Origin of the sequence: Streptomyces sp. KL2, from assembly GCF_046529545.1 — a bacterium.
GTDB classification, from domain to species: domain Bacteria; phylum Actinomycetota; class Actinomycetes; order Streptomycetales; family Streptomycetaceae; genus Streptomyces; species Streptomyces radiopugnans.
The window spans coordinates 3063355-3119822 of the sequence record NZ_CP127170.1; the positions used below are offsets into that span (position 1 = coordinate 3063355).

The window sequence follows — 56468 nt, forward strand, 5'->3', positions numbered from 1 at the left end:
AGTTGGCTGTGGTGGGTACGGACGGCGGGATCGGCGGGGGTGCTGCCGGGGGTCGTCGCGTTCGCCTCCCGTCGGAGGAGTCCGGTAATCTCTCGGTGCAAGAGCCCCTGTCGCTGTTGCGGTCAGGGGTTTCGTCGATTCGGGGCACCGGTCCGACGGTTCTTGTCAGCGCGGTCGGTTCACCGCCGACACGCACGTTGGACATGCCCCGGCCGGAAGGGGTGTACGCCTGTGCCCGCACTCGTGCTGCTCGGCGCTCAGTGGGGTGATGAAGGCAAGGGGAAGGCCACCGATCTGCTCGGTGGCTCGGTGGACTACGTGGTGCGCTACCAGGGCGGCAACAACGCCGGCCACACGGTCGTCGTCGGCGACCAGAAGTACGCGCTCCACCTCCTCCCCTCCGGCATCCTCTCCCCGGGCTGCGTCCCGGTGATCGGAAACGGCGTCGTGGTGGACCCGGCGGTCCTGCTCTCCGAGCTGAGCGGGCTCGCCGAGCGCGGCGTGGACACGTCCAAGCTGCTGATCAGCGGCAACGCGCACCTGATCACGCCGTACCACACCACGATGGACAAGGTGACCGAGCGCTTCCTGGGCAAGCGCAAGATCGGCACCACCGGCCGCGGCATCGGCCCGACGTACGCCGACAAGATCAACCGGGTGGGCATCCGCGTCCAGGACCTCTTCGACGAGTCGATCCTGACGCAGAAGGTCGAGGCGGCCCTCGACCAGAAGAACCAGATCCTCGCCAAGCTCTACAACCGCCGCGCCATCGCCGTGGAGCAGGTGGTCGAGGAGCTGCTCGGCTACACGGACGCGCTGCGCGGCTACGTCTGCGACACCACGCTGCTGCTCAACGACGCGCTCGACGAGGGCAAGGTCGTCCTCTTCGAGGGCGGCCAGGGCACGCTGCTGGACGTGGACCATGGCACGTACCCCTTCGTGACCTCCTCCAACCCGACCGCCGGCGGCGCCTGCACCGGCGCGGGGGTGGGCCCGACGCGGATCAACCGGGTCATCGGCATCCTCAAGGCGTACACCACGCGCGTGGGCGCCGGGCCGTTCCCGACCGAGCTGTTCGACGAGGACGGCGACAAGCTCCGCACCATCGGCGGCGAGCGCGGCGTCACCACCGGCCGCGACCGGCGCTGCGGCTGGTTCGACGCGGTGATCGCCCGGTACGCCACCCGCGTCAACGGGCTCACCGACTTCTTCCTCACCAAGCTGGACGTGCTCACCGGCTGGGAGCGCATCCCGGTCTGCGTCGCCTACGAGATCGACGGCCGGCGGGTCGAGGAACTGCCCTACAGCCAGACCGACTTCCACCACGCCAAGCCGGTCTACGAGATGCTGCCGGGCTGGTCCGAGGACATCTCGGGGGCCAAGGAGTTCTCCGACCTGCCGAAGAACGCGCAGGCCTACGTGAAGGCGCTGGAGGAGATGTCGGGCGCGCCGATCTCCGCCATCGGCGTCGGCCCGGGCCGGGACGAGACGATCCAGATCAACTCGTTCCTCTGAGCGGGAGCTCCGGCCGGGGTCCCTCCCGCCGGCCGCACCCACCGGGGGCCGCGCCGTCGCGTACGGCGCGGCCCCCGGTGCGTGGGCCGCTGCGTGGGCCGGTGCGCGGGCCGGTGCGCGGCCCCGCGTGCTCACACCCCTGCCGGGCCCGCGGCGTCCGCACCGCCCGGCGCCTCCAGGCCGTCCAGCGCCTTCGACAGCCGCTCCAGCGCGTCGCGCACCTCGGCGAGGGCCTCCTCGCCACCCAGCGCCTCGCCCAGCCGCGCGGCGAACTCCGCGTGGCCCGGGGTGATCCGGTCCACCGCCGCACGGCCCTCCTCGGTGGGGGCGAGCAGCTTGGCGCGGCGGTGCGCGGGATTGGGCTCGTACACCGCCAGACCCCGCTCGACCAGCAGGTCCGCCACGCGCTGCACGCTCTGCCGGGTGACGCCCATGACCCGGGCTATGCCGGCCACCGGCAGCGGCTCGCGCAGCACCGCGCCTAGCACCTGCCACCAGGCGGCGGTCAGCCCGGCGGGCCGGGCCAGCCGCTCGGCGGCGGACAGGAACTGCCCGTTCAGCCGGAAGACGGCCAGCGCCGTGCCCGACAGCAGCTCGGGGGCGCTCACGCCGCCCCGCTCGCGCCCTCGTGGGCCGCCAGCACCTCGTAGGCGCTCGCGTCGGAGTGCCGGAACAGCCGGAACCAGGCGTCCAGCACCTCGGGCGGGTACGCCTCCAGCCGGGCCAGGATCTCGCGGGCGAACGCCACCGGTTCGGTGGGGCCGGCGGTGATCAGGTCCCCGCCGGTGCAGGCGTCGGCCTCGCGGTAGTGGCCGCCGCCCCGGTAGCCGGTGGCGGCCAGCACCTCGGCGGCGGCGCCGGTGTGGGGGCGGTCGTCGAGCAGCCCCTCCTTCGCCAGCCCGGTCACGGCTCCGCAGATGGCCGCGACGGGCACCCCGGCGTCCAGGAAGGCGCGGGCCGCCGCGGCGAAGGGCGGGAGCACCTTCTCCCAGGCGTCCGCCCCCGGCAGGATCAGCAGCGCGCTGTCGCCGGGCCGCAGGTCGGCGACGGACAGGCCGGGCGACACCTGCATGCCGCCCATGCTGATCACGGGCTCGCCGCTCTCGCCGACGTACACCACACGGTGTCCGGCGCCGGTCAGGGCGGTGGTGGCGTAGGGGATCTCCCAGTCGGCGAAGGTGTCGTAGACGGCGACGTGCACGGTCTTGCGTTCCATGGCTCCTCCTCGGAGCTGATCGCCCGGTCTCTTATGACAACATACTGTCACTTCGACAGAATGCTGTCAAAGAATGGGCGCTAGGCTGACCCCTGGAGAAGAGGGGTGCCGATGAGAGACGGCGCCGGCACCCGGACGTTCGAAGCCGTGAGGAGGCGCCCGTGATCCAGCGCAGCACGCTGCGCGCGCAGATCGCGGACGCGCTGCGCGACGAGGTGCTCGCCGGGCGTCTTCCGGCCGGCCGGGGCTTCACGGTCAAGGAGATAGCCGAGCAGTACGGCGTCTCCGCCACCCCGGTGCGCGAGGCGCTCGTCGACCTGTCCGCGCAGGGCCTGCTGGACGTGGAGCAGCACCGGGGATTCCGCGTCCACGTCTTCACGCCCGCCGACTACCGGGCCATGGTCCAGGCGCGCGCCCTGGTCGCCGAGGGGGTCTTCCGCAGATCCGCGGGACCGGCCCCGCCCACCCCCGGTGACGAGCGGCTGGCCTCGGTGCGCCGCCGCGCCGAGGCCGCCGAGCGGGCCGCGCTCACCGGGGACCTGGACGTGCTCATCGGCTACGACCTGCGCTTCTGGCGGGAACTGGGCGACCTGATGGGCAACCCCTACATAACCGAGTTCCTGGACCGGCTGCGCGTGCAGTGCTGGGTCTTCGCCGTGCCGCACCTGCGCGAGCGGCCCGGTCTGCGGAAACTGCTGTGGACCGGTTACCGCGAGCTGGCCGACGCGGTCGGGCGCGGGGACGACGCGGCGGCCGGGCGCCTGGTCGCGGCCTGCGACGAGTGCGCCCTCGCTCTCGCCGAGAGGCTGGACTGAACGACTACGCTGTTGCGCCCGGACTCCGTACCGCCCGCCCCCGTCTCCCGCCGCCTCCGTCTCCCCACCCCGTCAACCACCGCCTGCCGCATTGGAGCACCCGTTGGCCTGTGACCTCTGGCTGGTGCCGCTCGTCGACGTGCTGTGCCACAGCCCCGACAACCCCTTCGCCGAGGAACTCGCGTCGTACGACAGGGCGCTGAGCGCCGCCGGACTGCCGCCGGTCCCCGTACACGGCTACATGCCGGGGCTGTCGGGCGACGTGGCGCCGGTCGCCGGCTTCGACTACGACGCGCTGCACTTCCTGCGCCGCGCCCATCTCCTCCAGCTCTGCGGCCTGGAGGTCACCCCGGTCGACGCGCTCGGCGGCGAGTACGAGCAGCTGCTGGAGATGTTCGCCCCGACGGCCCAGCAGTCGCACCTGGTGTGGCACTACGACCACGCCGGCGCGTACGTGCCCCTCGACTTCGCCCACCCGCTCTCCGACGACGAACTCCTCGCCGGGGGCGGCCCGCTGGGCTCCAGTCACGGGCTGCTGCGCGAACTGGAGGCGGTCGCCCCGTACCTGGGCATCGACCCCGCCAACCCGCCGCCCGCGCCGGAACCTCCGGCCCGCCCCACGGAGCTGGAGGAACCGGCGGCCGTGCCGGTGTACGACGGCGGGCCGTTCGCGCGGGAGCGCCACGTCTGGCTGGGACTGCACGCCGCGGCCACCCGGAGCCTGGCGCAGGGGTCCATGATCCTCTTCGGTTAGCGGCTCGGCGGCGGCCGGCGGCGGTTCAGCGGCGGTCGGCGGCCGCCGTCAGCGCGGCCCCTCCGGGGGCCGCTGCCGGGGCATGCTGGGCCGGACGCCCGGCGGCAGCGAGAAGCGGGACGGCTGCGCGGCGGCGGCCTGCGCGGTGCGCGTGCTCCAGGCTGAGGAGGTCAGCGACTGGGTGTGCAGCGGCGCCGGACCGGAGCGGAACTCCACCATCCAGGCGGCGGTCTCAGCCCGCACCAGCTCGGTCACGTCCTCCGAGAAGCGCCGCAGCACCCCCAGGCACCGCTCGGCGGCCTCGCTCGCCGTGCCCTCGGTGGGCCCGAGCACCTCCCGCACGCTCTCCGAGGCCCAGTCGTACTGCAGTATCTCCAGCCGCCGCTGGACCGCCTGCGCCGTGGCGACGCTGCGCATCCAGCCCGAGGTCAGACCGAACCAGCGGTCGCATCCCGCGCACACGGCCGCCAGCAGCAGCGCCGGGAAGGCCCACAGGGCCGCGCCCCGCATCCCGCCGGCCAGTTCCAGCAGCGGCAGGACGCCCCCGGCCGCCAGCCCCGCGGCGGTCCCCGCCCGCAGCGCCCTGGCCCACCGGCGCCTGCGCACCCGGTCCGCCAGGTACCACTCCATGACGTGCAGCGCCCCGCTCTCCACCCACCGGTACAGCTCGTCCAGACGCTCGGCGGGCTCGCCCCAGTCCCCCAGCGGGAACGGCCGCCCGAGCAGGTCCCCGTGCTCGCCCCGCCCCGTGCCGCCGCCCGTGCCGCCGCCCGTTCCGGGGCGCATCTCCGGCTGACTCACCCGCCACTCCCAACAAAGCCCTCGCTCGGATCCACTCGCGGACGGACCTCCCTCGGACCGCTCGGTGCCCCTTCCTACCCCCAAAAGTGGGAGGCCTCTCGGCCTTCGCGGTATTTCCGCCCATACGTGCATCCCGATTGGGTATACAAGCCCCGCTTTCCTCACCCGATGGAGTGAGAAGCGTGTTTCGGCTGCCGTCTCGCGCCCCTGATCACGCACGACGTCCCACCGGCCACGGCGGGCCCCGGCAGCCTCCCGGAAGGCCCCGGCGGGGTCCCGGCGGGCCTGCGCCGTCCGCCCCTCGGGCGGACCCGCCGGGGCCGCGAAGGGGGCGGATAGGGTGCAGGGCGTGAAGGTCCTCGTCATCGGCGGCGGCGCCCGCGAACACGCCCTGTGCCGCTCCCTGTCCCTCGATCCCGACGTCACCTCGCTGCACTGCGCGCCCGGCAACGCCGGAATCGCCCAGGTGGCGACCCTGCACTCCGTCGACGCGCTCGACGGCCCGGCCGTGGCCGCACTGGCCGCCGGCCTGGAGGCCGACCTCGTCGTGGTGGGGCCGGAGGCCCCGCTGGTGGCCGGGGTGGCCGACGCCGTGCGCGGACGCGGCATCGCGGTCTTCGGCCCGTCGGCCGAGGCCGCCCGGCTGGAGGGCTCCAAGGCGTTCGCCAAGGAGGTCATGGCCGCCGCCGGGGTCCCCACGGCCCGCTCCTACGTGTGCACCACCGACGAGGAGATCGACCGCGCGCTGGACGCCTTCGGGCCCCCGTACGTCGTCAAGGACGACGGGCTGGCGGCGGGCAAGGGCGTCGTCGTCACCCCCGACCTGGAGGCCGCCCGCGCCCACGCCCGCGGCTGCGAGCAGGTGGTGATCGAGGAGTACCTGGACGGCCCCGAGGTCTCCCTGTTCGCCGTGACCGACGGCGAGTGCGTCGTACCGCTGCGGCCCGCCCAGGACTTCAAGCGCGCCCACGACGGCGACGAGGGCCCCAACACCGGCGGCATGGGCGCCTACTCGCCGCTGCCCTGGGCCGACCCCAAGCTGGCCGACGAGGTGCTGGCCACCGTCCTGCAGCCCACCGTGGACGAGATGCGCCGCCGCGGCACCCCCTTCTCCGGACTGCTCTACGCGGGCCTGGCCATCACCTCGCGCGGGGTGCGCGTGGTGGAGTTCAACGCGCGCTTCGGCGACCCGGAGACCCAGGTCGTCCTGGCCCGTCTGAAGACCCCGCTGTCCGGTCTGCTGTACGCGGCGGCCACCGGGACCCTGGCGGAGTTCCCCCCGCTGCGCTGGAGCGACGACGCGGCCGTCACCGTCGTCGTCGCCTCCGAGGGCTACCCCGCCTCCCCCCGCACGGGGGATGTGATCGAGGGCCTGGAGGAGGTCGCGGAGAAGGACGCCCCCGCCGCGTACGTCCTCCACGCCGGCACCCGGCTGGACGAGGAGGGGCGCGTGGTCAGCGCGGGCGGACGGGTCCTGTCCGTCACGGCCACCGGGGCCGGTCTCGCCGAGGCGCGCGAGCACGCCTACCGCGCGGTGTCCCGCATCCGGCTGGCCGGTTCGCACCACCGCGGCGACATCGCGGCCGCGGCGGCCGCCGAAGAGGCCGCGGCGGAAAGGGAGGCCGCGGCGGAAAGGGGGGCCGCGACCGCCGGGGAGGCCTGAACCGGCACCCCGGCCGGACACCCCGGCGAGCGGATTTCCGCACCCAGCTTTACCCAAAGCCATTCCATCGAGTGACCGCTTCCTCATCCGGCTGACGGCCCCGCGGGCGCCGACTAGGGTTCCCGCGGACGGCTCCGGCAAGTGGCCCACCGCACATTGCGATGTCGGTTGCCGGTGCCACAGTGGGGGAGTGACAGCAGGCGCGGGGGATCGGCAAGGGGGTGAGCGACTCGTGGCAGTACCGGAGACGGGCGCGCGTTCGGCGCGCGACCACGCGCTGGCGGTCCTGAGGGTGCGCGGCGCCGCGCTGGGCGCCGCGCTGCTGCCCGCCGCCGCGGCGGTCGTCCTGCTGGCCGGAGGGGCCACCGGCCACCTCCGCGGCGACGGCTGGGACGCACTGCGCTGGACGGCCGCGGCCGTCGCCGTGCCGGTGCTCGCCGCGGCCGCGGGCGTGTCCGCCGTGATCGCCCGGGCGCGCCCGGCGGTCAGCCCCACCGTGCAGATCGACGAGTCGGCCGCCCCGGACCTGTACCGGCTGATACGCGACCTCGCCGACCGGCTGGACGTCCCCGCGCCCTCGGCGATAGCCCTGACACCGGACTGCGACAGCTGGCTGGAGGACCGGGCGCACACCACCCGCGGCCGGCGCCTGCCGCGCCCCGGCACGGCGCGCGGCGCGGGCGCCCCCGTACTCGTCGTCGGCTCCCCCTTCCTGTGGTGGATGCGGGTCTCCGAGCTGCGGGCGCTGCTCGCCCCGATCGTGGCCGGGACGGGCCCGTCCGCACACCCGGACATCGCCGCCGCGCGGCGCTTCGTCCGCGGGCTGGACGCCGCCGTGGCGGTCGCCGTCGCGGTCCGCGGCCCGGCGCCGAAGCGCCTCGCGTACGACTTCGCAGGCTGGGTCTCCCGGCTGCTGCTGCGCGCCGGGGCCTCCCACGCCGCGGAGATGGAGCGCATGGTCGCCGCCGCGGCCGCGGTGCGGGCCCAGGCGGTCGACTACGGCCTGCGGGTCGTCGCCCAGGAGCAGGTGGGCCTGGCGTACGCCGGCTGGGACCGGCTGCTGACCAGGGTCGCGCTGCCCGCCTGGCGCACGGGGCGCTGGCCCGCCCGGCTGGACGCCGGAGTGGTCTCCGCCCTCACCGAGCTGTCCCGGCGCGACCGGCTCGCCGAGGGCTTCGCCACCCGGCTGGGCGAGCGTCCCGCCTGCGACCTGCTGGAGGAGCCCGGCGAGGTGGACCGCCAGGTCTCCCTGCTGGCCGCGCGCCTGTTCCACGGCGGACCGGCCGAGCCCGGCCCCGACTGGGCCCCGGTGGACTGGCAGGAGTACCCGGAGGAGGTCGTGGACCGCATCTGGCGCTCCGAGGCCGCCCGTCTCTTCGCGGCGCTGCGGGCCGCCGAGCACCCGACGCTGGCCGAGCTGGTCGACCGGCTGGCCGGCGCGGCGGCCCCGGACGGCCCGGACGCCCCCTCCGGCGGCGGCGCCGACGCGCTCGCCGCCCGGATCGGCGCCGACCTCGCCCGCGAGGAGGCCGCCCGGGCCGGCGCCGCCCGCGAGGCCGGCGCGATCCCCCTGCCCGTCCCCGGCGGGGACGGCGCGCTCCTCCCGCCCGGCGGCGGCTTCCCCCTCCAACCGCCGCGCTCCGGGCGCGAGCTGCTGGCCGAGCACATCACGGCCGCCGTGTGCTGCGCGGCGGTGGACACCGCCGGAGCGGCCCCCGGCCTCGACTGGCTGGACGGCCCCGCCCTGTTCGTCGACGGCGAGCGCCGCGCGGACCTGGCCCGTCCCGTCCTCGCCCTCGCCGAGGACGGCGACCCCCAGCCGCTGCGCGACTGGCTGGCGGCCGTCGGCGTACGGCCCGACAAGCCAATCCGCCTGGTCTGAGCCGCGGGCGGCCCGGGGCCGGGCGCCGCGGAGCGTCCGGGCCGCCCGCGGAGGCCACCCCACCCCCGAACCCGCCCCACCCCCCGAACCCGCCCCGGCCCCCGGCCCCCGGCCCCCGGCCCCCGCCCCCGGCCGTCCCGCGTGTTCGAGACGAATTCGACCCGGCTCCGGTCATTCGCGACGAGGGGTGACCGATCGTTCGCTTTATGTGATGTGCTGGTGCCCGACATCGCGGGAGCGGACACAGGGAGGGGAGACGCAGGTGGGCACGGAGCAGATCCGGCGCTGGGAGTCGGGAGCTCTCGCGCACGCGGTCACCGATCCGTTCGGGCAGGGGCCGCTGCCCTGGCTGCGGTGCGGCGAGCACTACTTCGACGACACCGGCCACGTCGTCCCCTGGTACCTCGACCACAGCAGCCTGGACGGCGCCCGCGCCCCGTCCGGAGCGGGCGGCGGCCCGCGCGCCGCCGACGACGTGCACTGCCAGATCAAGGGCTTCACCTCCGAGAGCGCGGTCTCGCCCGGCGAGTCCATCGACTTCCGGATCACGGTCAACCCGCCCCAGCCCTTCGGTGTGGACGTCTACCGCATCGGCCACTACGGCGGCGAGGGCGCCACCAAGATCACCACCAGCCCCCGGCTCTCCGGCATCGTCCAGCCCCCGCCGCTGGCCGCCGACCGCACCGTCTCCTGCCACCACTGGTGGCTCTCCTGGCGGCTCCAGATCCCGGACTACTGGAGCACCGGCGCCCACGTGGCCGTGCTGACCACCGCCGACGGCCACCGATCCCACATCCCCTTCACCGTCCGCGACGAGCGCCCCGGCGACCTGCTGCTGGTCCTCCCCGACGTCACCTGGCAGGCGTACAACCTCTTCCCCGAGGACGGCCGCACCGGCGCCAGCCTCTACCACGCCTGGGACGGGGAGGGGCGGCTGCTGGGGGAGGAGGAGGCGGCCGTCACCGTCTCCTTCGACCGGCCGTACGCGGGCGCGGGCCTGCCCCTGCACGTGGGCCACGCCTACGACTTCATCCGCTGGGCCGAGCGCTACGGCTACGACCTGGCCTACGCCGACACCCGCGATCTGCACGCGGGCCGCGTCGACCCCTCCCGCTACCGCGGCCTGGTCTTCGCGGGCCACGACGAGTACTGGTCGGCGCCCATGCGCCGCGCCGTGGAGAAGGCCCGCGACAGCGGCACCTCGCTGGTCTTCCTCTCCGCCAACACCATGTACTGGCAGGTCGAGCTGGGCCCCTCGCCGTCCGGGGCCCCCGACCGGCTGATGACCTGCCGCAAGCGGCGCGGCCCGGGCCGCTCGCGGCGCTGGCGCGACCAGGGCGAGCCCGAACAGCAGGTACTGGGCGTCCAGTACGCGGGCCAGGTGCCCCGGCCGCACCCGATGGTCGTGCGGAACACCTCCCACTGGCTGTGGGAGGCCACCGGGGCGGCGGAGGGCGAGGAACTGCCCGGCCTGGTCGCGGGCGAGGCCGACCGCTACTTCCCGCGCACCGCCCTGCCCCCGCACACCGACCGCGTCCTGCTCGCCCACTCGCCCTACCGTGACGCCTCCGGCGCCCGCCGCCACCAGGAGACCTCCCTGTACGAGGCGCCCAGCGGCGCCCTGGTCTTCGCCTCGGGCACCTTCGCCTGGTCCCCGGCCCTGGACCGCCCCGGCCACACCGACTCCCGCATCCAGCGGGCCACGGCCAACCTCCTGGACCGCATCTGCAAGCGCCCCTGAGACGCCCGCGGGCACCCGGGGCCCGGGCCCCGCCCCGGCAGGGCCGTTCGCGCGGTACGCCCCCACCCGTCCGTCCGACCCCGGCCGGTGGGGAAGGTGGCGGTACGGGAGAATCGGAACTCCTGGACCAAGCCACAGGAGGAGCCGTGACCGGATTCGTAGAGAAGCCCGAACCCGTGCAGGTGCCGGGTCTGGTGCACGTGCACACCGGCAAGGTGCGGGACCTGTACCGGAACGAGGCGGGCGATCTGGTGATGGTCGCCAGCGACCGGGTGTCCGCCTACGACTGGGTGCTGCCGACGGAGATCCCCGACAAGGGCCGCGTCCTCACCCAGCTCTCCCTGTGGTGGTTCGACCAGCTCGCCGACCTGGTGCCGGGCCATGTGCTCTCCACCGAGCTGCCGCCCGGCGCCCCCGCCGACTGGGCGGGCCGCACGGTGGTCTGCCGCTCCCTGCGCATGGTCCCGGTCGAGTGCGTGGCCCGCGGCTATCTCACCGGCTCGGGTCTGACCGAGTACCGGGAGACCCGCACGGTCTGCGGACTCGCCCTGCCCGAGGGCCTGGAGGACGGCTCCGAGCTGCCCGCCCCCATCTTCACCCCGGCCACCAAGGCGGAGGTCGGCGAGCACGACGAGAACGTCCCCTACGAGGAGGTCGCCCGCCGGGTCGGCGCCGACACCGCCGCCGAGCTGCGCCAGCTCACCCTGGCCGTCTACTCCCGGGGCCGCGACATCGCCAGGGAGCGGGGCATCATCCTGGCCGACACCAAGTTCGAGTTCGGGTGGTGGACGGACGAGGACGGCCGGGAGCGGCTGATGCTCGCCGACGAGGTGCTGACGCCGGACTCCTCGCGCTTCTGGCCCGTCGACCAGTGGGAGCCGGGCCGCTCCCAGCCCTCGTTCGACAAGCAGATCGTCCGCGACTGGCTGACCTCCCCGGCCGCCGGCTGGGACCGCGGCGGCGAGGTCCCCCCGCCCGAGCTGCCCGCCGAGGTCGTCGAGCGCACCCGCGCCCGCTACATCGAGGCGTACGAGCTGCTGACGGGCACCCGCTGGAGCTGACCGGTGCCGACGGCACGGGGGCGGGCCGCGGCCCGCCCCCGCCCGGCCGCCCGCACAGGATGAGGGCCGCACACGCGGAAGGCCCCGGTCCTGTGAGGGACCGGGGCCTTCTCCGCGAGCGGACGACGAGGCTCGAACTCGCGACCTCAACCTTGGCAAGGTTGCGCTCTACCAACTGAGCTACGTCCGCGTGCTCCGTTCGGTGCGCTCCCACTATAGCCAACCCGTGCGCGTGCTCGCGCGGGGCGGTTCCCGGGCGGGGCCGCTCACAGCCAGCCCCGCTCGCGTGCGACGCGCACGGCCGCGTGGCGGTTCTCCGCCGACAGCTTCGCGGCGGCCGACGACAGGTAGTTGCGGACCGTCCCCGGCGCCAGCGCGGCCCGCGCGGCGATCTCCGCGATCGGCGCGCCGTCCGCGGCGAGTTCCAGCAGCTCGGCCTCGCGGGCGGTCAGCGGCGAGTCCCCGGCGCTGATCGCGTCGGCGGCCAGCTCCGGGTCCACGTAGCGGTTGCCGGCGTGCACCGTGCGGATGATCTCGGCCAGCCGCTGCGCCGAGACCGTCTTGGGCACGAAGCCCCGCACCCCCGCGGCCAGGGCCCGCTTCAGGTGCCCGGGACGGCCGTGCCCGGTCACGATCATGGTGGCGCAGGCGGGGAGTCCGGCGCGCAGCTCCGTGGCGACCGCCACGCCGTCCTTGCCCGGCATCTGGAGGTCCAGCACCGCCACGTCGGGCCGGTGGGCGCGGGCCATCGCCAGCGCCTCGGGCCCGGACGCGGCCTCGGCCACCACCAGCAGGTCGTCCTCCAGCGCCAGCAGCGCGGCCAGCGCGCCCCGGATCAGATGCTCGTCGTCGGCCAGCAGCACCCGTACGCGGCGCCCGCCGCCGTCCGTGCCGCCCCGCTCGTGGTCGCTCACCGCTCTCCCCTCCCGCTGCCGTCCTCGCCGCCGCCCTCGCCGCCGCCCTCACCGCCGCCCTCACCGCCGTCCCCGCCGCCGCCCCGGTCCGGCCGCGCCGGAATCCGGGCCGTCAGCCGGAAGGTGCCGTCGCCGCGGCGCTCACCGGTCAGTGTGCCGCCGAGCGCGGCCAGGCGTTCGCGGAGCCCGGCCAGTCCGGAGCCGCCCCCCGTGGAGGCTCCGGACCCCGGCACACCGTCGTTCTCCATGACCAGCTCGGCGACCGGACCGGCGGCCCGCAGCCGGACCGAGCACCGCCCGGCTTCGGCGTGCCGCAGCACGTTGGTCGTCCCCTCGCGGACCACCCAGCCCAGTGCCGACTGCAGCGGTTCGGCAAGCGCCCCGCTACCGCTGTCCTCGATCCGGCAGTCGATCCCGGCGGCCCGCAACACCCCCCGGGCACCGACGAGTTCGGTGTGCAGATCGGCCTCCCGGTAGCCGCGTACGACCTCCCGCATCTCCTGCTGCGACTCCCGCGCGATCCGCTGCACCTCGGTCATCTGGTCGACGGCGGAGGGCGAGCCGCGCTGTGCGAGCTGCACGGCCAGTTCGCTCTTGAGCGCGATGACCGACAGGTTGCGGCCCAGCACGTCGTGGAGGTCCCGGCCGAACCGCAGCCGCTCCTCGGCCACCGCCAGCCGCGCCTGGGTCTCCCGGGCGGCCTCCAGCTCCCTGACGACCCGCAGCATCCAGCCGGAGCAGCGGTAGCTGAAGCCGAAGAAGACGGCGCCGAAGGCGGCGGCGCCCACGTGGTACCCCAGCTGCTCCGCCGGCAGGTCCAGCACCGCGACGGACAGCGCCGAGCCCGCGATGGCCAGTGCCGTCAGCAGGGTGCTCCGCCGGATCGACAGGGTGAGGAGCAACGGCCCGGCCAGGAACATCAGCAGCCAGGTGCTGGCGGCCACCGCCCCCGGATCCAGCACCCCGGCTCCGATCGAGGCGTGGAGGGCGGCGATCCCGAGGACGGTGAGCCCGACGTACACCGCCGTCAGGCCGCCCGGCCGGCCGGCCGAGCCCAGGTAGTACCGCAGTCCGGCCCGGCACAGCAGCAGATGGCAGACGGAGTGCGCCGCGAACAGGGCGACCAGCGGGAGGACGGTCCAGAGGGGAAGACCGCCGCGCTGCGCCACGCACCAGAAGGTCAGCAGCACCGCCTCGGAGGCGGCGAAACTGTAGAGCGTGAAGCGGGTGTACTGGTCGAAGCGCACCGGCCCGCTGGACCGCCGCACCCGCTCCACCCAGCCCAGCGCGCCTCCCTCGACCGCCACCGTCACACCCGCTCCTCGCACCTCAGTGACGCGGTTCCCAGCGGAACCACCGCCGTACAGCAAACACCGACACCAGGGCCCAGGCCACAGCGGTCCCCAGCGCCCGCAGCACCTCGCCCGGCTCACCGCCGCCGAGCCAGCCGTACCGCACCAGGTCCACCACCGGGCTCATCGGCAGCAGCCGCAGGATGTCGGCCGCCCGATCCGGCATGGCCTCCAGGGGGACGAACATCCCCGAGCCGGCCAGCGAGACCATCAGCAGCGGCAGCGCGGTGATCTGGGCGCTCTCCGTCGTCCGGGTGATCACGGCCGTCGCGGCGGCCGTCAGGACCATCAGGACGACGCCCAGCAGCACGCCCAGGACCAGCAGGTCCGGCCGGTCCGGCGGTGTCATCTCCAGCAGGGCCGCACCCGCCGCGACCAGCACGGCGCACTGCGCCAGCGCCACGGCGACCACCGGCAGCGCCGCGCCCGCCAGGATCTCCCAGTCCCGCAGCTCCCCGGTCCGCAGCCGCTTGAGGACCAGCTCCTCGCGGCGGGAGACGTAGGCGGGGATGAGGTTCAGATAGACGACGAGGATCAGCACCATCGGGATGCCGCTGGTCATCACCAGGTCGGTGACGCTCAGCCCGGTGCCCTCCAGCGGGGCCTGCTCGACCGTGGAGCGCATGAACAGCACCATGGCGAGCGGCATCAGCAGTGCGGTGAACATGGCGGTGCGGTTGCGGACGAGCAGCGTCAGCTCCGCCCGGGCCAGCGACCGCAGCCTGCCCAGGGAGGCGGCGGCCCGGCGGGCGGCCCCCGCGTCCGCCCTGCCCCCCGCGTCCGCCCTGCCTCCCGCGTCCGCCCTGCTCCCGGTGTCCGTCCCGCTCCCGGTGTCCGTGGTGCTCATCGTGCTCCCGCCTTCGCCGCTCGTGCCGTGTCCTCGTCCTCCGCCGTGTCCGGGCCGCCTCCGTGGGCGATCTCCAGGAACGCCTCCTCCAGGGAGGCCGAGCGGGCGTCCAGACCAGCCAGCGCCACCTCCTCCTGCCGCGCCCACAGCAGCAGTTCGGTCAGCGACTCCTGCAGCCGGCCGGTGCGGATCTCCACCCTCCGCCCGTTCTCGGCCGCCCTCAGCGACAGCGGAAGCCGGGCTGCGGGCACCCCCTCGGGCAGCGTGAAGCGGATCCGGGACGGGCGCGAGGCGGTGACCTCGGCGGGGGTGCCGGAGACGACGATCCGCCCCGCCCGCATGATCGCGAGCCGGTCGGCCAGTTCCTCGGCCTCCTCCAGGTAGTGCGTGGTCAGCACCACGGTCGTACCGCCCTTCCGCAGCTCCCGCACCAGGCGCCAGGTCTCCCGCCGCCCCTCGGCGTCCAGCCCGGTCGTCGGCTCGTCCAGGAAGAGGACCTCGGGCCGGCCCAGCAGGGCCATGGCCAGGTCCAGCCGCCGCCGCTCACCGCCGGAGAGCTGCTTGACGCGTACGTCCGCGCGCGGGGCCAGGCCCACCGTCTCCAGTGCCTCCGAGGTCCGCCGGGCCCCGCTGGTGCAGCCGGCCCACATCCGCGCGGTCTCGGCGACGGTCAGATCGGAGGGGAAGCCGCCCTCCTGGAGCATCACCCCGATCCGCGGGCGCACCCGGGCGCGCTCGCGGTACGGGTCGTGCCCGAGCACGCGCACCCGGCCGCCGCTGGGTTCGGCCATCCCCTCCAGCAGTTCGACGGTGGATGTCTTGCCCGCGCCGTTCGTCCCCAGCAGCGCGAACAGCTCGCCGCGCGCCACGGAGAACGAGACCCCCCGCACGGCCTCGAAGCCGCCGTCCCCCTTCGCCGGGCCGTAGCGCCGCCGCAGCCCGCTCACCTCGATGACCTGCTCTCCGGTGTTCATGCCACCAGGGTCGCGCGGGACCGGGGGCGGAGGCAGTGCGGGCTGTCACGAGCGCACGTGACAAATGTCAACCCGCCCGGGGACGGGAGGACGTGAGAGGGCGTGAGGGGATGTGGCGGATCACACACGAAGAAGGCCCCGGTCCTGGAGGACCGGGGCCTTTTCCCTGAGCGGACGACGAGGCTCGAACTCGCGACCTCAACCTTGGCAAGGTTGCGCTCTACCAACTGAGCTACGTCCGCTTGCAACCTCCCGGCTCTCACCGAGCGGCGCGCCTTCACTCTACCCGATCCCGAAGGTCCGGTGGAGCGAGCGGAGCGGGTGACAGGAATCGCACACTGCGCCTCCCTCTTGGAAAGAGGGCGCTCTACTACTGAGCTACACCCGCAGGACCACCTTGGCTTCGGCCGTTTCCGGCCGCCCCCGGCGGTGTGCTCCAGACTCTAGCCGATCACCCGGGGTGCCTGGCAAGTCGGTCCGGAGCGGGGCTCAGCGCGACTCCTCGCCCCCGGCGCCGGAGGCGGTTCCGTGGGCCTCTTCGAACGCCTCGTAGACCTTCTTGGGGATGCGGCCGCGCGGCGGCACCTCGAAGCCGTGCGACCGGGCCCAGGCCCGCACCGCGGACGGGTCCGGCGCGACGGAGGTGTGCTGGAACGTCTTCCCTGACCGGGCGCGCTTGCGGCCGGCCCGCACATAGGGGGCCAGGCCCATGCGCAGTTTCCTCGCGTTCTCGCGGTTGAGATCGATCTCGTAGGACTTGCCGTCGAGACCGAAGGTGACCGTTTCCGATGCTTCCCCGCCGTCGATGTCGTCGGAGAGTGTGACCACCACGCGCTGTGCCACGGATATCGGTCCTTTCGGGAGGATCGCATGCGGAAACACTTCGAAACCACTTCCTGACGTGCGGTGATATCGACGTTCCCGGCGATCGGTGTCAATGCCCTTTCCTTTGTACAGCGGCGGGCATTGTCTGGTGAAGCGGTTGAATTCTCGTCCGCGTGTCATGCCGCGAACGCGACTTTACTTTTCCGGCGCCGATTCGTGCAGCACTTCCCGGTGTTTTCCGGGGCGCCGATACCCGACCGTGACCGAAGCGGCCCATATCTACGCGAGTAGAATTTTCCGCCGGGTACGCTGAAGCCGCAGCCTCCAGCACCAACACCCACCGGGAGTACCTGTGGCTCGCGTCGTAGTCGACGTCATGCTCAAGCCGGAGATCCTCGACCCCCAGGGCCAGGCGGTTCAGCGTGCGCTGCCCCGACTGGGCTACGAGGGCATCTCGGACGTCCGCCAGGGCAAGCGCTTCGAGCTCGAGGTGGAGGGGCCGGTCGACGACGACGCCCTCGCCCGCATCCACCAGCTCGCCGAGACGTTCCTCGCCAACACCGTGATCGAGGACTTCACGGTGCGCGTCGAGGAGCGCGAAGAGGTGACCCCCGCATGACGACCCGCATCGGAGTCGTCACCTTCCCCGGCTCCCTCGACGACGTGGACGCCCGGCGCGCCATCCGCCTCGCCGGCGCCGAGCCGGTCGCCCTGTGGCACCGCGACAAGAGCCTGAACCAGGTGGACGCCGTCGTCCTCCCCGGCGGCTTCTCCTACGGCGACTACCTGCGCTGCGGCGCCATCGCCCGCTTCTCGCCGGTGATGGAGACGGTCGTCGAGCAGGCCCGCGCCGGCCTGCCGGTGCTCGGCATCTGCAACGGCTTCCAGGTCCTGTGCGAGTCGCACCTGCTGCCCGGCGCGCTCACCCGCAACGACCACCTCCACTTCGTCTGCCGCGACCAGCGGCTGCGCGTGGAGAACGCGGACACCGCCTGGACGTCCGACTACGCCGAGGGCCAGGAGATCACCGTTCCGCTCAAGAACGGCGAGGGCGGCTACGTCGCCGACGAGCGCACCCTGGACGAGCTGGAGGCGACCGGCCGGGTCGTCTTCCGCTACCTGGACGTCAACCCCAACGGCTCCCGCCGCGACATCGCCGGCATCTGCAACGAGGCCGGCAACGTCGTCGGCCTCATGCCCCACCCCGAGCACGCCGTCGAGGCCCTGACCGGGCCCACCACCGACGGGCTGGGATTCTTCACCTCGGTTCTGAAGAAGCTGGTCGCCTCATGACTCTCGACACCGTCAAGCACGCGAGCGACACCCCGGACGTCGAGCAGCCCTGGGCCGAGCTCGGTCTCAAGCGCGACGAGTACGACCGCATCCGGGAGATCCTCGGCCGCCGCCCGACCGGCGCCGAGCTGGCCATGTACTCCGTGATGTGGTCCGAGCACTGCTCCTACAAGTCCAGCAAGGTCCACCTCAAGCAGTTCGGCGAGAAGGCCCCCGCCTCCGACGCCATGCTGGTGGGCATCGGCGAGAACGCCGGCGTCGTGGACGTCGGCCAGGGCTACGCCGTCACCTTCAAGGTGGAGTCGCACAACCACCCCTCCTACATCGAGCCCTACCAGGGCGCGGCCACCGGCATCGGCGGCATCGTCCGCGACATCCTGGCCATGGGCGCCCGCCCGGTCGCCGTGATGGACCCGCTGCGCTTCGGCGCCGCCGACCACCCCGACACCCGCCGCGTCCTGCCCGGCGTCGTCGCCGGCATCGGCGGCTACGGCAACTGCCTGGGCCTGCCCAACATCGGCGGCGAGGTGGTCTTCGACCCCTGCTACCAGGGAAACCCGCTGGTCAACGCCCTGTGCGTGGGTGTGATGCGGCACGAGGACATCCATCTGGCCAAGGCGTCGGGCACCGGCAACAAGGTCATCCTCTACGGCGCCCGCACCGGCGGCGACGGCATCGGCGGCGTCTCCGTCCTGGCGTCGGAGACCTTCGACGAGACGGGCCCGGCCAAGCGCCCGGCCGTCCAGGTCGGCGACCCCTTCCAGGAGAAGCTCCTCATCGAGTGCACCCTGGAGGTCTTCAAGGAGGACCTGGTCGTCGGCATCCAGGACCTCGGCGGCGCCGGCCTGTCCTGCGCCACCTCCGAGCTGGCCAGCGCCGGCTCCGGCGGCATGCGCGTGGAGCTGGACACCGTCCCGCTGCGCGACTCCACGCTCTCGCCCGAGGAGATCCTCATGAGCGAGTCGCAGGAGCGCATGTGCGCCATCGTCGAGCCCGGCAAGGTCGACCGCTTCCTGGAGATCTGCGAGAAGTGGGACGTCATCGCCACCGTCATCGGCGAGGTCACCGACGGCGACCGGCTGGAGATCTACTGGCACGGCGAGCAGATCGTGGACGTGCCCCCGCGCACGGTCGCCCACGAGGGCCCTGTCTACAACCGTCCCTACGCCCGCCCCGAGTGGCAGGACGCCCTCCAGGCCGACGACGCGAACGCCCTGCCCCGCCCCAAGGACGGGGACGAGCTGCGCGAGCAGGTCCTGAGGCTGGTCGGCTCCCCGAACCAGGCGTCCAAGGCGTGGATCACCGACCAGTACGACCGCTACGTGCTCGGCAACACCGTCCTGGCCCAGCCCGAGGACAGCGGCATGATCCGCATCGACGAGGAGACCGGCCTGGGCGTCGCCGTCGCCACCGACGGCAACGGCCGCTACGCCAAGCTCGACCCGTACACCGGCGCCCAGCTCGCGCTGGCCGAGTCCTACCGCAACGTCGCCGCCACCGGTGCGAAGCCGCTGGCCGTCACCGACTGCCTGAACTTCGGCTCGCCGGAGGACCCGGGCGCGATGTGGCAGTTCGCCGAGGCCTGCCGCGGGCTGGCCGACGCCTGCCGAACGCTGGGCACCCCGGTGACCGGCGGCAACGTCTCGCTGTACAACCAGACCGGCGACACCGCCATCCACCCGACCCCGGTGGTCGGCGTGCTCGGCGTGATCGACGACGTCGCCCGCCGCACCCCGATGGCGTTCGCGGAGGAGGGCCAGCTCGTCTACCTCCTGGGCGACACCCGCGAGGAGCTGGGCGGCTCGGCCTGGTCCCAGGTGATCCACGACCACCTGGGCGGGATGCCGCCGAAGGTGGACCTGGAGCGCGAGCGGCTGCTCGCCGAGATCCTGATCTCCGCCTCCCGCGACGGCATGATCGACGCGGCGCACGACCTGAGCGACGGCGGTCTGGTCCAGGCGCTGACCGAGTCCTGCCTCAAGGGCGGCAAGGGGGCCCGGCTGGTCGTACCCGACGGGCTGGACCCGTTCGTGTTCCTGTTCTCCGAGTCGGCCGGCCGCGCGATCGTCTCGGTGCCGCGCAGCGAGGAGCTGCGCTTCACCGACATGTGCGGCGCCCGCGGCCTGCCCGCCACCCGCATCGGCGTGGTGGACGGCGACGCCATCGAGGTCCAGGGGCAGTTCTCCGTCTCCCTGGCCGAGCTGCGCGAGGCCCACGAGGCCACCATTCCGGCGCTGCTCGCCTGACGCCCGTACGACGGCCGCCGTGCCCCGCCGCCCGCTCCGGGCGGCGGGGCACGGTCGTCGCGGGGCGCCGGCAGGTCCGCCGCCGGACGGATGCCGGGGCCGTACGGGACGGGTGGGCGAGGGGCAGGGGGCCGGACGGGAGCCCGGCGAACGGCTCCGGCCGGCTGCCCGACCGGGTGCCGGAGGCCCGTACCGGCGACCGCGTGCGGCAGGAGCGCTGCCTGCTGAGCGTCACCGGCGAGACTTGGTGGATGAGCGCGGAGAGCTCCTTCGGGGGCGCCGCCGGCGGCGTCTCGGCCGACCCCGTCGGCGACGACCGGAAGGGGAGCTGATCCGCATCGGCGCCCGACCGGCGGGTAACCTCCTGCCGCGGTCACGCGGCGTTCTACTCTGACGCCATGCCTCCGGTGAAGCGCAAGCCCAGGACGTACGACCCGGCCCTGGTGCGGGCCGGGCTCATCGGGCAGGTGGAGGCCGTGCGCAACGCCGTACACGGTCTCACCCCCGACCAGCTGGCCCGGCCCTCCGGGCTGCCCGGCTGGGACGTACGCCACCTGGTGGTCCACATCGCCGGGCAGATCGAGGCGGTGCCCCGGCTGCTCGCCGAGCCCCCGCCCCGGGCCACCGCGCCGGAGACGGACCTGAACACCTGGGCGGTCTCCGTGGCCGGCGCCGCCCACGAGCTCGACGAGGCGACCCGCAGGCACGCGCGGGCGTACGACAGCGCGGCCCGCGCGGTGGACGACGCCGTCGAGGAGCTGGAGCCGGTGCTGGAGCAGGCCGTGCGCGCGGACGTGCTGCTGCCGCACTCCTTCGGCGCGATGCGGGCGCTGGACTTCACCGTGACCCGCCTGCTGGAGCTGGTGGTGCACAGCGACGACCTCACCCGGGCCACCGGCGTGCGCGTCCCGCTGGTCCGCCAGGCCCTGGCGACGACCGTGCGGCTGCTGGCGGACGCGCTGGCCGCCAAGGCGCCCGGCGCCTCGGTGGAGGTGCGGATCCCGCCCTTCGCGGTCGTCCAGTGCGTGGCGGGCCCGCGGCACACCCGCGGCACCCCGCCGAACGTGGTGGAGACCGATCCGCTGACCTGGATCCGGCTGGCGACCGGCCGTACCGACTGGCTGGGGGAGCTGGATGCGGCGCATCTCACAGCGAGCGGCGAGCGCGCCGATCTGCGCGACCACCTCCCTGTACTGGAGTGATGACCTGCGGTGGACGGCCGCCGGGGCCCGGGGGAAGCGGCGGTCCCGGGTACTGAGCACCGCGGGACCTGTCCTAGACTCGGTGGTGTGCCACGTGGTGACGGACGACTCAACCACGACCTGCTCCCCGGAGAGAAGGGCCCCCAGGACGCCTGCGGCGTCTTCGGAGTCTGGGCCCCGGGGGAAGAGGTCGCCAAGCTCACCTATTTCGGGCTGTACGCGCTACAGCACCGGGGACAGGAGTCCGCGGGCATCGCGGTGAGCAACGGCTCCCAGATCCTCGTCTTCAAGGACATGGGCCTGGTCTCCCAGGTCTTCGACGAAACCTCCCTCGGTTCCCTCAAGGGCCACATCGCGGTCGGCCACGCGCGCTACTCCACCACCGGCGCCTCGGTGTGGGAGAACGCCCAGCCCACCTTCCGGGCCACCGCCCAGGGCTCGATCGCGCTGGGCCACAACGGCAACCTGGTCAACACCGCCGAGCTGGCCGGGATGGTCGCCGCGCTGCCCAGCACGGGCGGCCGGGCCACCCAGGTCGCCGCCACCAACGACACCGACCTGGTCACCGCCCTGCTGGCGGGCCAGGTGGACGACGAGGGCAGGCCGCTCACCGTCGAGCAGGCCGCCCCCAGGGTCCTGCCGGAGGTCAAGGGCGCGTTCAGCCTGGTCTTCATGGACGAGCACACCCTCTACGCCGCCCGCGATCCGCAGGGCATACGCCCGCTGGTGCTCGGCCGGCTGGAGCGCGGCTGGGTGGTGGCCTCCGAGACCGCGGCCCTGGACATCGTCGGCGCGTCCTTCATCCGGGAGATCGAGCCCGGCGAGATGGTCGCCATCGACGAGGACGGGCTGCGCACCCAGCGCTTCGCGGATGCGAAGCCGAAGGGCTGTGTCTTCGAGTACGTCTACCTCGCGCGCCCCGACACCGACATCGCGGGCCGCAACGTCTACCTCTCCCGCGTGGAGATGGGCCGCCGGCTGGCCGCCGAGGCCCCGGCCGAGGCGGACCTGGTCATAGCGACCCCGGAGTCCGGCACCCCGGCCGCGGTCGGCTACGCCGAGGCCAGCGGCATCCCGTACGGCAGCGGCCTGGTCAAGAACTCCTACGTGGGCCGGACGTTCATCCAGCCCTCGCAGACCATCCGCCAGCTCGGCATCCGCCTCAAGCTCAACCCCCTCAAGGAGGTCATCCGCGGCAAGCGCCTGGTGGTCGTCGACGACTCGATCGTCCGCGGCAACACCCAGCGCGCCCTGGTGCGGATGCTGCGCGAGGCGGGCGCGGCCGAGGTCCACGTGCGGATCAGCTCGCCGCCCATCAAGTGGCCGTGCTTCTTCGGCATCGACTTCGCCACCCGCGCCGAGCTGATCGCCAACGGCCTGTCGGTCGAGGAGATCGGCACTTCGCTGGGGGCGGACTCCCTGGCGTACATCTCGCTGGAGGGCATGGTCGAGGCGACCACCATCGCCAAGCCGAACCTGTGCCGGGCCTGCTTCGACGGGGAGTACCCGATGGAGCTTCCGGACCCCGGGCTGCTGGGCAAGCACCTGCTGGAGTCCGAGACCGCCGAGGCGTCCAGCGCCGACCCCGACGGGGTGCGGAGCCTGCTCGCGGGCCCCGGCGCGGCCGACGCGCTGCGCAGGCCCTGACCCCGCCGGCCCGCCGGCGGCCGTTCCGGCGGGCCGACCGGCCGCCGACCGTCCCGGTGAGCCACCGCGCCACCGTCCGTCCCAGAGGAAGACCATGACCTCCACGAACCCGACCCCGGCCGGCCAGGGCGCCAGCTACGCCGCCGCCGGAGTGGACATCGAGGCGGGCGACCGCGCCGTCACGCTGATGAAGGAGTGGGTGGGCAAGGCCCGCCGGCCCGAGAGCATCGGGACCCTCGGCGGCTTCGCGGGCCTCTTCGACGCCTCCGCGCTGAAGGGTTACCGGCGTCCGCTGCTGGCCTCGGCCACCGACGGCGTGGGCACCAAGGTCGCCGTCGCGCAGAGGATGGGCGTCCACGACACCATCGGCCACGACCTGGTGGCGATGGTCGTGGACGATCTGGTGGTCTGCGGCGCCGAGCCGCTGTTCATGACCGACTACATCAGCGTGGGCAAGGTCGTCCCCGAGCGGGTCGCGTCGATCGTCAAGGGCATCGCCGAGGGCTGCGTCCTGGCGGGCTGCGCCCTGGTCGGCGGCGAGACGGCCGAGCACCCGGGTCTGATGGGCCCGGACGAGTACGACGTGGCGGGCGCGGGAACGGGCGTCGTGGAGGCCGACGAGATCCTGGGAGCGGACCGCATCCGCCCGGGCGACGCGGTTGTCGCGATGGGCGCCTCCGGCCTTCACTCCAACGGGTACTCGCTGGTGCGGCACGTGTTCTTCGACCGGGCGGGCTGGTCGCTGGACCGCCATGTCGAGGACTTCGGCCGCACGCTGGGCGAGGAGCTGCTGGAGCCCACCAAGATCTACTCGCTGGACTGCCTGGCGCTGACGAGGGCCACCGAGGTGCACGCCTTCTCGCACATCACCGGCGGCGGACTGGCCGGCAACCTCGCGCGTGTCGTGCCCGACGGACTGCACGCCACCGTGGACCGCTCCACCTGGAGCCCGGCCGCGGTCTTCCGGACGGTCGGCGAGCTGGGCGGGGTCGAGCGCGCGGAGCTGGAGAAGACCCTCAACATGGGCGTCGGCATGGTCGCCGTCGTCCCGCCGGAGTCGGTCGGCGCCACGCTGTCCCTGCTGGGCGAGCGAGGTGTGGACGCCTGGGTCGCCGGCGAGGTCTCCGAGCGCGGCGACCGCGGTGAGGCCGTCGCCCTCACCGGGGACTACGCGAGCTGAGCGCGGGAGCACGGACAGGATCAAAACCCGGTCCGGCGATGGCCGGACCGGGTGATGACCGCTATCGGTATGAGACCGCTGTCCTCAGTGGACGACGACGTCCTCAGGCGCGGCGTCGGTGGTTCGACGGTGAGGAGGACCCGCGGGAGTCGACCGACGGGTCGTCGCCCTCCGCGTCCTCGTCATCGTCGTTGTACAGATCCGCGTACCGTGCGTACGGGTCGTCCAGCTCATCGTCCTCGAACCGCTCGCCGTTCGGCGGCTGACTCGATGTCGATGCGCCCAGCTCCTCAGCCAGGCGTGCAAGATCAGTCCCACCGCTGTTGTACTTCAGCTGGCGGGCGACCTTTGTCTGCTTGGCCTTGGCCCGGCCGCGCCCCATGGCTCGACCCCCTCAACGACGGGGCTCAACGGCCCCAGAGTCTTGACACGCGTTCACGATGCGGAGCGGACCCTCGATATCGATCGAGAGACCGTCCGTGGAGCTTCAACGGTACCTGCTTCCGTGGCCGTACGGTACGCCGCCCGCACGACACGGCCGGTGCCCGCCCTGCCTGGTGACCATTTCTCCGCTGGTCAGTGACGATTTTACCTTCTGTCCGCCCGGTCACCCGCCCAGGGGTGGTGAGGGATGTCTCCCCCACCACCCGTCACCGACGGTGATGTCCTCGTGGACGCTGGGTCAGGACGGCCGGACCGGAGCCGCGGGTCAGTTCCCGCCGCCGGTCCTGCGGGCCTCGGCCATCCGCTGCTCGGCGATGCGGTCGGCCGCCACCGCCGGCGGCACGCCGTCGGCCGCGGCGCGCTCGAAGATCGCCAGCGTGGTGTCGTGGATCTTCTCGGCCTTCGCCTTCGCGCGTGCGAAGTCGAAGCCGTGGAGTTCGTCCGCGACCTGGATCACGCCGCCGGAGTTCACCACGTAGTCGGGCGCGTAGAGGACGCCCCGGTCGGCGAGGTCCTTCTCGACGCCCGGGTGGGCGAGCTGGTTGTTGGCCGCGCCGCAGACCACCTTCGCGGTGAGCACGGCGACCGTCTCGTCGTTCAGGGCGCCGCCGAGCGCGCAGGGCGCGTACACGTCCAGGCCCTCGGTGCGGATCAGCGCGTCGGTGTCGGCGACCGCCGTCACCTCCGGGTGCGCGGCCGTGATGTGCTCGACCGCCTCGGGGCGCACGTCCGTGACCAGGACCTCGGCGCCCTCGTCGAGCAGGTGGCCCACCAGGTGGCGGCCGACCTTGCCGATGCCCGCGACGCCGACCTTCCGCCCGCGCAGCGAGGCGTCCCCCCACAGGTGCTTCGCGCTGGCGCGCATGCCCTGGTAGACGCCGAAGGCGGTGAGCACGGAGGAGTCGCCGGCGCCGCCGTTCTCGGGGGAGCGGCCGGTCGTCCAGCGGCAGGTGCGCGAGACCACGTCCATGTCCTGGACGTAGGTGCCGACGTCGCAGGCGGTGACGTAGCGGCCGCCGAGGGAGGCGACGAAGCGGCCGTAGGCCTCCAGCAGGGCCTCGGTCTTGTGCTGCTCGGGGTCACCGATGATCACGGCCTTGCCGCCGCCGTGGTCCAGCCCGGCGAGCGCGTTCTTGTACGACATGCCGCGGGCGAGGTTGAGCGCGTCCCTGACGGCGGCCTCCTCCGGGTCCTCCTCGGAGGCGTACGCGTGGAAGCGGGTGCCGCCCAGGGCCGGGCCCAGGGCCGTGGAGTGGATGGCGATGACCGCCTTCAGGCCGGTCTCGCGGTCCTGGCAGAGGACGACCTGCTCATGCCCGCCCTGCTCGGAGTGGAACAGGGTGTGCAGGACCGAACCGGTGGTGTGCTGCGCGCTCACGGCGCTCTCTGAGCCGTCTCGGTGTCCGTCGACGCTGACGGCGGGACGTACGTCAGTCACGGTGGTGACTCCTGTATGTCGCGGAAGGGTGCCCTTCCAGCATTCTCCCGCTTGTGGCGGGGGGACGCGGGGCGGGCCGGTTGGCATGAGGGTACGGCCTGACGGCCCCCGGGAGTACGGGTGTGCAGTTGCGGTGCCACGATCAGGGTATTGAACTGCCGTTGTCCGCCCCCTCGGCCCGCTGCTCCGGGAGGAAGAATCCCTTGGCCCTCACTACTCCGGTGGCCGTCCCGTACGCGTCCTACCTGCGGGTCTACGAGCCGCTGGCCGCCTTTCCCGAGCCGGAGCGCTCCCACTGGGCCCGCTACGCCCGCCGCGGGAGCCTGCCGGGGGCGCAGGACGAGCTGCGCCGGTCGCTGGCGGATCTGGTGCCGGTGCCGCCCGTGGTGGTGCCGGTGCGCGAGAGCGCGGACGCCTTCGTGGCCGAGGTGGACGGGGTGCTGTGCGTCTGCCCCTGGCGGACCAGGCTGCGGGGCTGGCAGGCGCTGGCCGGACTCGGCGACGAGCTGCCGGCACCGGTGCTGGACGCGGCGGTGCCGCCGGTGGTGCGGCGCGAGGCGGCGGCGGACTACGACCGCTGGCGGGAGCGGAACCCGGACGCCCGGCCGTGGATCCGCTCGGCGACCTGGCACGTGCCGGTGCGCTGGTTCGTGCTCTTCGCTGACGAGGAGCGCGAGTACGGCAAGGGGGCGGACGGCGGCGGCGCGGGGGAGGGGCTCGTCCTGCGCTACCGCACTCCGATGGTGCAGGCGCGGCGGCGGGTGGCGCGCGCGCTGAAGGTGCTGCGCGAGGAGCTGGAGGACAGCCCGCTGGTCGACGGGCTGGTGGACGTCGGACGCTGGCTGGAGGAGTTCCACCCGCGGTCGATGGTGGAGCTGGACTACGGCGGACTGGTGTATACCATCCCGGAGGAGCAGCTGGCCTCGGACCACTCCGCGGCCGACACCGCGGAGGGGCTGGCGGCGCTGCGGGAGGGCGACGGCGAGCGCGCGAGCGCGGCCTACGAGCGGCTGACCGAGCGCTGGCGGGCGGTACGGCACCGCGGGCTGGCCAGTTGAGGCGTTCCGCGAGGGCGGTCCCGGGACGCTGAGACACCCGGTGTGCGCGAAACTGTCTGTTCCGGTCCGTTCCGGGCCTTCGCGCCGGGGATGCCCCAAGGTGACCGACCGCACTTAACGGGGTCTTGCCTTGAAGGACATCTCTCGTGCCAAAATAGGACAAGGAGTCCGGAGGGGGCTTCATCCGTCCAACTAAGGTCGGATCCATCGGTATTGCGCTCCTTTCCAGGGGGCTGGAGAGGTCCGCTCACGTTGTAACCGATCGTCACGATGGTGTGACCGTCCGTTATGACACGGTCCATCGGCTTCCGTCGAGGTTGGACACCTGAGAGGGCAATTCCATCGGTTTGGCCGACGTGGCTGGACAGATGGTGTAGTTGTAGTGCCGAGGACAAGCCGTTCGTCCTATAACCGACTCGGCCCGCGTCCGCCATTTCGGGCAACGCGGGTCAAGGTGCAGAATTTAGAGGAAAGAACCGTGATGGTTCGGTTCTCCCGAGGAGGCCGCTCATGACCGCTCGCACCCCTGATGCCGAGCCGCTGCTGACCCCGGCTGAGGTTGCCACCATGTTCCGTGTGGACCCGAAGACGGTCACGCGCTGGGCCAAGGCAGGCAAGCTCACGTCCATCCGCACGCTCGGAGGGCACCGCCGCTACCGCGAGGCGGAGGTGCGCGCTCTGCTCGCGGGCATCCCGCAGCAGCGCAGCGAGGGTTGAACAACCCCGTGAATCGGGCGTGACGGGGCCCCCAACCCGCTTCGCCGCCCGACTCTGTACCACCTTCAGGGCCGGTGTCCCCACGCGGCCTGAACGTCGATCACGCTGGACTCCGCCGGGTCCAGCGCGATCTCCGCGTACTCCCTCGCTTCTTCGCGTCGTCGTCGCGCCGACAGGGCCCCTTGCCCGGAATCCGTTCCGGGCAAGGGGCCCTGTCGTGTTCCAACCGGCCCCGCTCCGCGCTAGGTTCACCGCCGCCGGCCGGAGAGGCCGCGGGGGTGCGGGAGGCGCCCGGAGGGCCCTGTGAGGCCCGTCCGCGGGCCCCGGGCGGGGGGCGTGCGGAGGCATCGGGAGGGGCGCTCGGGTGCAGTGCAATTGCACATATTAAATTTACCCAATGTGGGAAGGGGTTGAATTCCTTCCTCTGATCAACCGATTCGGTGACTCCCGTCACACGGCGTAGGTCTTGCCTGTCCCAACTACCGTACGGTAGTGGGAAATAAGCGTACGACGCCCCGCAATCGGGCCTTCGGCCGGGTTCCGGCGCACGGCCGGCCGCCGCTCGTGCGCCGCCGGGCCGCAGCCCGGTCGCGCGGGCCGCGCCGCGACCGGAGGGTCCGTCAGGTCGCTCAGGCGGCGTCGGGGCCCGGCCGGGCCTGACGGGGCGGCTCGGGGTCCTGCCCGGGCCGTACGGCCGGTGCGGGCCGCACGAGCGGCACGGGCGGTTCCGGGCGCGGGACGGAGGAAGGGGCCGCGGACGGCCCGCCGGGGCGCTCGCCCGCCGGCTCCATCGCCAGCCGCTGCAGCCGGTGGCAGACCGGGCAGTGCCGGGTGGCGTGGCCGTAACGGGTCGCGGCGGACAGATGGGCCCGCAGCAGGGCCCGTGTCTCGTGCCGCGGATACTCCGGAGTCGTCGGCATCGCGCCCACCTCCCTGTAGCAGGGGTACCCGCGGCCTGAGGAGCCGTCAAGACGGCCTGCGCGCCCGGGACGCCGGGGAGCGCGCAAAACGGCCAGTGGCCCGGATCCGCTGGGATCCGGGCCACTCGATGCGGTCCTGACGGGATTTGAACCCGCGGCCTCCACCTTGACAGGGTGGCGAGCACTCCAAACTGCTCCACAGGACCTGGAAGCCGCAGCCGGGGCGCCCCCCGAGCTGCGAGAAGGACTCTACAGCAGCTCAGGGGCGCAAAGCGAACTCACCCAGAGTGCCGCTCCCGCTACCGGGCCGCCGGCGCCGCCGCGTCCACCGCCTTCACGATGCGCTTGTCCGAGACCGGATACGCCGTGCCCAGGGCGTGCGCGAAGTAGCTGACCCGCAGTTCCTCGATCATCCAGCGGATCTCCCGGGCCTCCCGCGGCACCGGCCGCCCCGGCGGGAACTGCTCCAGCAGCCACTCGTACTCGTCCCGCATCTCCTTCACCTTCGCCATCCGGGCGCGGTCCCGGTCGGCATTGGTCGGGAGCTGCTGGAGACGGCGGTCCACGGCCGTCAGATAGCGCAGCAGGTCCGGCAGGCGCCGGGCCCCGTGGGCGGTCACGAAGCCCGGGCCGACCAGTTCCGTCAGCTGCTGCCGCACATCCGCGAGGTTCGGCGCCAGCGTCGGACTGCCCGACAGCGGGGGCGACTTCATCCGCCGCTCGCACGACTGCCAGGCGGCGAGCACCTCGCGCACCTGCCGCACCGTCGCCACCGTCGCGTCGGTGATGTCGGCGCGCACGGCGTCGTAGAGCTTGCGGAAGCCCTCCTCGTCCCAGGCCGGACCGCCGTGTGCCGCGATCAGCCGGTCGGCGGCGGCCGTCACGCAGTCCTCGAACAGCGCCTGGACGCTGCCGTGCGGGGAGGCGGCGAGGGAGAGCCTGTCCTGGTTGGTCAGCTTGGACTGGGCGAACTTGGCCGGATTGGAGGGGAGGTTGAGCAGGATCAGGCGGCGCGTGCCGCGCCACATCGCCTCGCGCTGCTCGTCCTCGGTGTCGAAGAGCTTCACGGACACCGAGCCGCCGTCGTCCACCAGCGCCGGGTACGCCTTGACCGGCTGACCGGCCCGCCGGGTCTCGAAGGTGCGCGGCAGGGCGCCGACGGTCCAGGAGGTCAGCCCGGTGCGCTGCTCCAGGCCGGCGCCGGAGCCCTCACCGCCCTTCTCCCGGGCGGAGTCGAACGCCTCGGACAGCGCGGCCCGGGTGCGCGGCCGCAGGGCGTCCCTCAGCTCCTCCAGGTCCTTGCTCTCGGCGTCGCCGGACACCTTGCGCCGGCGCTCGTCCACGACCCGGAAGGTGATCCTCAGGTGGTCGGGGACCTTGGAGAGGTCGAAGTCGTCCGGGGTCACCCGCACCCCCGTCATCCGCGTCAGCTCCCGCGCCAGCACGGCCGTCAGGGGCTGGTTCAGCGTGCCCTCCGGGATGCCGCCGTCCTGCCCGGCGACGGTGTCCAGGAAGCGCCGGGCGAAGTCGGGGGCGGGGACGTAGTTGCGGCGGATCGGCTTGGGCAGCGAGCGGATCAGCTCGGTGACCAGATCCGCGCGGAGCCCCGGGATCTGCCAGTCGAAGCCCTCGGAGGCGGCCTGGTTGAGCACCTGGAGGGGGATGTGGACGGTGACGCCGTCGGCGTCCGCGCCCGGCTCGAACTGGTACGTCACCCGGAACCTCAGCCTGCCCTGGCGCCAGGAGTCGGGGTAGTCGTCCTTGGTGACCCGCCCGGCCCGCTCGTTGATGAGCATGGACTTCTCGAAGTTGAGCAGGTCCGGCTCCTCCTGGCGCTTGCGCTTCCACCAGGAGTCGAAGTGCGCCCCGGAGACGACGTGTTCGGGGATGCGCCGGTCGTAGAAGTCGAACAGCGTCTCGTCGTCGACGAGGATGTCGCGGCGGCGGGCCCGGTGCTCCAGCTCCTCCACCTCGCCCAGCAGCCTGCGGTTGTCGTGGAAGAACCGGTGGTGGGTGCGCCAGTCGCCCTCCACCAGGGCGTTGCGGATGAACAGCTCGCGGCAGGTCTCCGGATCGATGCGCCCGTAGTTCACCTTGCGCTGGGCCACGACGGGCACGCCGTACAGCGTCACCTTCTCGTAGGCCATCACCGCCGCCTGCTTCTGCTCCCAGTGCGGCTCGCTGTAGGTGCGCTTGACCAGATGGCCGGCGAGCGGCTCGATCCAGTCCGGGTCGATCTTCGCGTTGACCCGCGCCCACAGCCGGGAGGTCTCCACCAGCTCGGCCGACATGATCCAGCGCGGCGGCTTCCTGAACAGCGCGGAGCCGGGGAAGACGGCGAACCTGGCGCTGCGCGCGCCCAGGTACTCGTTGCCCTTCGCGCTCTCCCTCCCGCTCTCACCCGGGGAACTCTTCCCGCTCTCCTTGACGTCCTTGAGCCCGATGTGCGACAGCAGACCCGCCAGCAGAGACTGGTGGACGCGGTCGGCGTCCGCGTCCTGGTCGTTCATGTGGACGCCCATGGACTTGGCCACCTGGCGGAGCTGGACGTAGATGTCCTGCCACTCGCGTATGCGCAGGTAGTTGAGGAACTCGGACCTGCACATGCGGCGGAAGGCCGAGGAGGACAGCTCCTTCTGCCGCTCGCGCACGTAGCGCCACAGGTTGAGCAGGGCGAGGAAGTCGCTGTTCTCGTCGCGGAACCGGGCGTGCTGCTGGTCGGCCTGCTGCTGCTTGTCGGCGGGGCGTTCGCGCGGATCCTGGATGGACAGCGCCGCGGCGATCACCATGACCTCGCGGACGCAGCCGTTGCGGTCGGCCTCCAGCACCATCCGCGCCAGCCGCGGATCGACGGGGAACTGCGCCAGCTTCCGGCCCGTCTCCGTCAGGCGCTTGCGCGGGTCCTTCTGCTTGGGGTCGAGCGCGCCCAGCTCCTCCAGCAGCTGCACACCGGCCTTGATGCTGCGGTGGTCCGGCGGGTCGATGAAGGGGAAGCGCTCGATGTCGCCGAGCCCGGCGGCGGTCATCTGGAGGATGACGGAGGCCAGGTTGGTGCGCAGGATCTCCGGGTCGGTGAACTCCGGGCGGGAGAGGAAGTCCTCCTCGGAGTACAGCCGGATGCAGATGCCGTCCGAGGTGCGGCCGCAGCGGCCCTTGCGCTGGTTGGCGCTGGCCTGCGAGACCGGCTCGATCGGCAGCCGCTGGACCTTGGTGCGGTGGCTGTAGCGGGAGATGCGGGCGGTGCCGGTGTCGATGACGTACTTGATGCCGGGGACGGTCAGCGACGTCTCGGCGACGTTGGTGGCCAGCACGATCCGCCGCCCGCCGTGTTTCTGGAACACCCGGTGCTGCTCGGCGTGCGACAGCCGCGCGTACAGCGGCAGCACCTCGGTGGAGCGCAGATTCCGCTTGTTCAGCGCGTCGGCGGTGTCGCGGATCTCCCGCTCGCCGGAGAGGAAGACCAGGATGTCGCCCGGCCCCTCGGCCTGGAGCTCGTCGACCGCCTCGCAGATCGCGGTGACCTGGTCCCGGTCGGGGTTGTCGCCCTCCTCCTCCAGCAGCGGCCGGTAGCGGACCTCCACCGGGTACGTACGGCCGGACACCTCGATGATCGGGGCGTCGCCGAAGTGGCGGGAGAAGCGCTCGGGGTCGATCGTCGCGGAGGTGATGACGACCTTGAGGTCCGGGCGGCGGGGGAGGAGCCGGGCGAGGTAGCCCAGCAGGAAGTCGATGTTGAGGCTGCGCTCGTGCGCCTCGTCGATGATGATCGTGTCGTACCGGCGCAGCTCGCGGTCGGTCTGGATCTCGGCCAGCAGGATGCCGTCCGTCATCAGCTTGACCAGGGTGTCCTCGCCCACCTGGTCGGTGAAGCGGACCTTCCAGCCCACCGCCCCGCCCAGCGGGGTGCGCAGCTCCTCGGCGACGCGCTCGGCCACCGTGCGGGCCGCGATCCGGCGCGGCTGGGTGTGCCCGATCAGCCCCTTCACCCCGCGCCCGAGCTCCAGGCAGATCTTGGGGATCTGGGTGGTCTTGCCGGAGCCGGTCTCGCCCGCGACGATCACGACCTGGTTGTCGCGGACCGCCTCGAGGATCTCGTCCTTCTTCTGGCTGACGGGGAGCTGCTCGGGGTAGTCGATCGCCGGCACGGCGTCCCGCCGGGCGGCCACGCGCAGCTCGGCGCGCTCGACCTCGGCGGCGATCTCCGCGAGCACGGCGCGCCGCGCCTCCGGCTTGCGGATGCGGCGGGCGCCCTCCAGTCGGCGGCCGAGCCGCTGCTGGTCGCGCAGCATCAGCTCGGGCAGTCGTTCCAGGACGGCGGGGAGGCTGGGATCAGACACAGTGGACATACGGCCTCCAGGATCGCACCCGCACCGAGTGCCGGGCGAATCAATTCACCGCTCCTCGTGACCGGTGTGCGGTGTTGTGGGTGAAATGACTGTCTAGGGTGAGCGCATGAGCGACCGGCGCCACCCCCTCCCCGATGGTCCCGATGGTCCCGAAGAACCCGATGGTCCGGACGGACCCGCCCGCACCGGCCGCCCCGACGACTCGGGCGGCCCCGGCGGCCCGCGCACCGCGCACGGCTCTCATGATGCCCGCGCCGGGCGGAGAACCGGAGAGGGCCGCCGGGGAGGGGGTGCCGCCGGACGGTGGCGGCGCTTCAGGGAGTCGCCCTTCCTGCCCGCCACCGTGCTGTCGCTGCTCATCGCCGTCGCGGCCGGGCTCTTCGCCGGCTCGTACACCTACGCCATGGCCGACCCCACCCCGCGCCGCATCCCCGTCGCGGTCGTCGGCGCCACCGAGAGCGCCGCGGCCCACCGGGAGCGCGCGGAGGCCTTCGCCGACGCCGTGGGCGAGGACCTGCGCTCCTCCCTGGAACTGCACGAGTACCCCACCACCGCGGCGGCGGGCGAGGCCCTGGAGTCGCAGCAGGTCTTCGCCGTGCTGCGCATCCCCGCCGACCCCGGCCGGGAGCAGCCGGTGCTGGAGGTCTCCAGCGCCTCGGGCGCCTCCGTCGCCGAGCTGCTGACCGAGGCCGCCCGCTCGGTGGGCGAGGAGACCGGGCTGCGGGTGGCGGTGCGGGACGCCAAGCCGCTGGACCCGGGCGACCCGCGCGGCCTGGCCCTCTTCTACGTCACCCTCGCGGCGGTGGTCACCGGCTTCATCGGGGCCATCCAGATGAGCGTCCACGCCAGGGACCTGAACCCCTCCGAGCGGATCGCCTTCACGGCCGCCTACTCGCTGCTCGGCGGCTTCGCCATCGCCGCGGCCGTGGACTGGCTGCTGAACGCGGTCGACTTCCCCTTCGTCCACTCCTGGATGATCCTCGCCCTGACCATGTTCACCTCGGGCATGGTCTTCACCATGTTCCAGGCGCTGATCGGACGCTGGGCCATGCTCCCCACCTGGGGGCTGATGGTCCTCATCGGCAACCCCTCCTCCGGAGGAGCGGTGTCCTGGCCCCTGCTGCCCTCACTGCTGGGCACCGTCGGCCGCTGGCTCCCGCCGGGGGCCTCCGTCAACGCCCAGCACACGGCCGTCTACTTCCCCGACCACCTGCATGCGCAGCCCTACCTGGTGCTGGCCGCCTGGGCGGTCGTCTCCTGCGCCGTCTTCTGGATCCGGCGCCACCGGCACCCGGGAGGCCGGGACGGCGGCTCCTGACCGGCCCGCGGCCCGCGGCCCGCGGCGCCGCTCAGGGGCGCCAGTACCGGCCGTCCTCGCGCCTGAGCAGGCACTCGTCGATCAGATAGCGCCGCACCGTCACATGGTCGGTGCCCCCGCCCTCGCACCACGTGCGCAGCCGGTCGTCCACCTCGCGCTCGCCGTAGACCCGGCCGGTCTCGAGGGAGCGCTCCACCACATGCTCCAGGACCGGCAGCCGCCTGCCCTTCCTGGCCGGCAGGATGAAAGCCCCGCTCCCGGAGACCCGGATCGGGGCTTTCACCTGCGGTGGCTGGGGCCGGGGTCGAACCGGCGACCTTCCGCTTTTCAGGCGAGTTGACCGTACGGAGTGGATCCCCCTCCGGCCCGGCAACGACCAGCGTTGACAGCTCACGACGTACGGCTGCGTTCAGCGGCGTTCGCCGACGTTGCCGTCAGACTGCCGTCAGCCGCGTCCGGCGACGGCGCGGTCGACGTATGGGGGATTCGACCTGACCACCGCCTTACAAGTTCGATCAGCCGGACGCCACTGCATGCCGCACTGAAGGGTGCGGGGGCAGGACGAGCTGCGGGGGACCGTGGGCGTGCGCCGTCGCTGACGTCAGGCTGGCCGAGGGACGATGTTCACCGCTCGGTAGGCGTACCCGTCCTGCCCGGGGGCTTCCCACTGGAGGTCTACTCGCTGTCCCGGTGACAGCGTGCGGAACCCTTCCATCTGGATGTGGGAGTAGTGGCCCCAACATCCGCCAGGAGTCTCGGGGGAGTCGAGCACGCCCCACCCTTCCTCGTCGCGCCACTCGCGGACAGTCGCAACCACCATAAGAGAAACCTTACGAGTTTTTCCTGGGGAGGCCCATGGCGGGCGTGGGTTCACGCGGTCGGCGGACCGGGCAGGTGCGTAAAGCCGTCGGAGCCGACCCCCGGCCACGACGGCGCCTCCTCGTCCTCAGCCAGGGCGCTTGCTGCTGGTGCGCGGCCGGCGGCTCGCCCGTGGACCCCCGCAACCTGAACCGCCACTGGTACGCCCTCCAGAAGCGGACCGGCCCGGAGGGCTACCGCTTCCATGATCTGCGTCACTCCTTCGTCTCGCTGCTGCTCGGCCTCGGCGCGGCGCCCCACATCGTCCGGGAGATCGCCGGTCACAGTGATCTGCAAGTCACGCTCGGGGTGTACGCCCACGCCTCGGCGGAGGAGAAGAGGAAGGCGCTGACGCAGCTCAGCAAGCTGTTCGAGTGAGCGGCGGCGAGCCCCGCTGCCGTCGTACTGCCGTCAGTACGCCAACGCGAAACCCCCGCCGATGATCTCGACGGGGGTTTCTGCCCTGGTGGGCTGCGGTGGCTGGGGCCGGGGTCGAACCGGCGACCTTCCGCTTTTCAGGCGGACGCTCGTACCAACTGAGCTACCCAGCCGCAGCGGTCCTGACGGGATTTGAACCCGCGGCCTCCACCTTGACAGGGTGGCGAGCACTCCAAACTGCTCCACAGGACCAAGCGATGTACGAGCACCAGTCTCGCACAGGTTGTGCGTGCCCCCAACGGGATTCGAACCCGTGCTACCGCCTTGAAAGGGCGGCGTCCTGGGCCACTAGACGATGAGGGCTGATGGCCCACCTGGGCGCTTCTCAGCGCGTCGGGGACGTGAGAAGCATATGGGATGGCGGGACGGATCGCCAAAACGGATTTCCGGCGGGGCCCGGGCGGGCTAACCGACGGGCTCCCCGGACGGCGACCGGGACGGGGGCGGCGAGCCGGAAGGGGAGGGTGAGGGCGAGCCGGAGGGGGACCCGGACGGAGACGGGGACGGGGAGCCGCCCGGCTCCACCTCCTCCGGCAGATGGCGGCTGACCTCGGCCGTCGTCAGGCCCAGGCCGCCCAGGGTGATCTCGTCCCACGCCTGGAGCCGCTTGGTGTCCCGGTCCAGGTAGAGCACCGAGGCCATCACCTTCTGCGGCTCGTCGCCCTCCACGGCCCGCAGCCCGCCGCCGCCCGTGGAGCCCTCGATCATCAGCCGGGTGCCCTCCTCCATCACCCGCGCCTCCCGCCGGTGGACGTGGCCGGCCAGCACCAGGGGCACGTCGCCGTCCGTCTGCTGGGCCGCCACCGGGTTGTGCGCGACGGCGATGTGCACCGGCCTGCCCGCCTCCGCGCTCTTGCGCAGGGCCGCGGACAGCTTCCGGCCCGCGGCGCGCTCGGCCGGGTCGCCCTCGGCGACCACCGAGCGGTCCGGGGTGAACTGCGGGTCGCCGATGCCCGCGATCCGCAGGCCGCCCGCGGTCACCGGCTTCCCGTCGTCCAGGACGTGGGTGTTGTCCAGCTCCTCGATGTACTCCTGGGTGGTGCGCGAGTCGTGGTTGCCGCGCACCCACACGTACGGCGCGCCGAGGTCCTCGACCGGGTCCAGGAAGCCGTTCTCGGCGGCGGTGCCGTGGTCCATGGTGTCGCCCGCGTCGATGATCACGTCGATGTCGTACTGCTCGACCAGCGACCTGATGATGTGCCACGCGGCCGGGTTGAGGTGGATGTCGGAGACGTGCAGCACGCGGATGGTGCTGGGGTCCGGCTGGTAGACGGGGAGCGTGGACGTGGCGTCGTAGAGCTTGGTGACGTTGGTGACCAGGCGCGCCAGTTCCTGCTGGTAGACGTCGAACTCGGTGACGATGCTGCGCGCGTTGCCCACCACGCTCGGTGCGCTGGCCAGCAGTCCGGAGAACTTCGGCTCCAGCAGCGACTTCGGGTTCCACGTCGCGTAGGCACTCGCGCCGGAGGCCGCCAGGAGCGCGAGCGCGAGGCCGCCCGCCGCGAGCGCGCGCCGCGGGCGCCGGTAGACGGCCAGGCCGAGCGCCGTGGCGCCGGTGACCACCGCGACGGAGGCCTTCACCGCCAGGTCCCGTGTGCCGGACTGCACATCGCGGGTGATCTGCTCCTCCAGGCCGCTGATCCGCTCCGGGCGGTCTATCAGTGCCTGGGCGCGCTCGGGGTTGAGCTGGTCGATGTCGACGTCCAGGGCGAGCGGTGCGAGGTGGCTGTCCAGTTCGAGCGCGCCCAGCGGCGGCACGCTGATCTCGGTGCCCCCGGTCAGCGAGGGGCGCAGCGACATCCGGGTGTCCACCGGCCCCACGTCCGCCTTCACGCTGCCCACGACGAGCAGTCCCAGCCAGGCGCCGAGCAGTGTGACGGCGACCAGCGCGAGCGCGCGGGCGTACGGGTGGGAAGTGTGGCTCAGGGAGTACACCGGCGCGGGCCGGTGCGCCCGGAAGCGGCGCCGCAGAGCACGGGGAACGGCTGCGGCCCAGCGGGCGGGAGCCCGGAGCGGCCGGAGGGGTTCTCGGCTCATGCCGTGCCATATGCCCGTCCGGATGGCGACTATGCGGCGGCCGCCCGGCGTCCGCGCGGCGGCCGCCCGGTACGCCGCTCCGCGCACCGCTTCGTGTGCCGTCCGCGCGCCGTGGCGGACAATGGGCGCGTGCTGGAGATGACGCGCGAGGAGTTCGAGGAACTGGTGGCCGAGGCGCTCGACCGGATCCCGCCGGAGCTGACGCGGCTCATGGACAACGTCGCGGTGTTCGTGGAGGACGAGCCGCCCGCCGAGGATCCCGAACTGCTCGGGCTCTACGAGGGCACGCCGCTGACCGAACGCGGCGAGTGGTACGCGGGCGTCCTGCCGGACCGCATCACCGTCTACCGCGGGCCGACCCTGCGGATGTGCGAGCGCGACGGCGGCGACCGGCAGATGGTCGTCGAGGAGGTGGAGATCACCGTGGTGCACGAGATCGCCCACCACTTCGGCATCGACGACGAGCGGCTGCACGACCTGGGATACGCGTGAGCGGAGCTCCGGGGGAGGCCCCGGACGACGGGGCGACCGACCCCGACGTCGATCTGCGCGTACCCGCCCACCGCGCCGAGACCGCCGGAGCACACGCGGTGGCCGTCCTCGCCGCCGTCGCGGCGGGCGGTGCGCTCGGCGCCTGTGCCCGCTACGGCCTGACGCCGCTGCGGCCCGCGGAGCCCGGCGGCTTCCCCTGGACCGTCCTCGCCGTCAACGCCGCCGGGTGCGCGCTGATCGGCGTGCTGATGGCGCTGCTGGAGGAGCCCGGCGGGAGGGCATCCGGCGGGACGCGGCCGCGCCACCCGCTGGCTCGGCCCTTCCTGGGCACGGGGGTCCTGGGCGGCTTCACCACCGTCTCCGCGTACGCGCTCGACGCCGTACGGCTGCTGGAGGAGGGCGCCGCGGGCACCGCGCTGCTGTACCTGGGCGCCACCCTGGCCGCCGCCCTCGGCGCCGTGTGGGCGGCCACCGCCGCGACCCGGGCGGCGGTGGCGCGGTGAGCTGGCTCCTGGTGGCGCTCGGCGGCGCGGCGGGCGCGTGCCTGCGGTACGCGGTGGACCGCGCGGTGCAGTCGCGGCACGAGTCGGTCCTCCCCTGGGGCACCCTCACCGCCAACGCCGCCGGCAGCCTGCTGCTGGGTCTGGTGACCGGGGCCGTCGAGGCGGGGGCGGCGGGGCCGGGGGCCGCCGCGCTGCTCGGTACGGGGCTGTGCGGCGCGCTGACGACGTACTCGACCTTCTCCTACGAGACGCTGCGGCTGGCCGAACGCGGTCACGGGCGGGCGGCGCTGGCGAACGCTGCCGTCACGCCGCCGGTCGCCCTGGGTGCGGTGTGGGCGGGTCTGGAGCTGACGCGTTACCTGTCGGGCTGACGGGAGTTGGGCAGGGGGAGCCCGCCCGACCCCGCCTCCCGGAGGTGCCGCCCGTGCGCCCGTCCCGCCCCGCCCGCCGTGAACCCGCACGCGAGCCCACACGCCGCGAACCCACCCGCGAACCCACCCGCGGGCCCGCTCGTGCGGACGCCCGCACGAGCGTCCGCACGGCCGCCGGTGCGCTGCTGCTGGCCACCCTCAGCGGCTGCATGACGGTCGGCTCCTCCGGCGGCGAGGGGGAGGGCGACGGGCGGCAGCCGGCCGGGCACCGGGTCTCCAGGGACGCCGGCGACCCGCAGCCGGGCAGTGCGGTGGCCCCGCGCGGCGGAGGCGGGGAGCGGGGCGCGGAGTACGGGGGACAGGGCGGGCGGAAGGGCCGGGGCGGCGGCGAGGACGGGTCCTCGAAGCGGGCGTCCGGCCCGTCCTCCTCCCCCTCGCCGTCCTCCGCCGCCCCGTCGGCAGGCGCTCCGCGCCCGAAGAAGCCCTCCCCGTCGGCGAGTTCGGGCACCGGCGGGGGGCGGACGACCGCCCCGGCCACCCCCTCGCGCACGGCCGCGCCGCCGCCCGCGGATCCCACGACCCCGACCGCCGAGCCCACCCCGTCGCAGGGGAGCGGCGGGGGCGGCGGAGGCGCCGGCGGAGGTGACGGCGACGGCGGGGGCGGCGGTGCGGAGGACGGCCCCGGCGAGGGGGCGGACGCCGACGCGGTACGGAATGAACGGGGGGCCGTCCGTCGTTCACTCCTCGTACGACATCCACGGATCCGGCGGCCCGCAGGACTCAGGCGAACGTCTCGGCCCCGTGGACCGGTAGACTTCACCCCAGGCGGTCGCCACCGCCGTTCCTCCCGCCCCATCGGCAGCGCGGACAAGAGATTTGCGCTCGGGGAGGGGAGGTCGTATGGTGGCAGATCGTTTGCTCCCATTTGCCCGGCGCCGTGAATCAGTAGCGCGCCGTGTGGCGCGTTCCTCACCTGAGCCGTGGCTGACCGCATCGAGGCGGTCTTATGCGAAAACACGGAGTTGCGGGCGCGTGCCATGTGACTCCGAGAGGTTTGTTTCCGCATGTCTGTGACCACCCCCGACGTCGTCCTGCCCGAGGACGAGCCGACGACCACGTTCGCCGACCTCGGCCTGCCCGGCGAGATCGTCCGCAAGCTCGCGCACAACGGCGTCACCGTCCCGTTCCCGATCCAGGCCGCGACCATCCCGGACGCGCTGGAGGGCAAGGACGTCCTCGGCCGCGGCCGCACCGGCTCCGGCAAGACGCTCAGCTTCGGCCTGCCGCTGCTGGCCCGTCTGGCCGGCGGGCGCACCGAGCGCAAGCGCCCCCGCGGCGTCATCCTCACCCCCACCCGTGAGCTGGCCATGCAGGTCAGCGACGCGCTCCAGCCGTACGGCGACGTCCTCGGCCTGAAGCTGAAGGTCGTCTGCGGCGGCACCTCGATGGGCAACCAGATCTCCGCCCTGGAGCGCGGCGTCGACATCCTCGTCGCCACCCCGGGCCGGCTGCGCGACCTGATCAGCCGCGGCGCCTGCTCGCTGGACGACGTGGAGACCGCGATCCTGGACGAGGCCGACCAGATGGCCGACCTGGGCTTCCTGCCCGAGGTCACCGAGCTGCTCGACCTGGTGCCGGCCGGCGGCCAGCGGATGCTGTTCTCCGCCACGCTGGAGAACGAGATCGACACCCTGGTGCGCCGCTACCTCGTCGACCCCGTCCACCACGAGGTGGACGCCGCCCAGGGCGCGGTCACGACGATGAGCCACCACGTGCTGATCGTGAAGCCGCGCGACAAGGCGCCGGTCACCGCCGCCATCGCCGCGCGCAAGGGCCGCACCATCGTCTTCGTCCGCACCCAGCTCGGCGCCGACCGCGTGGCCGAGCAGCTGCGCGAGGCGGGCGTGCGGGCGGACGCGCTGCACGGCGGCATGACGCAGGGCCTGCGCACCCGGACGCTGGCCGACTTCAAGGACGGCCGCGTCAACGTGCTGGTCGCCACCGACGTCGCCGCGCGCGGCATCCACGTCGACGACATCGACCTGGTGCTCAACGTGGACCCGGCCGGTGACCACAAGGACTACCTGCACCGCTCCGGCCGCACCGCCCGCGCGGGCCGCTCCGGCACGGTCGTCTCGCTGGCGCTGCCGCACCAGCGGCGGCAGATCTTCCGGCTGATGGAGGACGCGGGCGTGGACGCCTCGCGCCACGTCATCGGCCGCGGCGACGCCTTCGACGAGGACGTGGTGGAGATCACCGGCGCCCGGTCGCTGACCGAGGTGCAGGCCGAGTCGGCGCTGAACGCCGCCAAGCAGGCCGAGCGCGAGGTGGCCGAGATCACCCGGCAGCTCGAGCGCGCGCAGCGCCGCGCCGCCGAGCTGCGTGAGGAGGCCGACAAGCTGTCGGCGCGCGCCGCCCGCGAGCGGGGCGACGACCCGGAGGCGGCCGTTGCCGCGGTCGCCGAGGCGACCGAGGCGGCGGTGGCCGAGTTCACCGCCGAGGCCGACGCGGCGGAGGCGAAGGCCGCGGCCGAGGCGCGCCGGGCGCGCGAGGAGCGGTCGTACGAGCGCCGCGACGAGCGGGGCAACTTCCGCCGCGACCGCGACCGCGACCGTGACGACCGCCGTCCGTACGGCCGTGACCGCGACCGCGACGACCGCCGTGACGACCGCGGCGACCGGCGCCCGTTCAACCGTGACCGGCGCGACGACCGCGGCGACCGCGGCGACCGTGACGAGCGCCGTCCGTTCAACCGCGACCGCCGTGACGACCGGGGCGGCTTCCGCCGCGACAGCGACCGGCGCGAGTTCGGCCACCGCGGCGGCGGCGACCGCCCGTTCAACCGGGACCGCGACGACCGCCGTCCCTTCAACCGCGACCGCGACCGTGACGACCGCCGCCCGTACGGCCGCCGTGACGACCACCGCGGCGGCGGCTACCAGGGCGGTGGGCACCAGGGCGGCGACCACCGCGGCGGCGGCCGCTCGTTCGACCGCCGTGCGGACAAGCCGCGCTGGAAGCGCAACGGCTGACGCCTGACGGCCGGAAGAACCCGGGGCCCGCTCCGAAGCACCGCTTCGGAGCGGGCTCCTTCCGGTCCTGGGCCCGGTTTCCCTTCCGGTTCCGCGCCCCTCGTCCGGGTGCGCCCGGCCGGCCGGGCGCGGATACGACGCGACGTGCCGTCACACTGTGCCAATGCCTTCGAAGCGCGGCGCCTCTCCGGGCTATGCTTCGGGGGCGGGCCGTTAGCTCAATTGGCAGAGCAGTGGACTTTTAATCCATTGGTTGTGGGTTCGAGTCCCACACGGCCTACTCACCGGGTCCGCCGCGGCGGACCCGGCAGGCGGGTTCGGCGCCCCGGCCGTTCGATCGGCCGGGGCGCCTCCCCTTTCCCCCGCCGCCTCCCGGGGGTTCCACGTCCTCCGTGGTGTTCGCGGTCATCGGGTTCGAAAGCTCCCTTGTGCCGGAAAAGCCGCTTCGGCGTAGCATGGGCTCGGAGCCGGGGCGCCGGTGGTGCGGCGGCTTCGGAGGCCGTCTCCGCCCAGGGAGCTGAACGATGATCCGTCCAGCAGACATCCGCGAGTGGCGCGGCCACGACGTCGTCGACGCGGCGGGGCACAAGGTCGGCCCGCTGGAGGCCGTGTACACCGACACGGCGACCGACGAACCCGCCATGGCCACCGTCCGGATCGGGCTGCCCACCCGCCAGCGCCTGGTGTTCGTGCCCCTGGACGAGGCGGTCGCCGGGCCGGACTACATCAGGGTCCGCTACGACAAGGCGCTGGTGAAGAAGGCTCCCTCCATCGGCACCGACGACGTGCTGCCGGCCGAGGAGGAGGAGCCGATCTTCAGGCACTACGGCATCGCCTACCGCCCGGGTTCCGCGGGCGAGCGGCGGCTGGCACGCGGCTGAACGGCCGGACGGCCGGACGATGGTGAAGACGGCGTGAAGGAGGCACGGACGATATGGCGCTCTTCCTCTTCCTGCTCCTCGTCGCGGCCGTTCTGGGGGTGCTCGGCGCGGTGGTGGAGGGACTGCTCTACCTGCTGTTCATCGGTGTCGCGGTCCTGGTGATCGCGGTCCTCGTCGCCTCCCTGCAGCGCTCCCGCCGACGCGCCGGCCGCTGAGACGGCCGCTGAGACGGCTGCTGGGACGGCTGCTGGGACGCCCGCGGGCTACAGGGCGTCGACCGCGCTCACCTTCCAGCCCTGGGGAGTGCGGGTGAGGGTCATGCGGACGCGGTTGAGGTCCAGCCGGGAGCCGCCGGAGACCTGAGTGCTCTCGGTGACCTGGTTGACGAAGAGCAGGACGACCACCCTGTCCGGCGAGGAGGAGACGACGGACGCCGCCGGGACGCCGCCCTCGGGCCCGGCGACCGTCGCCTTGACGATCCCCTTGTACTTCTCGGCCGTCGGCGCGACCACCTTGGCGGTGGTCCTCTCGTACTCGTCGCGGAAGGAGCCGGTGAGGTGCTTGCGGGCCGCCGCGAAGTCGCGGTCCAGGCGCTTGTGGTGGTACGAGAGGATCACCGGTGCCGCCTTGCGGGCCGCGGCCAGGGCTTCCGAGCGTGCCCGGTGGGTGAGTTCGGCCTCCCGGTGGCGCAGGCCGAGGACGGTGGAGGCGGCCAGGGCGGTCAGGACGAGGACTGCCAGGACTGCGAGGAGGCGCCCGCGGCGGGGGGCCGGCCCGGTCGCCGCGGTTGTCCTTCCGGTCCCGGGCTTCTCACCGGGGTCGCGGCGGCGCGCTTCCGCGCGGATCGGCCGGAGCACCCCCGGCCGGGTGCGCTCGGTGCGGTCCGCGCGCCCCGCACGCCCCGCGCGGTCCGTACGGTCCGCGCGCTCGGTGCGCCCCGTACGCTCCGCGTCCGCCCGGGCCCGCTCGGCGCGTCTGGCCGCGGCGCGGGTGGCGGCGGCGGTGACGGAGCGGTGCCGGAGAGTCGGTTTCGCCATGGTGGTCCTCCTCGCTGGTGCGGTGTGCGGCCGGCTCAGCCGACGAACTCGATGTCGGAGGTCAGCCACCGCCCGTTCTCGTGCACGAGGTCGAGCTGCAGGCGGTAGTTGCGCACCTGGCCCTCGGGGGCGGCGGTGTTGGTGACCCTGCTGTCGGCCACCACCAGGACGCGGGCGGAGCGCTCGTCGGCGCGGACGACACCGGCCTCCAGGACATGGCCCTTCGAGACCGACTTGTTCTCGGCCACCAGCTTCGTCAGCTCCTCGGTCTGCGCGGCGAACTGCTCCTTGAAGTCGCCGGTGGCGCCCTTCAGGACGTTCTCGCCGTCCCGCTCGTAGTGCCGGTAGTCGATCGAGGTGAAGTTGACGGTCATCTGCCGGGCCGCCGCCAGCACGTCGCGGTGGCGCCTGTCGTCCTGGTGCCGCTGGTAGAGCTGGAGGCCGAAGTGGGAGGCCAGGCCCGTCAGCAGGACGACGAGGGCGGTGAGCACCGTGAGCAGGAGCCTGCCGTGCCGCACGGTGAGGGAGTGCAGCGCCGCGCGGGCGGCGGACAGCCGGGCGGTCATGCCACGGGTCCTACGAGCAGCCATTGCCAGGAGTCCTTTCCGAACAGGCTCTGTGCCCCGCCGGTGGCGCCGATCCGGACCACCCGGCCGCCGGGCGCGGCGGCCAGGCCGGTCTCGGGGTCGTAGGGGGTGACGTACGGCGGGGCGCCGGACGGGGACGGGGACTGGGATTGGGACTGGGATTGGGACGTGGAGGGGGAGCCGGACGGGCGGGGCGCGTTCTGGGCGCCGCGCACCGACGTCTCGCCGCCGCGCGGGGCCGTGCAGCGGGCCGAGGTGTTCGCCGGGCGGTGGCCGGTGTCGGAGGGGTCGCGCCACCGGGTGCCCTCGTAGCCCTGGCGGCACGACGGCGGATGGTCGGCGTTGAGGACCATGCCGAAGTGGACGGTGCCGTCGCCGGGCACCACGGTGGAGCTGCCGGCGACCACGGCGGGGAAGGTGACGAGCGTCTGCTCGATGGCCGGGAGCCGGGCGACACCGATCTGGGCTCCGCTGATCAGGTTGCCGAGCAGCACCGGCAGGGCGGAGCGGTTGTCCTTCAGCAGCGAGTCCAGTTCGCGGGCGGCGGACGTACCGCTGCCCAGCAGCTTGCGGAAGTCGCCGTCACTGGCCTTGAGCTGGGCGGTGAGGTCGGCCAGGTCCCGGGAGAAGGACTTGATCGACGAGCCCTTGTCCGTCTGGGTCTTCAGGGCGGTGCGGGAGTCCTCGATCAGCTTCACCGTCTGCGGGAGGGCGTCGTCCGCCGCGCCGATCAGCTTGTCGCCCGAGTCCACCAGGCGGCTCAGGTGCGGGCCGGTGCCGGCGAAGGCGTCGCCCAGCTCGTGGACGGTCACCCGCAGGTCCCGCCGGTCGACGGAGGCGACCAGCCGGTCGAGGCTGAGGACCATGTCCGTCGTGGGCAGCGGCACCCGGGTGTCGTCGCGGGGGATCGTGCTGCCGTCGCGCAGGACCGGGCCGCCGCGGGTGCGGGGCTGGAGGTCCACGAACTGCTCGCCGATGGCGGAGCGGTTGGCCACCACGGCGAGGGTGTCGGCCGGGATGCGCGGGCCGTCCTCCATGCGCAGCTCCACCGAGACGCCCTCGGAGCCGGACAGCCGCAGTTCTCCCACACGGCCCACGGGGACGCCGCGGTAGGTGACCTCGGCGCCGCTGAAGATGCCGCCGGACTCGGCGAACTCGGCCCGCACGGTGTAGCCGCGGTCCAGGAGGCGGTCGGCCAGCCCGGCGTACTCGGCGCCGACGTAGGAGACGCCGACGGCGGTGATGGCGGCGAACGCGGCCAGCTGCGCCTTGGCGGTACGAGTGATCATCCCAGGATCCCCCTCGTCATCAGGTCCGCGAGCGCCCGGTCCACGCCGTCGGCGCGGTACGCGTCGGCGTGGAGCGGGGCGGGAGCGTGGTACGCGGCGGGGCTGCCCGTGCAGATTGGCGGGCACAGCGGGCCGCCGTCCCCGTCCGGATCCCCGTCCGGGTCCCCGACGGGGGGCTCGGGCAGCCCGGGGACGTCGGGGGCGTCCGGGGTGCCGGGGACCTCGGGGAGTCCGGGCACGTCCGGCAGTTCGGGTACGCCCGGCAGCTCCGGGGCGCCGGGCGGTTCGGGCGGGCGGGGGGTCCGCGGGTCGCCGGGGCCGTCGTCCAGGTTGCCGTAGAGGCTCCTGAGGTCGAGGTCGGCGGTGACCTCCAGGTTGACGTAGTCGCCCCGGATGGAGTCCACGACGTTGCGGGGGAAGGGATAGGTCGTCATCAGCTCCAGGGCGTTGGGCAGATCGTCGCCCGCCGCGTTCAACTGCTTGAGGATCGGCCGCAGATGGCGCAGGTTGGCCACCAGGTCGTCCTGCGAGGCGTTGATCACCCTGGTGCCGGCGGTGCCGAGCCTGGACAGGGCGCGCAGCATCTTCGTCAGGTCGCCGCGCTGGTCGGCCAGGACCTCCAGGGCGGGAGGGATGTCGTCCAGGGCCTTCCCGATCGTCTTCTCCTCCTTCCTCAGCCTCTTCGACAGCCGGTCGATGCCCTCGATCGCGCGGACGATCTCGTCGCGCTGGTCGTCGAGGCCGCCGACGAAGGTGTCCAGTTCCTCCAGCAGGGCCTTGATCCGGTCCTCACGGCCCTCCAGCGTGCTGTTCAGCTCCTTGGTGATCGTCTTGAGCTGGGCCACGCCGCCGCCGTTGAGCAGCGCCGACAGGGCGGACAGCACTTCCTCGATCTCCGGGTGGCGGTCGCTGCGGGACAGCGGGACGCGGTCGCCGTCGCCGAGCCTGCCCGCCGGCTCCACACCGGCCGGCGGCGCGGACAGGGAGACGTACTTCTCGCCGAGGATGCTGGTCTGGCGGAGTTCGGCGACGGCGTTGCCCGGCAGCTTCACCGAGTCGGAGATCCGCAGCCGCACCCGGGCCTTCCAGCCGTCGAGCTCCACCTTCTCGACCGCGCCCACCGTGACGTCGTTGACCTTGACCGAGGACTGCGGCACCAGGTCCATGACGTCCCGGAACTCGACGGTCACGCGGTACGCGTCGTCGCCCGTGGCGGCGCCGCCGGGCAGCGGTACGTCGTGCAGCCCGCCGAAGCCGCAGCCGGACAGCAGCAGCGATCCCGACAGGGCCCCCAGCAGGGCTGCCCCCGGCAGGGGATGGCGGTGTGCGGGATGGCGGTGTGCGGGACGTCGGGGCGCGGAGCCGTACGGGTGCGCGGTCATGCCCGGGCCTCCAGGATTCCGCCGAGCGTCCGGTCGATGCCGGGCGCCCCCGCCGCGGGGCCGTCGCCCGACGGCCCTGCCGAGCCGGGCAGTTCGGGAAGGGAGTCGAACAGCTCGCGGATGTCCGCGCAGTCCTTCCCCGCCCGGCCGTCCTCGCCGGCGGTCCTGAGCAGCGAGCACAGCAGGGAGGCGGGGTCCTGCGGGAAGTGCGGGTTGTTCCGGGTGTCGAGGGTGCCGGAGGCCGGGTTGTAGGCGAGGTCCAGGTTGGAGAGTCCGGCGGGGGCGACGTCGACGAACTCCTCCAGGGCGGCGCGCTGTTCGACCATGATGCGGGTGACCTTGCTCAGCCCCTTCACATTGGAGGTGATCGACTTCTCGTTGTCCCGGACGAAGGCGGACACGTCCGCCATCGCGGCCGCCAGGTGCCTGATGGCCTTCCCCAGGTCCTTGCGCTCGCCGGCGAGCTGGTCGGCGACGTCGGCCAGGCTGTCGTTGAAGGCCCGGACGCTGTCGTCGTCGTCCGCCAGCGCCGAGGTGAACACCTGGAGGCCGCGCACGGTGTCGAACAGGTCCCCGCGGCCGTCGGAGAGGGTGGTGACGGCCTCGGAGAGGTCCTCGACGGTCTGGTGGATCCTCTCCCCCTGGCCGTCCAGGGTGTCGGCGCTCACCCCCAGCAGCCGGGAGAGCGAGCCGTCCTCGTTGGCGCCCTCGGGGCCGAGCGCCTCGGCGGTGGTGTGCAGGCTCTCGTAGACGCGGTCCAGTTCGACGGGCACGGCCGTGCGCTCCTCGGGGATGACCGCGTCGTCCTCCAGCGCCGGGCCCTTGCGGTAGACCGGCAGGAGCTGGACGTAACGGTCGCTGACCACCGAGGAGTTGATGATCGCGGCCTTGGCGTCCGCCGGAATCCTGCGGTCGGCCGGCAGCTCCAGCCGGACGCGGACCCGGTCGCCCTGCGGGGTGATCTCGGTGACCTCGCCGACGCGTACGCCCAGGACGCGTACGTCGGAGCCGGGGTAGATGCCGACCGTGCGAGGGAAGTAGGCGGTGATCCGGAGGTCGTCCTGCCGGGGCCACAGCACGACGGCCGCTCCGGCCAGGACCGCCAGGGCCAGGACGAGCGCCAGGCGGCGCGCGGCCGGCCGGCGTGCGGCGGGGACCCGGCCCGCGAGGCGCCGCAGCGGAGCCGGGAGAGTACGCCGCGGGGTGAGCCGGGGCAGCCGGGGGATCCGGGCGAGCCGGGGGATTCCGGGGATCCGGGCGGGAGCGGGCCGCCTCATCGTCCACCTCCCGGCGGCACGTCCGCGGAAGGCCCGCCCCCGGGCGCCACGGGGCCGGGGGCGACCAGGTTCTGGACGTAGCTGTCGAACCAGGGGCCGTTGCCCAGGGTGTTGGTGAAGACGCGGGCGAAGGGAGCGAGCAGCTTGACGCTGCGGTCGAGGCTCTCCTGGTTGCGTTCCAGCATGGTGACCACCGTGTTGAGGTTCTTCAGGGCGGGGCCGAGCTGCGCGCGGTTGTCCCGGACCAGCCCGGAGAGCTGGATGCCGAGCGCCGAGGCGTTCCTCAGCAGCGCGTGGATGACCCTGCGCCGCTTGCTGATCTCCCGGAACAGCTTGTCGCCGTCCTTCACCAGGGTGGTGAAGTCCTCGGCGCGGTCCGCCAGCACGCCGCTGACACCACTGGCGTTCTTCAGCAGTTCGCGCAGTTCGGCGTCGCGGGACGCCACGGTCCTGGAGATCTTCGACAGGCCCTTGATGGACGCCCTGACCTCGGCCGGGGAGTCCTCGAAGGTGGCGGAGACGGTGTCCAGGGCGTCGGCCAGCCGCTCGGTGTCGACCTCCTCGGTGGTGGTGGTCAGATCGCTGAACGCCTCCACCACGTCGTAGGCCGGCACGGTGCGGTCCAGCGGGATCTCGCTCCCCGGCTCCAGCCTGCCGGGCCCGGCGGGCTCCAGCGCGAGGTACTTGGCGCCCAGGATCGTCTTGACGCGGATGGAGGCGCCGGTGCGGCCGCCCAGCTCCGGCCCGTCCTCGATCCGGAAGGAGACCTTGACGTGGTCGCCGTCGAGCTCGACGGCGTCGACCTTTCCGGCCTTGACGCCCGCGATGCGCACCTCGGCGCCCGGCCTGAGCCCGCCGGCCTCGGAGAAGGCCGCGCTGTACCGCTCGCCGCCGCCGATCAGCGGCAGGTCGTCCGCGTTGAACGCCGCGCCGACCAGCAGCGCGATCACGGTGAGGCCGACGGCCCCGACCGTCAGGGGGTTGCGTTCCCGGAAGGGGATCACGGCCGGCACCTCCCCTGCTCGGCGCGGAACCGGGGCGTGACCGCCTCCGCGGTCTCGGGCAGGACGATCCGGCCGTCGAAGTCGCACAGGTAGAAGTTGAACCAGGAGCCGTAGGTGGCGGTGGCGGTCAGCTTGTCGAGTTTGTTCGGCAGTCGCTTCAGGACGCCCTCCACGGTCTTCTCGTTGTCCTTGAGCGTGCCGGCGAGTTCGCCGAGCTCGGCGATGTCGGTGCGCAGCGGCGGGCGGCTCTCGTCGATCAGGCCGGTGGTGGCCGCGGTGAGGTCGTTGATGCCCGTCAGCGACTCCCCGATCGCCTTCCGGTCGCCGGACAGGCCCGAGACCACCCGCCGCAACTGGACGAGGAGGCCGGAGAAGCGGGTGCTGCGCTCGTCCAGCGTGTCCAGCACGGAGTTGAGGTTGTCGATCACCGAGCCGATCAGCTCGTCGCGGTCGGCGAGGGTGGTGGTGAGCGAGGCGGTGTGGGCCAGCAGGCTGCGCACCGTGCCGCCCTCGCCCTGGAAGGTCCTGATGATCTCGGTCGCGAGCTTGTTGACGTCCTCGGGGCTCAGCGCGGCGAACAGCGGCTTGAAGCCGTTGAGCAGCACGTTGAGGTCGAGTGCGGGCTGGGTCCGCTTCAGGGGGATGAGTCCGCCGGGAGGGAGCCGCCTGCCGTCGCCGGCGCCCTCGGTCAGCGCGATGTACCGCTGCCCGACGAGGTTGCGGTAGCGGATGACGGCGCGGGTGCTGGTGAGCAGCGGCCGGTCGCGGGAGACGGTGAAGACGACCTCGGCGAGGGTGCGCGTCCCCCTGCCGCCCCTGTCCCCCCTGCCGTTCTCGCCGTTCTCGCCGCCCCTGCTGTCCCCGGTGCTCTCCTGCCGGATCCTGATGGACTCCACCTCGCCGACCCGGACTCCGGCCACCCTGATGTCGTCGCCCTCCTCCAGGCTGGTGACGTCGCTGAACACCGCCCGGTAGGTGTCCTCGGGGGTGAAGGAGACGGTGACGATGGTCGCCGCCAGCACCGTGGTCGCCAGTACGGTCACCACCGTGAAGAGGCCGAACTTCACCAGCGGCGCCGTGACGCTCCTGGAGTTCACGCGACGCTCACCTCCGTTCCGCGGGCCATCGGGCCGAAGAGCAGGGTCGTGACGGCGGGCACCTCGTCGGCGGGCACGCCCATGACCGGGGCCACCAGAGCACCGAGCACCCGCTGCTCGGGTCCGGTGGCGGACACCCGGCCCGGTGTCCGGCCCGGGCCGGAGGAGGCCGCGCCCGCGTGGCGGGCGTCCGAGGTGCCGTCCTCGAACCGGCGCTGGGGGGCGGGGACGGGCGGGTCGGGCATGCCCGCGCAGTGCGGGCCGCGGCGGTCCTCGTAGCGGGGCTCCTCGCCGGGGCGGTAGCCGGGCCGGACGGGGGCGACCTCCAGCGTGATGTGCATCCGCCCGCCCTCGAACGCCTTCTCCAGCCGCTTGTCCTGCTCCACCAGGCCCTCCAGCAGGCACGGGTACTCGGGGGAGTAGCGGGCGAGCAGGGCCAGGGTCGGGCGGGAGACGCGGCCCAGGGTGACGATGCGGTCGCCGTTGTCGTCCAGGAAGGCGCGGCCGGTGCCGGCGGCGGTGGTCGTCCCGGTGAGGAACGACGCCAGGGTCCGGCGCTTCTCGACCAGCGTGCGGCTGGTGGTGAGGGCGTTGCGCAGCACCCTCATCAGGTCGGGCGCGGCGTCCCCGTAGATCTCGGCCACGTCGGCGAAGCGGGAGATGTCCTCCTGGAGGGAGGGCAGGTGCGGGTTGAGGCGGCGCAGGTAGCCCTCCAGGCGGACGAGGTTGTCGCCGATCTCCTCGCCGCGCCCCTCCAGGGCGGTGGCGAAGGCCGACAGGGTGGCGTTGAGCCGGCCGGGCTCGACGGTGCGCAGCAGCGGCAGCAGGTCGTCCATCAGCTGCTGGAGCTCGATGCCGACCCTGGTGCGGTCCTGGGTGATGACGTCTCCGGCGCGGATGGGACGCTCGGAGGGGTTCTCGGGGATGACGAGGTCGACGTACTTCTCGCCGAACAGCGTCTTGGGCAGCAGGCGCGCGTGGACGTCGGAGGGGATCAGGGAGGTGTGCTCCGGCTTGAGCGCGAGGTCGAGGGTCGCCTTCTCGCCGTCGGCCCGCACCTCGCGGACCTCGCCGACGATCAGTCCCCGCAGCTTGACGTCGGCGCGCTCGCGCAGCTGGTTGCCGAGGGCGTCGGCCTCCAGCGTGACGGCGACCACCGGCGTGAACGCCTGCCGGTACACCGCGACGGTCAGCGAGAGCAGCAGCGCGAGCACGGCGGTGAAGGCCAGGCCGTACAGCCGCAGCCGGGCGGCCGGTGTGGTGTTCGGCATCGGCTACCCCGCTATCCGCACGGTCGTGCTGGCGCCCCAGATCGCCAGGCTCAGGAAGAAGTCCAGGACGTTGATGGCGACGATGGAGGTGCGCACCCCGCGGCCGACGGCGATGCCCACGCCCGCCGGGCCGCCCGTGGCGTGGTAGCCGTAGTAGCAGTGGACGAGGATGACCACGACGGCGAAGACGATCACCTTGCCGAACGACCACAGCACGTCGACCGGCGGCAGGTACTGCTGGAAGTAGTGGTCGTAGGTGCCGGTGGACTGCCCGTGGTAGACGGTGGTGATGGTCCGGGCGGCGAGGTAGGAGGAGAGCAGCCCGATCACGTACAGCGGGATCACCGCGGCGAATCCGGCGATCATGCGGGTGGTGACGAGGAACGGCAGCGAGGGGACGCCCATCACCTCCAGCGCGTCGACCTCCTCGCTGATCCGCATGGCGCCGAGCTGGGCGGTGAAGCCGGCCCCGACGGTCGCGGACAGGGTCAGCCCGGCCACCAGCGGCGCGATCTCGCGGGTGTTGAAGTAGGCGGAGAGGAACGCCACGAAGTTGGAGGTGCCGAGCTGGTTGAGCGCGGCGTACCCCTGGAGGCCGACCTCTGTGCCGGTGAAGAAGGAGAGGAAGGCGATGACGCCGACGGTGCCGCCGACGACCGCCAGCGCGCCCCGGCCGAAGCTCACCTCGGCCAGCAGGCGCAGCACCTCCTTCTTGTGGCGGCGCAGGGTCCGCCCGGTCCAGGCCAGGGAGCGCCCGTAGAAGGCCACCTGGGTCCCCATCTCCTCCAGGGAGCGGGCGGGGGGACCGAGGAGACGTTTCGGCAGTCCCGCCGGCCCCGCCGGTCCCGACGGTGCGGGCCGCGCCGTGCGCGGCTGTTCCGGCGGCTGTCCGGAGGGCTGCCCGGGCGTCCGCTCCGACGGCAGTCTCGATGGCTGTGCCACTGGTCGTCTCCCTATCCCCGCTGCGGGACGATCTGGAAGTACGCCGCGGTCATCACGAAGTTGGTCACGAAGAGCAACATGAAGGTGATGACCACCGCCTGGTTGACCGCGTCGCCCACGCCCTTGGGCCCGCCCTTGGCGTTCAGGCCCTTGTGGGCGGCGACGATCGCGGCGATGGCCCCGAAGACCAGTGCCTTCAGCTCGGCCGCCCACAGGTCGGGGAGCTGGGCGAGGGTGGTGAAGGAGGCCAGATAGGCGCCGGGGGTGCCGTTCTGGAGGATCACGTTGAAGAAGTAGCCGCCGCAGACCCCGACCACCGAGACCAGCCCGTTGAGCAGGGCGGCGACCAGCATCGTCGCCAGCACCCGGGGCACCACCAGACGGTGGACCGGGTCGATGCCGAGGACCTCCATGGCGTCGATCTCCTCGCGGATCCTGCGGGATCCGAGGTCGGCGCAGATCGCGGTGCCGCCCGCCCCGGCGATGAGCAGCGCGGTGACGATCGGCGACGCCTCCCGCAGCACCGCGAGCACCGAGGCGGCCCCGGCGAAGGACTCGGCGCCCAACTGCCGCGTCAGGCTGCCGATCTGCAGCGCGATCACGGCTCCGAAGGGGATGGAGACCAGGGCGGCGGGCAGGATCGTGACACTGGCGACGAACCACGCCTGCTGGATGAACTCCCGCCACTGGAAGGGGCGCCGGGGCAGGGTGCGCAGGACGTCCAGGGCCAGGGCGAACAGGGCGCCCGAATGCCGCAGCCCCTGGGCGGGCGAGAAGCTCACGCTCCCTTCACCCCCTCCCGCGACCACACTTCCGCCTCGCGCTCCGCGATCGCCTCCCAGCGGGGCGGCCGGACGATGCCGGGGCTGGGCAGCAGCCGCGGGGACACGCCCTCGCCCGAGGCGCCCTTGCCGCCGCGCGGCCCGCGGTGCTCACCGGCGTCGAGCTCGGCCAGCTCCTGCTCGACCTGGGCCGCGTCCTTCTCCTCGGCCATGCCGATCGGGCCCTGCATCCGGCCGTGGAGGAACTGCTTGACCACCGGTTCGCCGCTGGCCAGCAGGGTGTCCCGGGGCCCGAACATCACCAGTTCGCGCCGGAACAGCAGCCCGATGTTGTCCGGCACCTGCCGGGCGGAGGCGATGTCGTGGGTGACGATCAGGAACGTCGCGCCGGTCTGCGCGTTCAGGTCCACGATGAGCTGGTTCAGGTAGGCCACGCGCACCGGGTCGAGGCCGGAGTCGGGCTCGTCGAACAGGATGATCTCCGGTTCCAGGACGAGCGCCCGGGCCAGGCCCGCCCGCTTGCGCATGCCGCCGGAGATCTCCCCGGGCAGCTTCTCCTCGGCGCCGATCAGGCCGACCATGTCCATCTTCTCCAGGACGGTCCGCCTGATCTCGCTCTCCGGCCTGCGGGTGTGCTCCCGCAGCGGGAAGGCGATGTTGTCGTACAGGCTCATCGAGCCGAACAGCGCGCCGTCCTGGAAGAGGACGCCGAACAGCTTGCGCACCTCGTACAGTTCGCGCTCGCGGAGCCGGGTGACGTCCCTGCCCTCGATCGTGATCGAGCCGCGGTCCGGCCGCAGCAGGCCGACGAGGGTCTTGAGGAAGACCGACTTGCCCGTGCCCGAGGGACCGAGCATCACCGAGATCTCACCGGCCGGAAGCGTCAGGGACACGTCCTGCCAGATGACCTGTCTGCCGAAGGACTTGGTCAGCCCTTCGACACGGATCTCGACACCCATCCGTTCCGCCCTCCAGCCGTGGAGCAGGTGCGTACACCCGCTCTACGGGGAGGGCCGGGGCGTCCGTCGCCGGAAGCGCGGAGTTTTTCGTTCCCCGCCCCGTGTGCCGGCCCGGTCAGGGGAGGGCGCCGACCGGGTCCCCGGCCGGATCCGCGGTGAGGCTCCCGGCCGCCTTCCCGGTCGCGCCCTCGACCGCGTCCCCGGCGTCTTTGGCGGTTCGGGACAGCTCGTCGGGGGCGACGGAGCCGCCGCCCGCCGCGTCCGGACCGCCGAGGCCGCCGCCGGGCAGGGACGGGGCCTCCGGCCGGGGAAGTGCGTCTGGCTCCAGCCGAGGAAGCCCGCCGGCCTCCGGCACGCCGGTCTCCTCCGGCACCCCTGGCAGCTCCGGCGGGCGCGGCGGTTCCGGGAGCACCGGCGCACCGCTCGCGGCGGGCTCCGGCCCCGCCGTACGGCCGCCCTCCGCTGCCCGGTCCGCCGTGTGCCGCGCCCCTTCGGGGGCGGGGCGGCCGGGGGCCGCGGGCCGGTCCGGCCCGCCGTCCGCCGCGGGCCGCTCGGCGGCCGGGGCGGCGCCGGCCCGGGGAGGGAGATGGTCCTGCGGTCGCTCCGAGGCGGGCAGCGCGAGGCCCAGGACGGCCACCACGGTCGCCGTGGACACCGCCCCCGCCGTCTGGAGACCTCCCGTGACGGGCGCCTTGCCCCGGCCGAGCAGCCACGCGGTGAGCGCCAGCGTCCCCGCGAGCGAGGCGCGCATCGTACGCCGGGCCCGGGCCAGCAGCGACTCCACCGTCCGGTAGCTCAGGCCCATCTTCCGGGCGACCTGCCCGACGTCCAGGTCCTCCGCCTTCAGCCACAGGGCCTCCGCCTGGCGCGGCGGCAGCTCCACGCTGCGCGTCGCCACCCAGGAGGCCTCCGCACGGTCGCACACCACGTCCTCGACCGGCGGCGCGCCGGGGGCGGCGAGCGTGGAGCGGCTGCCCACCTCGGCCTCGCGGCTGATCTGCCGGTGCCGGTCGACGCACAGCCGCACGGTCACCGTCGTCAGCCACGCGCCCAGGCGCTCGTCCTCCACCTGCGGGTTCTCCCAGGCCCTCAGCAGCGCCTCGTGGACCGCGTCCTCGGCGTCCTCCACGCTCGGGGAGCGCCGCCGGGCCACCCTCAGCAACTGCTCGCGGTGGCTCCACAGGAGCTGCCACCGCTCCTCCGGATCGCCGCCGGGACGCGCCGGCCGGCTGTCTCGCGCCATACGCTTCCTCCGCACCATCGGGACCGAACCGCCGGGAACACGGAACGTGCCTGCTGAGGAGGCCGACCGTCCTCCCAGCCGACATTACCGTCCGGTACTCGCGGTGGGGAGGGGGCTGCGTCCGCCGGATCGGACGCGGCGTTCGGCGCAGCCGGCCGGAAGGCCCGGACTCTCGGCGGCTCCCGCGGACTTCCACGGATAAGGATGGAGACCGACCATGAGCGGATCACCGGTCCAGGGACCCTCCCGGGAACCTGCCCGGGAACCGGCGGAGGCCGGAGCCGGAGCGGGGACGGGAGCGGGGGCGGAGCCGGGCGGGAGGCTGCTGCGGCGGCTGGGCACCGGCGACGCGGTGGTGATCGGCCTGGGGTCGATGATCGGCGCGGGCGTCTTCGCGGCCTTCGCCCCGGCGGCCCGGGCGGCCGGGGCCGGTCTGCTGCTCGGCCTGGCGCTGGCGGCGGTGGTCGCGTACTGCAACGCGGCCTCCTCGGCCCGGCTGGCCGCCCGCTACCCGGCCTCCGGCGGCACCTACGTCTACGGCCGCGAGCGGCTGGGCCCGTTCTGGGGCCATCTGGCCGGCTGGGGCTTCGTGGTCGGCAAGACCGCCTCGTGCGCGGCGATGGCCCTGACGGTGGGCCTGTACGTGTGGCCGGAACAGGCGCACGCGGTCGCGGTCGCGGCGGTGGTGGCACTGGTGGCGGTGAACTACGCGGGCGTTCAGAAGACCGCCTGGCTGACCCGCGCGATCGTGACGACCGTCCTGGCGGTGCTGGCCGCCGTCGTGGTCGCCTGCCTGACCTCCGGCGAGGCGGACGCC

52 protein-coding genes and 9 tRNA genes (1 of these 61 running past the window's edge) are annotated in these 56468 nt (G+C 73.3%); 26 read left to right on the plus strand and 35 right to left on the minus strand.

Annotated elements, in window-relative coordinates; genetic code table 11:
* Positions 1-231: 231 nt before the first annotated feature.
* Positions 232-1515, plus strand: coding sequence for an adenylosuccinate synthase (locus QPK52_RS13865; RefSeq protein ID WP_093663077.1), 1284 nt, complete (start codon positions 232-234; stop codon positions 1513-1515).
* Positions 1516-1646: 131 nt separating this feature from the next.
* Here the strand turns inward: QPK52_RS13865 and QPK52_RS13870 are convergent, their stop codons facing one another.
* Complete coding sequence (locus tag QPK52_RS13870) at positions 1647-2123, minus strand: MarR family winged helix-turn-helix transcriptional regulator (protein ID WP_410537802.1); 477 nt, start codon at positions 2121-2123, stop codon at positions 1647-1649.
* A complete protein-coding gene (locus QPK52_RS13875) occupies positions 2120-2731 on the minus strand; it encodes a DJ-1/PfpI family protein (RefSeq protein WP_410537803.1) in 612 nt (203 codons plus the stop codon). Before QPK52_RS13875 ends, QPK52_RS13870 begins: the two co-directional genes overlap by 4 nt.
* A 161-nt stretch (positions 2732-2892) precedes the next feature.
* Between QPK52_RS13875 and QPK52_RS13880 the strand changes: the two genes are divergently transcribed.
* Positions 2893-3546 carry a GntR family transcriptional regulator gene (locus tag QPK52_RS13880; protein WP_410537804.1) on the plus strand — a complete coding sequence of 218 codons (654 nt, stop codon included), beginning with the start codon at positions 2893-2895 and terminating at the stop codon, positions 3544-3546.
* A 103-nt stretch (positions 3547-3649) separates the two neighbouring features.
* A complete protein-coding gene (locus QPK52_RS13885; protein WP_093663081.1) occupies positions 3650-4300 on the plus strand; it encodes a hypothetical protein in 651 nt (216 codons plus the stop codon).
* Between the two features lie 48 nt (positions 4301-4348).
* Here QPK52_RS13885 and QPK52_RS13890 read toward each other — a convergent pair whose 3' ends face one another.
* Positions 4349-5101: an SLATT domain-containing protein gene (locus QPK52_RS13890; protein WP_410537805.1), complete on the minus strand. Its 753-nt coding sequence runs from the start codon at positions 5099-5101 to the stop codon at positions 4349-4351.
* A 349-nt stretch (positions 5102-5450) separates the two neighbouring features.
* On the opposite strand from QPK52_RS13890, the gene purD reads away from it, so the two are divergent.
* From purD to QPK52_RS13910, 4 genes are all read left to right on the plus strand, one after another.
* Positions 5451-6764 carry a phosphoribosylamine--glycine ligase gene (gene purD, locus QPK52_RS13895; protein WP_410537806.1) on the plus strand — a complete coding sequence of 438 codons (1314 nt, stop codon included), beginning with the start codon at positions 5451-5453 and terminating at the stop codon, positions 6762-6764.
* A gap of 232 nt (positions 6765-6996) precedes the next feature.
* Positions 6997-8646 (plus strand): hypothetical protein, encoded by a 1650-nt coding sequence (locus QPK52_RS13900; RefSeq protein WP_410537807.1) that lies wholly within the window; start codon positions 6997-6999, stop codon positions 8644-8646.
* Positions 8647-8908: 262 nt separating this feature from the next.
* Positions 8909-10387 (plus strand): N,N-dimethylformamidase beta subunit family domain-containing protein, encoded by a 1479-nt coding sequence (locus QPK52_RS13905; RefSeq protein WP_410537808.1) that lies wholly within the window; start codon positions 8909-8911, stop codon positions 10385-10387.
* Between the two features lie 146 nt (positions 10388-10533).
* Positions 10534-11448 carry a phosphoribosylaminoimidazolesuccinocarboxamide synthase gene (locus QPK52_RS13910; protein ID WP_410537809.1) on the plus strand — a complete coding sequence of 305 codons (915 nt, stop codon included), beginning with the start codon at positions 10534-10536 and terminating at the stop codon, positions 11446-11448.
* Positions 11449-11565: 117 nt separating this feature from the next.
* Here QPK52_RS13910 and QPK52_RS13915 read toward each other — a convergent pair.
* The 8 genes from QPK52_RS13915 to QPK52_RS13950 form a co-directional block, all read right to left on the minus strand.
* Positions 11566-11638 (minus strand) — tRNA-Gly (locus QPK52_RS13915).
* A gap of 76 nt (positions 11639-11714) precedes the next feature.
* A complete protein-coding gene (locus QPK52_RS13920; RefSeq protein ID WP_410540327.1) occupies positions 11715-12311 on the minus strand; it encodes a response regulator in 597 nt (198 codons plus the stop codon).
* A 47-nt stretch (positions 12312-12358) separates the two neighbouring features.
* Complete coding sequence (locus QPK52_RS13925) at positions 12359-13675, minus strand: sensor histidine kinase (RefSeq protein WP_410537810.1); 1317 nt, start codon at positions 13673-13675, stop codon at positions 12359-12361.
* A 16-nt stretch (positions 13676-13691) separates the two neighbouring features.
* Positions 13692-14561, minus strand: coding sequence for an ABC transporter permease (locus QPK52_RS13930; protein ID WP_410537811.1), 870 nt, complete (start codon positions 14559-14561; stop codon positions 13692-13694).
* Positions 14558-15535: an ABC transporter ATP-binding protein gene (locus tag QPK52_RS13935; protein ID WP_410537812.1), complete on the minus strand. Its 978-nt coding sequence runs from the start codon at positions 15533-15535 to the stop codon at positions 14558-14560. The genes QPK52_RS13930 and QPK52_RS13935 overlap by 4 nt, the downstream gene beginning before the upstream one ends.
* Positions 15536-15704: 169 nt before the next feature.
* Positions 15705-15777, minus strand: a tRNA-Gly gene (locus QPK52_RS13940).
* 74 nt (positions 15778-15851) lie between these two features.
* Positions 15852-15923: transfer RNA gene (locus tag QPK52_RS13945), tRNA-Gly, on the minus strand.
* Between the two features lie 101 nt (positions 15924-16024).
* The gene (locus QPK52_RS13950) at positions 16025-16378 is read right to left on the minus strand and encodes a histone-like nucleoid-structuring protein Lsr2 (protein ID WP_410537813.1); all 354 of its coding nucleotides are present in this window, start codon (positions 16376-16378) and stop codon (positions 16025-16027) included.
* Positions 16379-16712: 334 nt separating this feature from the next.
* On the opposite strand from QPK52_RS13950, the gene purS reads away from it, so the two are divergent.
* The 7 genes from purS to purM all read left to right on the plus strand — a co-directional run bounded on the left by purS (position 16713) and on the right by purM (position 23928).
* Entirely contained in the window at positions 16713-16979 is a 267-nt protein-coding gene (gene purS / locus QPK52_RS13955) for a phosphoribosylformylglycinamidine synthase subunit PurS (RefSeq protein WP_093663089.1), read from the plus strand.
* Positions 16976-17653 (plus strand): phosphoribosylformylglycinamidine synthase subunit PurQ, encoded by a 678-nt coding sequence (gene purQ, locus QPK52_RS13960; protein WP_410537814.1) that lies wholly within the window; start codon positions 16976-16978, stop codon positions 17651-17653. The genes purS and purQ overlap by 4 nt, the downstream gene beginning before the upstream one ends.
* Positions 17650-19899: a phosphoribosylformylglycinamidine synthase subunit PurL gene (purL, locus tag QPK52_RS13965; RefSeq protein ID WP_410537815.1), complete on the plus strand. Its 2250-nt coding sequence runs from the start codon at positions 17650-17652 to the stop codon at positions 19897-19899. The genes purQ and purL overlap by 4 nt, the downstream gene beginning before the upstream one ends.
* Positions 19900-20102: 203 nt before the next feature.
* Positions 20103-20231, plus strand: a complete 129-nt coding sequence (locus QPK52_RS13970; protein WP_410537816.1) for a hypothetical protein — start codon at positions 20103-20105, stop codon at positions 20229-20231.
* A 66-nt stretch (positions 20232-20297) separates the two neighbouring features.
* The gene (locus QPK52_RS13975) at positions 20298-21101 is read left to right on the plus strand and encodes a sterol carrier family protein (protein ID WP_410537817.1); all 804 of its coding nucleotides are present in this window, start codon (positions 20298-20300) and stop codon (positions 21099-21101) included.
* 87 nt (positions 21102-21188) lie between these two features.
* Positions 21189-22748, plus strand: a complete 1560-nt coding sequence (gene purF, locus QPK52_RS13980) for an amidophosphoribosyltransferase (RefSeq protein ID WP_093663094.1) — start codon at positions 21189-21191, stop codon at positions 22746-22748.
* A 94-nt stretch (positions 22749-22842) separates the two neighbouring features.
* Positions 22843-23928, plus strand: a complete 1086-nt coding sequence (purM, locus tag QPK52_RS13985; RefSeq protein ID WP_410537818.1) for a phosphoribosylformylglycinamidine cyclo-ligase — start codon at positions 22843-22845, stop codon at positions 23926-23928.
* A gap of 103 nt (positions 23929-24031) precedes the next feature.
* Here purM and QPK52_RS13990 read toward each other — a convergent pair whose 3' ends face one another.
* Together QPK52_RS13990 and QPK52_RS13995 are read right to left on the minus strand one after the other, a co-directional pair.
* A complete protein-coding gene (locus QPK52_RS13990) occupies positions 24032-24310 on the minus strand; it encodes a DUF3073 domain-containing protein (protein WP_410537819.1) in 279 nt (92 codons plus the stop codon).
* Positions 24311-24637: 327 nt separating this feature from the next.
* Positions 24638-25810: a Leu/Phe/Val dehydrogenase gene (locus tag QPK52_RS13995; protein ID WP_410537820.1), complete on the minus strand. Its 1173-nt coding sequence runs from the start codon at positions 25808-25810 to the stop codon at positions 24638-24640.
* Between the two features lie 203 nt (positions 25811-26013).
* Here QPK52_RS13995 and QPK52_RS14000 point away from each other — a divergent pair, with 203 nt between their 5' ends.
* Complete coding sequence (locus tag QPK52_RS14000; RefSeq protein WP_410537821.1) at positions 26014-26868, plus strand: hypothetical protein; 855 nt, start codon at positions 26014-26016, stop codon at positions 26866-26868.
* A 510-nt stretch (positions 26869-27378) separates the two neighbouring features.
* Entirely contained in the window at positions 27379-27585 is a 207-nt protein-coding gene (gene bldC / locus QPK52_RS14005; protein ID WP_020869672.1) for a developmental transcriptional regulator BldC, read from the plus strand.
* A gap of 629 nt (positions 27586-28214) precedes the next feature.
* On the opposite strand, the gene QPK52_RS14010 is transcribed toward bldC, so the two are convergent.
* From QPK52_RS14010 to hrpA, 3 genes are all read right to left on the minus strand, one after another.
* Entirely contained in the window at positions 28215-28505 is a 291-nt protein-coding gene (locus QPK52_RS14010; RefSeq protein WP_410537822.1) for a DUF6274 family protein, read from the minus strand.
* A gap of 131 nt (positions 28506-28636) precedes the next feature.
* Positions 28637-28711, minus strand: a tRNA-Asp gene (locus QPK52_RS14015).
* A 93-nt stretch (positions 28712-28804) separates the two neighbouring features.
* Positions 28805-32851: an ATP-dependent RNA helicase HrpA gene (hrpA, locus tag QPK52_RS14020; RefSeq protein WP_410537823.1), complete on the minus strand. Its 4047-nt coding sequence runs from the start codon at positions 32849-32851 to the stop codon at positions 28805-28807.
* A gap of 343 nt (positions 32852-33194) precedes the next feature.
* Here hrpA and QPK52_RS14025 point away from each other — a divergent pair, with 343 nt between their 5' ends.
* On the plus strand, positions 33195-34169 hold the full coding sequence (locus QPK52_RS14025) for an ABC transporter permease (RefSeq protein WP_410537824.1): 975 nt from the start codon (positions 33195-33197) through the stop codon (positions 34167-34169).
* Positions 34170-34200: 31 nt separating this feature from the next.
* On the opposite strand, the gene QPK52_RS14030 is transcribed toward QPK52_RS14025, so the two are convergent.
* The 3 genes from QPK52_RS14030 to QPK52_RS14040 all read right to left on the minus strand — a co-directional run bounded on the left by QPK52_RS14030 (position 34201) and on the right by QPK52_RS14040 (position 34989).
* Positions 34201-34452, minus strand: a complete 252-nt coding sequence (locus QPK52_RS14030) for a DUF2087 domain-containing protein (protein WP_410537825.1) — start codon at positions 34450-34452, stop codon at positions 34201-34203.
* Between the two features lie 6 nt (positions 34453-34458).
* Positions 34459-34515, minus strand: a tRNA-OTHER gene (locus QPK52_RS14035).
* Positions 34516-34770: 255 nt separating this feature from the next.
* Positions 34771-34989 carry a cold shock domain-containing protein gene (locus tag QPK52_RS14040; RefSeq protein WP_344632375.1) on the minus strand — a complete coding sequence of 73 codons (219 nt, stop codon included), beginning with the start codon at positions 34987-34989 and terminating at the stop codon, positions 34771-34773.
* Positions 34990-35024: 35 nt separating this feature from the next.
* On the opposite strand from QPK52_RS14040, the gene QPK52_RS14045 reads away from it, so the two are divergent.
* On the plus strand, positions 35025-35405 hold the full coding sequence (locus QPK52_RS14045) for a tyrosine-type recombinase/integrase (protein ID WP_410537826.1): 381 nt from the start codon (positions 35025-35027) through the stop codon (positions 35403-35405).
* Positions 35406-35504: 99 nt separating this feature from the next.
* On the opposite strand, the gene QPK52_RS14050 is transcribed toward QPK52_RS14045, so the two are convergent.
* From QPK52_RS14050 to QPK52_RS14065, 4 genes are all read right to left on the minus strand, one after another.
* Positions 35505-35578, minus strand: a tRNA-Phe gene (locus QPK52_RS14050).
* A 4-nt stretch (positions 35579-35582) separates the two neighbouring features.
* A tRNA-Asp gene (locus QPK52_RS14055) sits at positions 35583-35657 on the minus strand.
* Between the two features lie 38 nt (positions 35658-35695).
* A tRNA-Glu gene (locus tag QPK52_RS14060) sits at positions 35696-35768 on the minus strand.
* 102 nt (positions 35769-35870) lie between these two features.
* Positions 35871-37502, minus strand: a complete 1632-nt coding sequence (locus tag QPK52_RS14065; RefSeq protein ID WP_410537827.1) for a metallophosphoesterase family protein — start codon at positions 37500-37502, stop codon at positions 35871-35873.
* 129 nt (positions 37503-37631) lie between these two features.
* On the opposite strand from QPK52_RS14065, the gene QPK52_RS14070 reads away from it, so the two are divergent.
* The 7 genes from QPK52_RS14070 (at position 37632) to QPK52_RS14100 (ending at position 42996) form a co-directional block, all read left to right on the plus strand.
* The gene (locus QPK52_RS14070; protein ID WP_218158319.1) at positions 37632-37994 is read left to right on the plus strand and encodes a metallopeptidase family protein; all 363 of its coding nucleotides are present in this window, start codon (positions 37632-37634) and stop codon (positions 37992-37994) included.
* On the plus strand, positions 37991-38497 hold the full coding sequence (locus QPK52_RS14075; RefSeq protein WP_410537828.1) for a FluC/FEX family fluoride channel: 507 nt from the start codon (positions 37991-37993) through the stop codon (positions 38495-38497). Before QPK52_RS14070 ends, QPK52_RS14075 begins: the two co-directional genes overlap by 4 nt.
* Positions 38494-38868, plus strand: coding sequence for a fluoride efflux transporter CrcB (crcB, locus tag QPK52_RS14080; protein WP_410537829.1), 375 nt, complete (start codon positions 38494-38496; stop codon positions 38866-38868). Before QPK52_RS14075 ends, crcB begins: the two co-directional genes overlap by 4 nt.
* Positions 38869-39932: 1064 nt before the next feature.
* Positions 39933-41900: a DEAD/DEAH box helicase gene (locus QPK52_RS14085; protein WP_410537830.1), complete on the plus strand. Its 1968-nt coding sequence runs from the start codon at positions 39933-39935 to the stop codon at positions 41898-41900.
* A 207-nt stretch (positions 41901-42107) separates the two neighbouring features.
* Positions 42108-42180: transfer RNA gene (locus QPK52_RS14090), tRNA-Lys, on the plus strand.
* Between the two features lie 244 nt (positions 42181-42424).
* A complete protein-coding gene (locus QPK52_RS14095; RefSeq protein WP_410537831.1) occupies positions 42425-42781 on the plus strand; it encodes a PRC-barrel domain-containing protein in 357 nt (118 codons plus the stop codon).
* 53 nt (positions 42782-42834) lie between these two features.
* The gene (locus tag QPK52_RS14100) at positions 42835-42996 is read left to right on the plus strand and encodes a hypothetical protein (protein ID WP_177214130.1); all 162 of its coding nucleotides are present in this window, start codon (positions 42835-42837) and stop codon (positions 42994-42996) included.
* A 48-nt stretch (positions 42997-43044) separates the two neighbouring features.
* Here the strand turns inward: QPK52_RS14100 and QPK52_RS14105 are convergent, their stop codons facing one another.
* The 12 genes from QPK52_RS14105 to QPK52_RS14160 form a co-directional block, all read right to left on the minus strand.
* The gene (locus QPK52_RS14105; protein ID WP_410537832.1) at positions 43045-43818 is read right to left on the minus strand and encodes a hypothetical protein; all 774 of its coding nucleotides are present in this window, start codon (positions 43816-43818) and stop codon (positions 43045-43047) included.
* A gap of 35 nt (positions 43819-43853) precedes the next feature.
* Entirely contained in the window at positions 43854-44384 is a 531-nt protein-coding gene (locus tag QPK52_RS14110; protein WP_410537833.1) for a hypothetical protein, read from the minus strand.
* Positions 44381-45694: an MCE family protein gene (locus QPK52_RS14115; protein ID WP_410537834.1), complete on the minus strand. Its 1314-nt coding sequence runs from the start codon at positions 45692-45694 to the stop codon at positions 44381-44383. The genes QPK52_RS14110 and QPK52_RS14115 overlap by 4 nt, the downstream gene beginning before the upstream one ends.
* The gene (locus tag QPK52_RS14120) at positions 45691-47076 is read right to left on the minus strand and encodes an MCE family protein (protein WP_410537835.1); all 1386 of its coding nucleotides are present in this window, start codon (positions 47074-47076) and stop codon (positions 45691-45693) included. Before QPK52_RS14120 ends, QPK52_RS14115 begins: the two co-directional genes overlap by 4 nt.
* The gene (locus QPK52_RS14125) at positions 47073-48200 is read right to left on the minus strand and encodes an MCE family protein (RefSeq protein ID WP_410540328.1); all 1128 of its coding nucleotides are present in this window, start codon (positions 48198-48200) and stop codon (positions 47073-47075) included. The genes QPK52_RS14120 and QPK52_RS14125 overlap by 4 nt, the downstream gene beginning before the upstream one ends.
* Before the next feature lie 149 nt (positions 48201-48349).
* The gene (locus tag QPK52_RS14130; RefSeq protein WP_410537836.1) at positions 48350-49357 is read right to left on the minus strand and encodes an MCE family protein; all 1008 of its coding nucleotides are present in this window, start codon (positions 49355-49357) and stop codon (positions 48350-48352) included.
* The gene (locus QPK52_RS14135) at positions 49354-50454 is read right to left on the minus strand and encodes an MCE family protein (protein WP_410537837.1); all 1101 of its coding nucleotides are present in this window, start codon (positions 50452-50454) and stop codon (positions 49354-49356) included. The genes QPK52_RS14130 and QPK52_RS14135 overlap by 4 nt, the downstream gene beginning before the upstream one ends.
* Complete coding sequence (locus QPK52_RS14140; RefSeq protein WP_410537838.1) at positions 50451-51725, minus strand: MCE family protein; 1275 nt, start codon at positions 51723-51725, stop codon at positions 50451-50453. The genes QPK52_RS14135 and QPK52_RS14140 overlap by 4 nt, the downstream gene beginning before the upstream one ends.
* A gap of 3 nt (positions 51726-51728) precedes the next feature.
* Positions 51729-52505, minus strand: coding sequence for an MlaE family ABC transporter permease (locus QPK52_RS14145; protein ID WP_410537839.1), 777 nt, complete (start codon positions 52503-52505; stop codon positions 51729-51731).
* A gap of 173 nt (positions 52506-52678) precedes the next feature.
* A complete protein-coding gene (locus tag QPK52_RS14150) occupies positions 52679-53449 on the minus strand; it encodes an MlaE family ABC transporter permease (RefSeq protein WP_410537840.1) in 771 nt (256 codons plus the stop codon).
* A complete protein-coding gene (locus tag QPK52_RS14155) occupies positions 53446-54408 on the minus strand; it encodes an ABC transporter ATP-binding protein (protein ID WP_410537841.1) in 963 nt (320 codons plus the stop codon). The genes QPK52_RS14150 and QPK52_RS14155 overlap by 4 nt, the downstream gene beginning before the upstream one ends.
* Before the next feature lie 115 nt (positions 54409-54523).
* On the minus strand, positions 54524-55651 hold the full coding sequence (locus QPK52_RS14160; RefSeq protein ID WP_410537842.1) for an RNA polymerase sigma factor: 1128 nt from the start codon (positions 55649-55651) through the stop codon (positions 54524-54526).
* Positions 55652-55868: 217 nt separating this feature from the next.
* Here QPK52_RS14160 and QPK52_RS14165 point away from each other — a divergent pair, with 217 nt between their 5' ends.
* On the plus strand, positions 55869-56468 hold the 5' end (the start) of the coding sequence (locus tag QPK52_RS14165) for an APC family permease (RefSeq protein ID WP_410537843.1). Its footprint extends 768 nt past the window's final position; only the first 600 of its 1368 coding nucleotides appear in the window; the start codon lies at positions 55869-55871; its stop codon lies off the right edge, out of view.

Coding starts and splice junctions, on each gene's coding strand:
- QPK52_RS13875 (WP_410537803.1), bottom strand. CDS start 2,731: ATGGAACGCAAGACCGTGCACGTCGCCGTCTACGACACCTTCGCCGAC.
- QPK52_RS13930 (WP_410537811.1), bottom strand. CDS start 14,561: ATGAGCACCACGGACACCGGGAGCGGGACGGACACCGGGAGCAGGGCG.
- QPK52_RS13935 (WP_410537812.1), bottom strand. CDS start 15,535: ATGAACACCGGAGAGCAGGTCATCGAGGTGAGCGGGCTGCGGCGGCGC.
- purQ (WP_410537814.1), top strand. CDS start 16,976: ATGACGACCCGCATCGGAGTCGTCACCTTCCCCGGCTCCCTCGACGAC.
- purL (WP_410537815.1), top strand. CDS start 17,650: ATGACTCTCGACACCGTCAAGCACGCGAGCGACACCCCGGACGTCGAG.
- QPK52_RS13975 (WP_410537817.1), top strand. CDS start 20,298: ATGCCTCCGGTGAAGCGCAAGCCCAGGACGTACGACCCGGCCCTGGTG.
- purM (WP_410537818.1), top strand. CDS start 22,843: ATGACCTCCACGAACCCGACCCCGGCCGGCCAGGGCGCCAGCTACGCC.
- QPK52_RS13990 (WP_410537819.1), bottom strand. CDS start 24,310: ATGGGGCGCGGCCGGGCCAAGGCCAAGCAGACAAAGGTCGCCCGCCAG.
- bldC (WP_020869672.1), top strand. CDS start 27,379: ATGACCGCTCGCACCCCTGATGCCGAGCCGCTGCTGACCCCGGCTGAG.
- QPK52_RS14010 (WP_410537822.1), bottom strand. CDS start 28,505: ATGCCGACGACTCCGGAGTATCCGCGGCACGAGACACGGGCCCTGCTG.
- hrpA (WP_410537823.1), bottom strand. CDS start 32,851: ATGTCCACTGTGTCTGATCCCAGCCTCCCCGCCGTCCTGGAACGACTG.
- QPK52_RS14040 (WP_344632375.1), bottom strand. CDS start 34,989: ATGGTGGTTGCGACTGTCCGCGAGTGGCGCGACGAGGAAGGGTGGGGC.
- QPK52_RS14045 (WP_410537826.1), top strand. CDS start 35,025: ATGGCGGGCGTGGGTTCACGCGGTCGGCGGACCGGGCAGGTGCGTAAA.
- QPK52_RS14065 (WP_410537827.1), bottom strand. CDS start 37,502: ATGAGCCGAGAACCCCTCCGGCCGCTCCGGGCTCCCGCCCGCTGGGCC.
- QPK52_RS14085 (WP_410537830.1), top strand. CDS start 39,933: ATGTCTGTGACCACCCCCGACGTCGTCCTGCCCGAGGACGAGCCGACG.
- QPK52_RS14095 (WP_410537831.1), top strand. CDS start 42,425: ATGATCCGTCCAGCAGACATCCGCGAGTGGCGCGGCCACGACGTCGTC.
- QPK52_RS14100 (WP_177214130.1), top strand. CDS start 42,835: ATGGCGCTCTTCCTCTTCCTGCTCCTCGTCGCGGCCGTTCTGGGGGTG.
- QPK52_RS14105 (WP_410537832.1), bottom strand. CDS start 43,818: ATGGCGAAACCGACTCTCCGGCACCGCTCCGTCACCGCCGCCGCCACC.
- QPK52_RS14110 (WP_410537833.1), bottom strand. CDS start 44,384: ATGACCGCCCGGCTGTCCGCCGCCCGCGCGGCGCTGCACTCCCTCACC.
- QPK52_RS14115 (WP_410537834.1), bottom strand. CDS start 45,694: ATGATCACTCGTACCGCCAAGGCGCAGCTGGCCGCGTTCGCCGCCATC.
- QPK52_RS14120 (WP_410537835.1), bottom strand. CDS start 47,076: ATGACCGCGCACCCGTACGGCTCCGCGCCCCGACGTCCCGCACACCGC.
- QPK52_RS14140 (WP_410537838.1), bottom strand. CDS start 51,725: ATGCCGAACACCACACCGGCCGCCCGGCTGCGGCTGTACGGCCTGGCC.
- QPK52_RS14145 (WP_410537839.1), bottom strand. CDS start 52,505: ATGGGGACCCAGGTGGCCTTCTACGGGCGCTCCCTGGCCTGGACCGGG.
- QPK52_RS14155 (WP_410537841.1), bottom strand. CDS start 54,408: ATGGGTGTCGAGATCCGTGTCGAAGGGCTGACCAAGTCCTTCGGCAGA.
- QPK52_RS14160 (WP_410537842.1), bottom strand. CDS start 55,651: ATGGCGCGAGACAGCCGGCCGGCGCGTCCCGGCGGCGATCCGGAGGAG.